This is a genomic window from Microbacterium tenebrionis (genome assembly GCF_020682665.1).
Lineage (GTDB): Bacteria > Actinomycetota > Actinomycetes > Actinomycetales > Microbacteriaceae > Microbacterium > Microbacterium tenebrionis.
In genome coordinates, this window is sequence record NZ_JAGTTM010000007.1 from 1 (window position 1) to 55,929 (window position 55,929).

The following is a 55,929-nucleotide window of genomic DNA, read 5'->3' on the forward strand; positions in this document are numbered from 1 at the left end:
CACCCTGCCGAAGCAGAGTCGAGGTTATTTGGCATTTGACAAGTGCACGCTGTTGAGTTCTCAAGGATCGGACGCACCCACGACCCAGTCATCACAACCAGGCCCGCAGGGCAACTTCTCAATTTTACCCCATGGGATCCGTTTGTCAAATCGGCGATCCGAGCGAACCCGGTGCGATCTGCGGAACCACAGAGCATCCCGAAACGCAGTCGTTCACCGAGGTGATCTTCTGTGTTTTCGGGAGGTGGTCCGCCACTTGAGGGGAGCTGAGCCTTGGCCCTTGCTCAACCCTGTGGGGCGAACAGGTAATAACTTACGCGGGATCGGCGCAGGGCGGCAAATCCGCGTGGGATCCCGGGCGTGTCGCGTACGATCGGGCCCATGAGCGAGCATCCGATCCCCCTCCCCTCTCGGCTCGCCACCGGCGAACTCGCGCGGGCGAGCGTCGGCGCTGTGTTCCGCGCGGCGGGACTGGATCGCACCTCGGACCTCGACGCCGATCGCATCGCCCTCGCCTACCGCAGCGACCGCGTCTTCCGCATCGACGGCACGATGCCCGAGGTCTGGTCGCCGTACTCGGGCTTCTGGCGATCCGCCGACGGATGGATCCGCAGCCACGGCAATTATCCCCACCACGCTCGAGCACTGCTGCGCGGACTCGGCCTGCCCGATGACGCAGGCGCGCAGGATGTCGGAGCGACCATCGCCGGGGCTGCGGGCGGCGACAGCGTCCGGCGCATCACGGCCGCCGGCGGTCTCGCCGTCGTGGTCGGTGCGGAGGATCCCGCGATCGATGCGGAATTCCGTGCCCGCCCGCTCGTCGAGATCAGCCGGACGGGCGACGACGAAGCGCCACCGGCAGCCGCACGTCCTTCCGGTCACCACGCGCCGCTGCACGGTATCCGCGTCCTCGACCTGACGCGCGTGATCGCCGGCCCCGTGTGCACCCGCACTCTCGCGCTACTCGGAGCCGACGTTCTGCGCATCGATCCACCGCACCTGCCCGAGCCGGTGTGGCAGCACCTCGACACGGGGCACGGCAAGCGCACCGCGATCCTCGATGCACGCTCGCCCGGGCTGCAGACGCTGCTCGCCGGCGCCGACGTCGTCGTCCTCGGTTACCGGCCCGCCGCCCTGGAGCGTCTCGGCCTCTCCCCCGACGCGCTCACCGCACGGCATCCGGGCCTGATCGTCGCGCAACTGAGCGCGTGGGGTGCCGAGCATCCGGATCGCGCCGGCTTCGACAGCCTCGTGCAGGCCGAGTCCGGCATCGCGATGGTCGAGTCTCCGGACGGCGAGACCCCTGGCGTACTCCCCGCCCAAGCGCTCGACCACAGCGCCGGGTATCTGCTCGCCGCGGGCGTCATCGACGCAGTCCGCCGACGCCGCGATGAGCGCGGCGGCTGGCACGTCTCGACCTCGCTCCGCCGCGTGGCCGCCGAACTGCTCGGGATGCCGCGCCGCTCGCAGCCGGCGCCGGCGGCCGAGATCGACCCGGCGCCGCACACGCAGGACTTCACGGTCGGCGGTCGGATCGTCACGACCGCGCGGGCAGCGATTCCGGGCTTCAGCTTCGCGGCGCCCCGCGCGTGGGCGACGGACGCCCCACAATGGTGAGCGCCACGCACAGTGCGAGGGTTCCCATCGCCCAGATGCCGCTCGCGAACGGGAGCACCCGGTACGCGAGATGCTGCACGGTGAAGTCCGGCGTGAGCGGTCCGAGCGTCGCGTAGCCGATCAGCCACGCGGCGATGAGGATCACGAGGAGCGACGCCCACCACAGCACACGGACCCACGGGCGCGTCGACCGCTGCACGTGAGGCCGCGGGCGCGCACGGCGCAACCACAGCGCCGCCCAGATCGCGATGATCACCAGACCCGCCACGCTCGAGCCGTGCTGCAGCCATGTGAAGCCCTGCAGCGGCCCCCACTGCTCCGCGATCGCGGGCAGGAGCTGCAGCCCCAGCCTGCCCTCGTGCGTGAACTCGTCCCACACGATGTGCGAGAGAACGCCGATGAGCAGGGACGCCGCCAGTGCGACCGCCCGCGTCCAGCGCTGACCGATGCCCAGCGCCTCGTTCACGGCATCCGCCGCCGGCATGTTCCAGTCGTCCGGCAGTCTGCGGGCGACCCACCCCGGCGACAGCTCCGTAGCCACCGGACGCAGTACGACCCGCCAGAGCAGGAACAGCCCGAGCGCGATGATCGCGGTCCAGACGATGTTCTCGTACGTGTGCGTGAACGGGTAGCTCACCCCGAAGCCGCGCACGAACAGGGGCAGGTCGGGCGTCATCGCCCCGATCGCGATCGCCGCAGGGACCAGCGGCGTGCGCACGAACGGCAGCGCGACCACCGCATGGCTCGGCGTGAACGGCATCAGTCGATGAAGATTCCCGCGAGGGTCTTCTTGCCGCGGCGGAGCACCGACACACCACCGGGCAGAGTGCCCTCCACGACGGCGGCATCGTCCTCCACGCGGGCACCGTCGAGGGAGACCCCGCCCTGCGCGATCGCGCGGCGCGCCTCGGACAGGCTCGCGACGAGACCGGTCGCGACGAGCGCGTCGACGACTGCGGTGCCGGCGGTGAGGGTAGCGTTGGACAGCTCGTCGAGCGCCGAGCGCAGCGTGGCCGCGTCGAGTGCGTTCAGGTCACCTTGCCCGAACAGGGCGTCGGATGCCGCGATCACAGCGGCCGTGGCATCCGCACCGTGCACGGTCGCGACGACCTCGAGTGCGAGGCGCTTCTGCGCGGCCCGGCGGAACGGCTCTGTCTCGACGAGAGCGGCGTACTCCTCGATCTCGGCGCGCGTGAGGAACGTGAAGATCTTGAGGCGATCGATCACATCGGCATCCGCCGTCGAGAGCCAGAACTGGTACATCCGGTACGGGCTGCACATGTCGGCATCCAGCCAGATGGCGTTGCCCTCGCTCTTGCCGAACTTCGTGCCGTCGCTGTTCGTGATCAGCGGCGTGCCGATCGCGTGCGCGGAAGTCCCCTCGACGCGGTGGATGAGATCGGTGCCGCTGGTGAGGTTGCCCCACTGGTCGGATCCGCCGGTCTGCAGCACGCAGTCATACTGACGGTAGAGCTCGAGGAAGTCCATGCCCTGCAGAATCTGGTAGCTGAACTCGGTGTAGCTGATGCCGGCATCCGAATTCAGGCGCGCGGCGACGGCATCCTTCTTCAGCATGGTCCCGACGCGGTAGTGCTTGCCGATCTCGCGCAGGAAGTCGATCGCGCTCATCGGCGCGGTCCAGTCGAGGTTGTTCACCATGCGCGCGGCGTTCTCGCCCTCGAAGCTGAGGAAGCGCTCGACCTGGACGCGCAGCCGCCCGACCCACTCCTCGACCGTCTCTCGCGTGTTGAGAGTGCGTTCGGCCGTGGGCCGCGGGTCGCCGATGAGCCCTGTCGATCCGCCGACGAGGCCGATCGGCTTGTGGCCGGCGAGCTGCAGGCGACGCAACAGCAGCAGCTGCACGAGGTTGCCGAGGTGCAGGCTGGGCGCTGTCGGGTCGAATCCGCAGTAGTACGTGATCGGGTCTCCGGCGAGAAGGGCGCGCAGCGCCTCCTGGTCGGTGGACACGTGGACGAGGCCGCGCCAGACGATCTCGTCCCACACGTTCTCGAACGTGGGATCGATCGCCTGCGGGGCAGTCGTCAGAGCGGGATTCGACACGCACTCCAGGCTATCAGCGCGGGGTGTGCCGCCACGTCCGCCGCTCGTGCGAAGCTGACGGCATGTCACCGGTGGATGAGTACGTGTCGATCGTCGTGGCCGCGATCATCGCGCTGATGCTGTGCGCGGTGCTGGTCCTCTCCTTCGTGAGCCTCCGCAGGCCCACGACGCCGCCGATGGCCGTCGCCGGTGGACTCGTGGCCGCAGCCCTCGTGACCATCGTGGTCGTGCGCCCGACACACATGCCGATCGCAGCGGCGATCTCGCTGACCGTGCTCGGAATCGCCGCCGCGACGATCGGCGGCAATCCGTTCACCCGACGGGCTCTCGACATCGCCACGGGCAAGCGCGTGCGCGAGACCGAGGACGGCGGCATCCTCATCATGGCTGCGCACGGCACCGATCCCGATCAAGCGCAGACGCTGATGCGCGGCGGCACGGTGATCGGGTACCTCGAACGCGTCGCCATGGTCATCGCGATCACGGTCGGGTTCCCCGAGGCGATCGCAGCCATCATCGCTGTCAAGGGCATCGGCCGCTTCCCCGAGCTGGCCGAGTCCGAGGCCAGGGAGCGGTTCATCATCGGCACGGTCGCGAGCATGCTCTGGGCCGGGGTGATCGGCGCGATCATCCGCCTCGCTCTGGTTTGGTGACGGCGCTGGTGTGGTGACGGCGCTGGTGTGGTGACGGCGCTGGTTTGGTGACGGTGCTGCGTTCTGCTACGGCGCAACCCCGAGCAGCCGGAACCCCTCGACGACGGCGGCCGCGCCCGACGTCGACAGGCTCTGCGACACTGCGGACTGCGTGATCCCCTCGGTCGTCGCCAGGTCGCTCTGCGTGCGTGAGAGGCAGCGGCCGTAGGTCAGTCTGCGCACGCGCTCCGACATCGCCCCGACGATCTCGTCGCGGCTGAGCAGGTAGGCGTTCGCCCACCGCACGGCGTCCGCGTAGCGCTCCTGCTCGCTCTCGTGCGCGACGACCCAGCTGCGCGCCTGCGGGGCCGTCCGCCTCTGCAGCGCCTCCACGTGCTCGATGGCGCTGCGTGCCGCCCACCAGCCCGGACCGTCCGCGATGCCCTGCGCGGATGCCGTCGACGGGACGGTGCCCACGTCGCCGATGCCGATGCCGTATCGGAACTCCACGCCGTCCGGCAGGGCCAGCCGCAGCAGCAGGATCACTCCGAGCGCCGCCTCCAGCGTCGGATAGACCGCCTGCTGCTCATCCCCGACCGTGGGCCTGAGCCCCTGCGTCGCGACGGGGAAGTCGCGTTCGACGCGGGCGATCGTGTCGTCGAACGCGCGCTGCGCCGCCGCCCGGTCGGCGAGCCGCCGGGAGCCGATGATGTCCGCCGTCACCACGATGGTCATGACATCAGCGTATCACTGATATTCCGTAGATATAAGTGAATGCCTGATTACCGGAGAATATCAGTCCCGATCGTCAGAGTCCGAGCGCGTGCGCGGCCTTCTGCGTCCGCGCGACGAGCTCGGACCGCTGCTCCTCCACACGCACCGGAGCCGTCCCTCCGGTTCCGGTGCGGGACGCGACCGATCCCTCGATGCTCAGCACCTCGCGCACCTGGGGCGTCAGGTGCTCCGACACCTGCGCGAGCAGCGTGTCGTCCGCATCCTCGAGGCCGATCCCCTGCTCCTCGCAGGCCCGCACCAGCGCACCCGAGATCTCGTGCGCGTCACGGAACGGCACCCGGCGCTTGACCAGCCATTCGGCGACGTCCGTCGCCAGTGAGAAGCCCTGCGGAGCGAGCTCCGCCATCCGCTCCGTGTCGAAGCGCAGCGTCGCGACCATGCCGGCGAAGGCGGGGAGCACGACCTCGAGGGTGTTCACCGAGTCGAAGACCGGCTCCTTATCCTCCTGCAGGTCGCGGTTGTACGCCAGCGGAAGACCCTTGAGCGTGGCCATGAGTCCCGTGAGGTTGCCGATCAGTCTGCCGGACTTGCCCCGGGTGAGCTCGGCGATGTCGGGGTTCTTCTTCTGCGGCATGATGCTCGACCCGGTCGAGTAGCTGTCATGCAGCGTGACGAATCCGAACTCGCGCGTGTTCCAGAGGATGATCTCCTCGGACAGGCGGGAGAGGTCGACGCCGATCATCGCGGTGATGAACGCGAACTCCGCGACGACGTCACGCGCGGCCGTGCCGTCGAGCGAGTTCTCGGCCGGGCGGTCGAGCCCCAGCTCACGGGCGACGAGGTCGGGGTCTAGCCCCAGCGTCGACCCCGCGAGCGCTCCCCCGCCGTACGGCGAGACGCCGGCGCGCACGCGCCAGTCGACGAGGCGCTCGAGCTCGCGGACCAGCGGCCAGGCGTGCGCCTGCAGGTGGTGGGCCAGGAGCACCGGCTGGGCATGCTGCAGGTGGGTGCGACCGGGGAGGATCGCTTCGGGATGCGCCTCGGCCTGGGCGACGAGCGCGTCGATGACGCGGAGGATGTCGCGGGCGATGACCTTCGCATGATCGATCAGATACATGCGCACGAGCGTCGCGATCTGGTCGTTGCGCGAGCGGCCGGCGCGCAGGCGCCCGCCGAGTTCAGGGCCGAGCTCGGCGATGAGCGCCTGCTCGAGAGCGCCGTGGACGTCCTCGTCGCTCGGCTGCGGGACGATCGTGCCGTCGGCGACCTTGCGCGCCACGGCGTCGAGTCCCTCGTGCATCCGCTGCTCCTCGTCGGCCTCGAGATACCCTGCGGCGGCGAGCGCCTTGGCGTGGGCGTGGGACCCGGCGATGTCGTACGGGGCCAGGATCCAGTCGAAGTGCGTGGAACGGCTGAGTTCGGCCAGTTCGGGCGACGGCCCCGATGCGAATCGCGCACCCCAGAGCGCGCCCTCGTTCGTGCCGTCGTTCTTCGCCTCGCTCATCCCCCCAGACTAGTGGCGGCGCGGCCGTCGCTTCACGTCGGCCGGGGCGAGGACACGGCGGCGCGCGCCGAGCGGTCCAGCAGCCACTCCAGCGGGCCGCGGCCCACGAGAAGCGCCCAGGCTGTGCAGCCGATGAGCACGCCGATCGTCAGCGGCCAGAACGGCTCCAGCTCGCGGAAGCCGAACAGGTCGCTCGTGTCACCGAACAGGGCGAGGGCGACGGCGGCCCAGACCACGAGCTGGACCGTGTATGCCGTGAGCGGCATCGCTCCCGTTGCGCGCAACGGCAGGGAGACGGCCTTCAGCACGCCGACGCGGCACAGCAGCAGACAGGTCGCCAGGACAGCGATGGCGAAGCCACCGGACCCGATCGCCTCGAGCAGCCCCGAGGAATGCGGCTCGGCCGTCCACACCGACCACCAGTACGGGTCGGCGGACGGTGGTGGCAGCTCGGCCAGACCGTACCCGACCGCGGCGAGCGCACCACCGGCGATGAGCATCCCGATCTGCGTTCGCAGGCGCGTGATGCCTGCCCTGGCGACGCCGAGCCCGGCGAGCACGAACGCGATCCACACGGTGAACGGGTAGTGCCAGCCGAGGAACGCATCGATCTCCCCACCGAACGGCATCTGCCAGATCGGCAGTTCGTTCAGCGCGGGCTGGACGAACGGCATGACGATCGCAAGCCCGGCGGCGGTCCCGAGCACCGCACGTGCCGGCATCCGCGTGAACGGCAGCGCGATGAGGAACAGGATCGCGTAGGCGGGCAGGATCACGTAGACGGGGACCCCGGTGAGGATGAGCAGGATGCCGAGCACGAGGAGCATCGCGCCGCGCAATGCCAGGCGGGCGCGGGCCACGCTCATCTCCCGGCGTCCGAGCGGGGTCGGGCCGCCGGTGACGAGGCCGATGGATACGCCGGCGAGGGTGGCGAACAGGATCGACGAGCGACCGTCGACGAGCGCCGTCCAGCTGCTCGAGTCGGTCCAGACGAAGCCGTCGGCGGTGACCAGCAGGTGCGCGGCGAACATGCCGATCACCGCCAGTCCGCGCGCGAGGTCGACCCCGGCGATACGGTCAGGGCCGTTCAGCCGTCGCCAGTTCGCGCGCAGACGACCCGCCATCATCACAGCGCGGATTTCAGTTCTGGCGGAGCAGCCAGACCAGCAGCGCCTTCTGGGCGTGCAGCCGGTTCTCGGCCTCGTCCCACACGACGCTCTGCGGACCGTCGATGACCTCGGGGTCGACCTCGTAGCCACGGTCTGCAGGCAGGCAGTGGATGAAGATCGCCTCGGGGTCGGCGAGGCTCATGGTCTCGGTCGTCACCTTGTACCCGCCGAGGTCGCGGATGCGCGCGATCTTCTCCTCCTCCTTGCCCATCGAGACCCACGTGTCGGTGACGACGACGTCGGCGCCGGCAGCGGCCTCGACCGGATCGGTGAACAGCGTGATCGATCCACCCGTCTCGGCGGCGCGGCGATCGGCCGCCTCGACGACATCGGCCCGCGGGGCGTACGACTCGGGTGAGGCCATGCGCACGTGCATGCCGGCCGTGACGCCGGCGAGTGCGTACGAGTGCGCCATGTTGCTCTGCGCGTCCCCGAAGAACGTCAGCGTCAGGCCCTTCAGATCTCCCTTGTGCTCACGGATCGTCAGCAGGTCGGCGAGCAGCTGGCAGGGGTGGAAGTCGTCCGAGAGCGCGTTGATGACCGGAACGCGGGTGCCTTCGGCCATCTCCTCGAGCCCCGCCTGCGCGTACGTGCGCCAGACGATCGCCGCCACCTGGCGCTCGAGCACCCGTGCGGTGTCGGACGGCGTCTCCTTGCCGCCGAGCTGGCTGTTGGCCGTCGAGATGATCAGCGGCGAGCCACCGAGGTCGGCGATCCCGACCGCGAACGAGACGCGGGTGCGGGTGGACGACTTGTCGAAGATGACCGCGACGGTCTGGGGGCCGGCGAGCGACTTGTCGGCCCAGCGGTCCTTCTTCAGCTCGACCGCGAGGTCGAGGATCTCGGCCTGCTCGGCAGACGTCAGGTCGTCATCACGCAGAAGATGGCGGGTCATGGTGCGGTCGCTTTCTCGGTCTCGGATTCCGCCAGGCTCGCCTGCACGTCGGCAAGGGCAGCGGTGAACAGTGTCTCGAACTCGGCGATCTCGGCGTCGCCGATGGTCAATGCGGGTGCGATGCGGATCGTCTCGGGGTTTGCCGCGTTGACGATGAGTCCGCGTTCCTGCGCTGCGGCGACGACGGCGTTCGCGATCGGCGACGACAGCACGATGCCGATCAGCAGTCCACGGCCGCGGACGCCGGCGATCAGCGGCGAGTCGATGCGCTCGATGGCCTCGCGCAGCTGCGTGCCGCGGCGGGCGGCGTTCTCGACGAGCCCGGCATCCTCGATCTCGGCGAGGACGGCGTTCGCGACGGCCGTGCCGAGCGGGTTGCCGCCGAACGTCGACCCGTGCGACCCGGGGGTGAACAGCGAGCTGGCCGCACCGAACGTCACGAGCGCTCCGATCGGGAAGCCGCCGCCGATGCCCTTGGCCAGCGTGATGGCATCCGGGGTGATCCCCTCATGGCTGAAGCCGAACCACTGTCCGGTGCGCCCAGCACCGGTCTGGATCTCATCGACGATGAGCAACGCGCCGTGCTTCAGCGTGAGCGAGCGGGCGGCCGCGAGGTATCCATCCGGCAGTTCGACCACGCCTGCCTCGCCCTGGATGGGCTCGACGATGATCGCGGCCACGCGGTCGTCCATCGCAGCCTCGAGCGCCTCGATGGTCGCAGGGATGTGCTCGACGCCGGCCGGCATGGGCTCGAACGGCTCGCGCATGGCTTTCTTGGCCGTGAGCGCGAGCGATCCGATCGTGCGTCCGTGGAAGCCGTTCTCCAGCGCGAGGATGCGCGGTCGATCCGTACCGCCGTGCAGGCGGGCGAGCTTGAAGGCCGCCTCGTTCGCCTCGGCGCCCGAATTCGAGAAGTAGACGCGACCGTCGATGCCGGCGCCGGCCAGCCGCTTCAGGCGCGCGGCCAGCGCGAGCTGCGGCGGCGTGGCGAAGTAATTCGACACGTGCGCGAGGGTCGCGGCCTGCTTCGCGATCGCCTCGACGAAGACGGGGTGCGCATGGCCGAGCGAGTTCACGGCGATGCCGGCGAGGAAGTCCAGGTAGCGCTTGCCGTCGCCGTCCCACACGTACGATCCCTCGCCACGGGTGAGCAGCGCCAGACGGTCTCCGACGTTGCGCACCAGGTCGCGTGCCACGTCATCCTGCCAGACGGTCATGCCGTCACCTCCGCTTCTCCGAGTACGACTTCGGTTCCGATGCCCTTGCTGGTGAACAGCTCGACGAGCACCGAGTGCGGCACGCGTCCGTCGATGATGGCCGCGGCGTCCACACCGCCCTCGACAGCATCCAGGCACGCGCGCATCTTCGGGATCATGCCCGACTCCAGCGACGGCAGCATGCGGACCAGCTGCTGCGAGGTGATGTGCGAGACGAGCGAGTCGCGGTTGGGCCAGTCGGCGTAGAGGCCCGGGACGTCGGTGAGGATCACGAGCTTGCGCGCGTTCAGCGCGGTCGCAAGGGCGGATGCCGCGGCATCCGCGTTCACGTTCAACGACTGTCCGGGGTTGTCGAGGTCGGGCGCGATGCTGGAGATCACCGGGATGCGCCCGGCTGCGAGGTGGTCGAGGACCGCGGTCGGGTCGACCTCGACGACATCGCCGACGCGACCGAGGTCGACGTGCTCACCGTCGATCTCGACACCGCGGCGGCGTCCCCCGAAGAGCCCGGCATCCTCACCGCTGAGCCCGGTGGCGATCGGGCCGTGCGAGTTGATCTTCGCGACCAGCTGCGGGTTCACCTGACCGGTGAGCACCATCCGCACGACGCTGATCGCCTCGGTGTTGGTGACCCGGTAGCCGCCCTTGAACTCGCTGGGGATCGCCAGCCGGTCGAGCATGTTCGAGATCTGTGGACCGCCGCCGTGCACGACGACCGGCTGCACGCCGACGTAGCGGAGGTACGCGATGTCCTGCGCGAACGCCTCCTGCAGCTCGTCGGAGACCATGGCGTTGCCGCCGTACTTGACCACGACGATCTGGTCGCGGAACTTCTTCAGCCACGGCAGCGACTCGATGAGCGTCGCGGCCTTCTCCGCCGCGACGTCGGGGGGTGTGTCCTGGATGTCTGTCATGAGGAGTACGCGCTGTTCTCGTGGACGTAGTCGTGGGTGAGGTCGTTCGTGCGGATCGTCGCCTCGGCATCGCCCACCTGCAGGTCGATGAGCAGGTCGGTGGCGCGCGGGGCGAGGTCGACGTCCTCGCGCGGGCGGTCAGGGCCGCCCTTGCTGCACACGCGGACGCCGTTCATCCAGACGTCGACGTCGTAGGGGTCGAACTGCGCGCTGGTCGTGCCGATCGCGGCGAGGACGCGCCCCCAGTTCGGGTCGTTGCCGAAGATCGCCGCCTTGAACAGGTTGTTGCGGGCCACCGAACGCCCGACTTCGACGGCGTCCTGTTCCGTGACCGCGTTCGCGACACGGATCGTGATGTCGTGGCTCGCGCCCTCGGCATCCCCCTGCAGCTGAGCCGCCAACTGATCGCTGAGCTCGGTGAGCGCCGCGGTGAACTCCTCGAGGTCGGGCTTCACGCCGCTCGCTCCGCTGACGAGCAGGGTGACCTGATCGTTCGTCGACATGCAGCCGTCGGAGTCGAGCCGATCGAAGGTCTTCCCGGTCGCCGCCCGCAGGGCCGTGTCGGCCTCGATCGCCTCGAGGTCGGCGTCGGTCGTGATGACGACGAGCATCGTGGCAAGACCCGGTGCGAGCATCCCCGCGCCCTTGGCCATGCCGCCGATCGACCAGCCTTCCCGCTCGACGAGCGCGGTCTTCGCGACGCTGTCGGTCGTCATGATCGCGTGCGCCGCGTCGTCGCCGCCGTCTGCGCTCAGGGCGGCGATCGCCTGCTCCGTGCCGTCGAGGACCTTGGCGCGGAACGCCTCGTCGCCGGTGCCGATGAGGCCCGTCGAGCAGACGAGGATGTCGCCGGCAGCGACACCCAGCAACTCCGCCGCCTTCTCGGCGGTCTGGTGGGTGGTCTGGAAGCCGAAGCTGCCGGTGAAGCAGTTGGCGCCGCCGGAGTTCAGCACGATCGCCTCGACCGTGCGGTCGAGGATGACCTGCTGCGACCAGATGATCGGGTTCGCCTTGGCGCGGTTGCTCGTGAAGACGGCGGCACCGACCTTGCGCGGTCCGCGGTTGACGACGACGGCGACGTCGGGCTTGCCGGTCGACTTCAGACCAGCGGCGACGCCGGCCGCCTCGAATCCCTGGGGGGCTGTGACGCTCATGGGGCCACTCCGTTCACGGTGAGGGCGCGGCCTTCGGGCAGGCCGAGCGCGAGGTTCATGGACTGGATGGCAGCGCCGGCGGTGCCCTTGACGAGGTTGTCGACGGCCGTGACGATCGTGACCCGGTTCGCTGCGCGGTCGATCGCGAGTCCCATCAGCGCGGTATTCGCGCCGAGGACGTCGGCGGTGCGGGGGAAGTGCCCCTCGGGCAGGAGCTGCACGAAGGTCTCGTCGCCGTAGGCGTCCTGCCAGGCGGCGCGGATCTGCTCGTCGGTCGCGCCGTCCGCGATGGGGGCCGTGGACGTCGCGAGGATGCCGCGGGCCATCGGCACGAGGACGGGGGTGAAGGAGATGCGAGGATCGGCGGCGCCGGCGCCGCGCAGCGCCTGCTGGATTTCCGGGATGTGCCGGTGCGTGCCGCCGACCGCGTACGGGTTCGCCGTGCCGAGCAGTTCGCTGCCGAGCAGGTGCGGCTTCAGGCTCTTGCCGGCTCCGGAGGGCCCGACGGCGAGCACGCTGACGATGTCGTACGGGTCGATGACGCCGGCGGCGACACCGGGGACGAGGCTGAGGCTCACGGTCGAGGCGTTGCAGCCGGGAGCTGCGATGCGCTTGGCTGTGCGCAGGTTCTCGCGCTGCTTGGAGCCATCGATGATCAGTTCCGGGACTCCGTAGGCCCAGGGCTCATGGAAGTGCCCGCCGTAGAAAGCGTCCCACGATTCCTGCGAGGTGAGCCGGTGATCGGCACCGGCGTCGACGACCAGTGGCACGTCGCCCAGCGCATCGGTGTACTGCCCCGACTGACCGTGCGGCAGGGCGAGGAAGACGACGTCATGGCCGGCGAGGATCTCGGGCGTCGTGTCCTGCAGAGTGAGGTGCGCGAGCGAGCGCAGGTGCGGCTGGTGCTCGATGAGCGGCTGACCGGCGTTCGAATGCGCGGTCACCGTGCGGATCTCGATGTCGGGATGACTGGCCAGGAGGCGCAGGATCTCGCCGCCCGCATAGCCGGATGCGCCGGAGACGGCGACGGTATACGTCATGCTTCTACCTTAACGGTGCGGGACGGTCGTCCCTGGGGTGTCTGAGGTCCGAGGCGGCGACTCCGGCGCTCGACCCACCGGCGCGGGCACGGTTCAGGGAGCGCAGAGGTCGCCTAGAGTCGGCGGCCGCCCAGACCGCTGCGGCGTCGGCGCACCACGGTGACGCTCGGAACAAGCGTCGAAGGGGTGATTGCGGCCGAAGGCATGTCGCGACAGTAGCGCTCGCGGCGCAGCATCCGCAAATCGAGCGAAGCGGACGCCGTCACACGCGTCCCGTCGTGCAGCGACCGTGTCAGGACGGGAGCTCGGCGAGGAGCGCTCGCTCGTCGTCGCGGGTAAGGCCGGCGCGACGCGATCGGTCGAGTCCGCGGGCGCGCTCGTCATCGAGCACGCGCCCGATGACCTTCTCGAGCGGGGTCCGGGTGCCACCGGCGGCGGCGTAGCTGGCGTTCGAGCGGGTCATGAATCCCGACCAGTCTCGTGGCAGCCACAGCGGGAGCGATCGCTCCCCCATCCACGGCTGCACCTCGTGCGATTCGAGCCAGTCGTCGGCCGCGACGACGGTGCGACCGGTGTGGCCGGCCGCGACCCGGAACAGCCCGAGCACGTCGTCGAACGGATGCGGATCTCCGATGGCGTTGCGGATGCCGATGAGATCGGCGTTCGCTGCGAAACCGGCGAGGTCGTCGACATCGATCACCTGAGCGGAGCGCCCCGTGCCGTCGGGGACCAGCACCGCTTCGGAGCCGGCGCGCGCGAACGCGGCAGCCCAGTAGCCGAAGCGGTCGCTGGGGTCGCCCGGCCCGACGATGAGACCGGGTCGGATGATGTGGACGCGGCCGCCGAGCGCCCTGACCGCTGCCTCGGCGGCGACCTTCTGCGCGGCGTAGTCGTACTCGTCGCCGTCGGCGGCCGGCTCCTCCAGACGCGCGGTCTCATCGGCGTCGTCGACATCGGCGTCGGCGTACACCGACATCGAGGACACGTACGTCCAGTGCGCAGCACGATGGCCGAGGGCGCTCACCGCGGTTCTGACGTGATCGGCGCGGGAGGAGATGTCGACGACCTCGTCCCAGTCGCGGTCGAGCTGCCCGTATGTCGCCGGGTCGTCCCGATCCCCGCGGACGAGGGCTGTGCCGTCGGGCGCTGGTCTCCCGCCCCTCGCAAGGCAGGTGACCTGCGCCCCGGCATCCGCCCAGCGCCGCGCGATGCGGCCGGACAGCCAGCCGGTGCCGCCGAGGATCAGGACGTCGGGCATGATCCCATGCCACCATGTCGCGGCGCGTTGCGGAAGTCATTCCGCTCAGAGCAGAGAAGGCGTCTCCAAGCGCGGGTGCCGGTGAGCGACGACTGCGCACGCAGCCATGACGCGAACGGCGAGGAGGAGGTGATGCCCCCTCCTCGCCGTCGTCATCCCGTGCGTGCACGGGATACGCGATTCAGTCGCGGATGCTCGCGCCGAAGCGCTCCGACGCCGTAGCCACACCGGCGAGCTTCGCCTCGGTCGCCTCGGCGGCGGTGAGCGTGCGGTCGGGCGCCCGGAACCGCAGAGCGAAGGTCAGGCTCTTCTGGCCGGCATCCAGTCCCTGCCCGCGGTAGTCATCGACGAGACGGACGGATTCGAGCAGGTCGCCCGCGCCCTCGATGAGAGCGGCGCGCAACTCGCCCGCGGTCACCTCCTCGGACACGACGAGCGACACGTCCTGCGTGGCGGCGGTGTAGGTCGACAGGGATGCCGCGACCACGCGCTCGCCCGCGACCGACAGGATGCCGTCGAGATCGAGTTCGAGCACGACGGCGCGTCCGGGCAGGTCGGCGTCGGACGCGACGTTCGGGTGCAGTTCGCCCACGTAGCCGACCTCGGTGCCGGCGACGCTGAGGACGCCTGCACGACCGGGGTGGAGGGCGGCGCGCTGTCCCTGCACGACGTCGATCTCCACGCCCGCGGCCACCGCGATCACGCGGACGGCGTCCAGTGCTTCCGACAGCCCGTACGACTCGACGGCCCGGCCCGGCTGACGCGCCGTGACGTTGCCCGTGAAGAGCGCGGCGACATGGCGGCGCTGCGGCGGGATGGAGGCGTTCAGCTCGGCGAGCTTCTCGTCCGTCGGACGCTGGCCCAGCGGCGGCACGTCGTCGGTGCCGTACGTCACGCCCGGTTCCGGGAGGAACACCGAACCGGTCTCGAAGATCGCCAGATCCGTGAGACCGCGCGCGATGTTGCGGTGCGCGATCTGCAGCAGCCCGGGGATGAGCGAGCGACGAAGGAACGGCGCCTGCCCGTCGAGCGGGTTCGCGAGCTTCACGCTCGGCAGCTTCTCACCCGACGCAGAGCCGTGCAGGGCGTTGTGCGCCTCGGTCGTGAACGGGAACGCCGGCGTCTCGACGAGGCCGGCCGCGGCGAGGGCGTTCGCAACCCGGCGGCGCCCCTGCTGGGCGGCGGTGAGTCCGCGACCGGCGGGCGGGGTGGGCAGCACGGAGGGAACCCGGTCCAGGCCGTGGATGCGGGCGACCTCTTCGGCCAGCGTCCACTTGTCCGTGAGATCGGGCCGCCAGCTCGGCGGGATGACCTGCCAGCCGTCGGAGGTCTCGGTCACCTCGGCGCCGATGGTCTCGAGCGCGCCGGTGACCTCTTCCTCGGTATAGTCCACGCCGATGAGGCCCGATACGAAGCCGTCCGGCAGGGCGATGCCGGCGATCTCGAACTCCGAGTACAGCGCACCGCCGAGCTCGTCGATGCGTCCGCCCGCGAGCTCGACCATGAGGTCGGCGACGCGGCGGGCGGCGACGAACGGAACGAGCGGGTCGACACCGCGCTCGAAGCGCTTGGACGCCTCGCTGGGCAGCTTGTGCCGTCGCGCGGTGCGGGCGATCGAGATCGGATCGAAGATCGCGGCCTCGATGAGCACGTTGCGGGTGGCATCCGACATCTCTGTGGTGCCGCCGCCCATGACACCGGCGAGGCCGATGGGGCCGGAGTCGTCGGTGATCAGGAGGTCTTCGACGTGGAGCTTCCGCTCCTGTCCGTCGAGCGTCGTCAGCTTCTCCCCCGGCTGAGCACGGCGCACCGTGATGCCGCCTGAGAGCTTGTCGAGGTCGTAGCCGTGGATCGGGTTGCCGATCTCGAGCATCACGTAGTTCGTGATGTCGATGAGGACGCCGAGCGAGCGGATGCCGGCGAGCGAGAGCCGAGCGATCATCCATGGCGGCGTCGGACGGGACGGGTCGACATCGCGCACGACCCGCACGACGAACTCCTGCACGGCGGGATTCTCGCGCAGCGGCTCGGCGTCCACGGCGAGCGGGAAGCCCGTGCCCGGCTGGACATCGGCCCACTCGTGCTCGGCGGGGTCGCGGAAATCCGCCCCCGTCGCGTGCGCATACTCGCGGGCGACGCCGCGGATCGAGAACGCGTACCCGCGATCCGGCGTCACGTTGATCTCGACGGCCTTGTCGTCCAGGCCCAGCAGGGCGACCGCGTCCGTTCCGACGGGTGCGTCGATGCCGAGCGTCGACAGCACCAGGATCCCGTCGTGCTCATCGCCGAGCCCCAGCTCGCGCGCCGAGGCGATCATGCCGTCCGAGACATGACCGTAGGTCTTACGGGCGGCGATCGGGAAGGGGCCCGGCAGCACGGCGCCGGGAAGGGTCACGACGACCTTGTCGCCGACGGCGAAGTTCGATGCGCCGCAGACGATTCCGCGGACGCCGCCGTTCTCCTCGCCGACGTCGACCTGGCACCATCGGATGGTCTTGCCGTTATTCTGCGGTTCCTCCTCGAACGAGAGCACCTGACCCACGACGACGGGGCCGGAGATCTCGAAGCCGTGCAGCTCCTCCTCTTCGAAGCCGACCGACACGAGCGCCGCGAAGACGTCGTCGGCCGTGGCATCCGGTGCCACATCCACGTACTCACGCAACCACGAAAGCGGGACGCGCATCACACCACCATCCCGAACTGCTCGCTGAATCGGATATCGCCCTCGGCCATGTCGCGCATGTCCTGCACGTCGGAGCGGAACATGAGCCCGCGCTCGACGCCGATGCCGAACGCGAAGCCGCTGTACACCTCCGGGTCGATCCCGGCGGCACGCAGCACGTTGGGGTTGACCATGCCGCAGCCGCCCCACTCGATCCAGCGCGCGCCGCCCTTGAAGGTCGGGTGCCACAGGTCGAACTCGGCGGACGGCTCGGTGAAGGGGAAGAAGTTCGTGCGCAAGCGCGTCTTGGCCTCGGCGCCGAAGAGCTGGCGGGCGAGGTGGTCGAGCGTGCCCTTCAGGTGCGCCATCGTGATGTCCTTGTCGACCACGAGGCCCTCGACCTGGGTGAAGACGGGCAGGTGCGTGGCGTCGAACTCGTCGGTGCGGTACACGCGGCCGGGGCACAGCACGTAGATCGGCATCTCGCGGTCGAGCATCGAGCGCACCTGGACGGGGCTCGTGTGCGTGCGCATGACGAGATGGCGATCGACCGGGTCGACGAAGAACGTGTCCTGCATCTGACGCGCGGGATGGTCGACGTCGAAGTTCAGCGCATCGAAGTTGAACCACTCGTGCTCGAGCTCGGGGCCCTCCGCGATCTCCCAGCCCATGCCGACGAAGACGTCGGAGATGTCGTCCTGCAGCTGCATGAGCGGATGCCGGGCACCCATGCGGGTGCGCGAGGAGACGGCGGTGATGTCGACGCGCTCGTCCTCGAGACGGGCGGCGAGCTCGACTTCGGCGAGCTCGGCCTCCTTCGCGGCGAGGGCCTGAGTGACGCGGCCGCGCCCTTGACCGATGAGCTTCCCGAAGGTCGCCTTGTGCTCGGGGGCGACCTGGCGCATCGACGCGTTGAGAACCGCCAGCGGCGACCCCTCGGCGACGTGCGCGGCGCGGGCCGCCTTCAGTTCTGCGGTGGTGGCGGCGGCGCCGATCGCCTCGAGAGCTGCGGCGACCGCGGTTTCCACCGCCTCTGGGGTGATTTCTGGGGCGTCAGACACAAGACATGAGTCTACCGGCGTGGTGCGTCCCGCTCGTGCGCCTCAGTCGGTCTTGGGCGGGGCCTGGGCGGCAATGAGCTCGGTGTCGGTGCCTTCGTGCATCACCGCAGCGTTATCCGCGGCCAGAGCCTTCATCCGCGGCGAGCGGCGGGTCTTGATCTCGGCCCACTTCGCGATGCCGGAGAGGATCAGACACATGACGATGTAGATGCCACCGATGACGAGCGCCGACTGCAGGATGGGACGGCCCGGCTGCGTGCTGAGGAGCTTGGCGTAGTACAGCAGTTCCTGGTACGTGATCAGGAACCCGAGCGCGGTGTCCTTCATCGTCACGACGAGCTGCGCCACGATGACGGGGAGCATCGCACGCACGGCCTGCGGCAGCAGAATCAGGGTCATCACACCGCTCTTGCGGAGGCCGATCGCGAAGCCGGCCTCCTTCTGGCCGCGCGGCAGCGATTCGATGCCGGCGCGCAGCGCCTCGGCGAGCACCGAGCCGTTGTAGAGCATCAGCGCGATCACGACAGCCCAGTACGGCTCCATCTTCACACCGAGCGTCGGCAGACCGTAGTACAGGATCATCATCATGACGAGCACGGGGACGGCCCGGAAGAACTCGGTCACGACGGTCACCGGTACGCGCACCCAGGCGTGATCCGAAAGGCGTCCGATCGCCAGCACGAATCCGAGCGCGAGGCTGAGCACGGCCGCCAGGGCGAATGCGCGCAGCGTGTTCATCAGCATCGCCCCGATGGATTCCCACACGACCGTGTAGGTGAACACGTTCCACTTCGCCGCGCTGAACTGGTTGGTCAGAGACAACCGCCACAGGACGAAGGCGAGGACAGCGACCACGACGACGACGGTCACGACCGCGAGGATCATGTTGCGACGGCGGGCACGAGGACCGGGGACGTCGAAGAGCACAGAACTCATCGTGCGATCCTCCAACGGTTCTCAAGCGTTCGCTGCAGCCATGTCAGCAGCATCACGAGCGCGACGAAGATGAGGGCGACCCACAGCAGCACCTCCATCGGTGTGCCGGGCCGGGTGTGCGACTCCGAGATCGTGGATCGCAGCTGCGGAAGAACCGCGATGGAGAATCCGGCGGCGACGGTCGTGTTCTTCAGCAGAGCGATGAAGACGCTCATCATGGGCGGCACGACCGAGCGGAATGCCTGCGGCAGCACGACCTGCGTCATGACCTGACCGAATGGCAGCCCGATCGCCCGGGCCGCCTCTGCCTGCCCCACCGGCACCGTGTTGATGCCGGCACGCAGCGTCTCGGCGACGTACGTGGCCGTATAGACGCCGATGGCGAAGATGCCGAGCACGAGGTTCGAGAGCGGAGGCAGGGCGAGTGCGCTGTATCCGAAGATGAAGAAGAAGAAGACGAGGGTGAGCGGGGTGTTGCGCACGAGCGTGACGTACGCCGTTCCGACCGCGCGGGCGACGGGGACGGGCGAGACGCGCATCGCGCCGACGATGGTGCCGAGCACCAGCGCGATGATGCCGCCGAAGAAGAACACCAGCAGCGTGTAGGTGATGCCCTGACCCCACAGGTCGAGGTTGCCGAAGATGGCGTCCACGCGCCCTCCCCTTCTCAGATAAACGGTGCGGAGCGGCTGCTCGAGCCGCCCCGCACCGTGATGGATCAGTCGACTGCCGGCTGCTCGACTTCGATGCCCGACTGACCGAGGGTCGCGTCGAAGATCGCCTGCCAGGTGTCGCCGCCGTCGGTGAACAGCGTGTTGATGTGGTCCTTCAGGACGGTGTCGCCCTTCGGGAGGCCGACGCCGTAGCGCTCCTCGGTGAACAGACCGTCCAGAACCTTCACGTCATCCGGGTACTGAGCGGCGTAGCCGATGAGGATCGCAGCGTCGGTGGTGACCGCGTCGACCTTCCCGCTGATGAGGTCCTCGACGCACTGGGAGTAGATGTCGTACTCAGCCGTCTTGATCTCGGGGAAGTTGTCCTTGATGTTCTGGATCGGCGTGGAGCCGGTCGCCGAGCACACGGTCATGCCGTTGAAGTCGGAGACCTCCTTGACCTCGGTCATCTCGCTGTCGGCGGCGACGAGGAAGCCCTGACCGGTGACGAAGTAGGGACCTGCGAAGTCGATCTGCTCCTTGCGCTTGTCCGTGATCGAGTAGGTGCCGACGTAGTAGTCGATGTCGCCGTTCACGAGCGCCTGCTCGCGGTTCGCGGAGGCGATCGGCTCGTACGTGATGTCGCTCTCCTCGAACCCGAGGGATGCCGCGATCCAGCGCGCGATCTCGATGTCGAAGCCGCTGCGCTCGTTGGTCGTGGCGTCGAGGTAGCCGAGGTTGGGCTGGTCCTCCTTGACACCGATGACGGGCCCGCCGCGCTCGACCATGGCGTCGAACGTCGGGCTTCCTTCGAGCTGGACGTCGGTCGCGACCTCGTACGCGGGGGCGTCTCCGCCGTCTGCACCATCGCCGGCGTCGCCGCCGGGGGTGGTCGGGCTGCCGCTGTTGCAGGCGGTGAGGGCGAGCAGCGCTGTCGCCGCGATCCCGATCCCTGCCAGTGTCCGTGTGCGTCGCATGTGCGTCTCCTTCGTGTGCTGTGTGTTCAGGTGCTGTATGTCGGGAAGAGTCAGTGCGTGAGGAGCTTCGAGAGGAAGTCCTTGGCGCGGTCGCTCTTGGGGTTGGTGAAGAACTCCTCGGGTGTCGCCTCTTCGACGATGCGACCGTCGGCCATGAACACCACGCGGTCGGCGGCCTTGCGGGCGAAGCCCATCTCGTGGGTGACGACGATCATCGTCATGCCCTCCTTCGCCAGCTGCACCATGACGTCGAGGACCTCGTTGATCATCTCGGGGTCGAGCGCGCTGGTGGGCTCATCGAAGAGCATGACCTTGGGATGCATGGCCAGCGCGCGGGCGATCGCGACGCGCTGCTGCTGACCGCCGGAGAGCTGTGCGGGGAGCTTGGACGCCTGCTGGGCGACGCCGACGCGCTCGAGGAGCGCCATGGCCTCCTTGTCGGCATCGGCCTTCTTCATGCCGCGGACTTTGATCGGTCCCAGAGTCACGTTCTCGAGGATCGTGAGGTGGGCGAAGAGATTGAAGGACTGGAAGACCATGCCGACATCGGCGCGCAGCTGCGCGAGGCCCTTGCCCTCGGCCGGCAGCTCCTTGCCGTCGATGGAGATCACACCGCTCGTGATGGTCTCGAGGCGGTTGATCGTGCGGCACAGGGTCGACTTGCCCGAGCCCGACGGCCCGATCACGACGACGACCTCGCCCGTGTTGACCGTGAGGTCGATGTCGGTCAGCGCCTGGAAATCGCCGTAGTGCTTCTGAACGTTGTCGACGACGACAAGGGGTGTGCCAGTCTCGGTCATGTGTTCACATTAGAAGCACCGCACGCTGCGAACCAACAGCCACGCACGCCGGTTATCGAGTTGTAACCGACTCGAAACGCGTCAGGGCGCGTCGGCGGCGCGCTGAGTGAAGGCGCTCTCGTAGAGGCAGACGCTGGCGGCGGTGGCGAGATTCAGCGACTCCGCCTTGCCGAAGATCGGCAGTTTCAGCACGTGGTCGGCGAGGTCGAGCGCGTGCTCCTCGAGCCCGTGCGCCTCGTTGCCGAACAGCCATGCGGTGGGCTTCGCGAGCACCCCGGCAGCCCGGGCCTCGAGCAGATCGGCGCCCTTCACATCGGCCGCGAGTACGCTCAGGCCGGCCGCGTGCGCACGTGCGACGACGTCGTCGAGGTCGCCTCCGACCGAGACGGGCAGGTGGAACAGCGAACCTGTGGTCGAGCGGACGACCTTCGGGTTGTAGGGGTCGACCGTGCGGCCGGTGAGCACCACGGCATCCGCACCGGCGGCATCCGCGGCGCGGATGATCGTCCCGAGATTCCCCGGGTCGCGGATCTCCTCGCAGATCGCCACCAGCCTCGGCGACGAGTCGAAGATGTCGCGCACCGACATGGGGATCTGCCGGGCGACGGCGATCACGCCCTGCGGGGTGACGGTATCCGCCATCGCACCCAGCACGTACTCGGTGACGAACTCAGCATCCACGCCGTTGCGCGTCGCCGCGGCACGCAGATCAGGATGCCGATCCCACGCGTTCGGCGTCGCGAACAGCTCCACGACGGCATCCGGACGATAGGCCAGCGCTTCGCGGACGGCCTGCGGCCCCTCGAGGAGGAAGAGCCCGGTGTCGGTGCGCGCACTGCGCTTGGTGAGCTTCGCCACGGCTCTGACACGCGGGGAGCGGGGGTTCTCGAGCACGCGTTCAGTCTAGGGAACACCGCCCGGCAAAGAAGAACGGGCGCTCCCCCGAAGGAGAGCGCCCGTTCCAGGAAGGATGCTTACGCAGCCGACTTCGGAGCGTTGACGTCCGAGGGCAGAGCAGCCTTGGCCGTCGCGACCAGCGAGGCGAAGGTGGCCGGCTCGTTGACCGCGAGCTCGGCGAGCATGCGGCGGTCGACCTGGACGCCGGCGAGGCCGAGACCCTGGATGAAGCGGTTGTACGTGATGCCGTTCTGGCGGGCAGCGGCGTTGATGCGCTGGATCCAGAGGCGGCGGAAGTCGCCCTTGCGCTTGCGACGGTCACGGTACGAGTAGACCAGGGAGTGGATGACCTGCTCCTTGGCCTTGCGGTACAGGCGCGAACGCTGACCGCGGTAGCCGGAGGCGCGCTCGAGGATGACGCGACGCTTCTTGTGGGCGTTTACCGCCCTCTTGACTCTTGCCATTTTCGTGTATTCCTATTCGTGCTTCGGGCGCTCAGCCGCGGCCGAGGAGCTTCTTGGCGACCTTGGTGTCGTTGGCCGACAGCACCTGGTCCTGGTTGAGGCGGCGGGTGCGACGGCTCGACTTGTGCTCGAGGTTGTGGCGCATGCCGGCCTGCTGCTTCTTCAGCTTGCCGCTGCCGGTGATCTTGAAGCGCTTCTTGGCACCCGAGTGGGTCTTCTGCTTCGGCATCTTCTCTTCCTTCGTATGGCGCCTTCTCAGGCGACGGTGTCAACCCGCGCGATGCGGGAGTCTGCGGGTCACTCGGACGGGGCGTCCTCAGTGCGTGCTTCGCGTGCGGCCTGCTTGTTCGCGGCGCGCGCGGCGTTCTGCTCGGCCTTCGCCTCGGACTTGTTCTTCACCGGTGCGATCACCATGACCATGTTGCGTCCGTCGATGGTCGGGTTCGACTCGACCGTGCCGAACTCGGCGACGTCCTCGGCGAACTTGCGGAGGAGCCGCACACCCTGCTCGGGGCGCGACTGCTCGCGGCCGCGGAACAGGATCATGGCCTTGACCTTGTCGCCGGCCTTGAGGAAGCCCTCGGCGCGCTTGAGCTTGGTCGTGTAGTCGTGAGCCTCGATCTTCAGACGGAAGCGGACTTCCTTGAGGATCGTGTTCGCCTGGTTGCGACGGGCTTCCTTCGCCTTCTGGGCAGCCTCGTACTTGAACTTGCCGTAGTCCATGATCTTGACCACGGGAGGCTTCGAGTTCGGGGCGACTTCGACGAGATCGAGGTCGGCTTCCTGCGCGAGGCGGAGCGCGACCTGGATGGCGACGACGCCGATCTGCTCACCCGCGGGGCCTACGAGGCGGACCTCGGGGACGCGGATGCGCTCATTGGTACGGGGATCGCTGATGCGGAACTCCTTAGACGATGGGGATTCAGCCAGTACGACGCTTTCTGCGACGCACTGCGAAAAAAGAGTTACTGCCCCACCCGCCGACATTTCAGACGTCGGCTTCGCACCCTGAACACCGGACATCGTCCGATCTACCGGCGTGAACCGGCGGAGCGCAAGACCCGGTAGCCTGGAACGGCAAGCGCGGGTGGGAAGTGAATCCTCTTTCGATCCGGAGCATTTCGCTCCGGAGCCCGCCAAAGTCTAACAGAAGGCAAGGCGAAGTGACGATTCCGGCCCACGATCATGGCCACGACGACCGCAACGAGCGCTGGGAGCAGCAGGAAGAGGCCGCATCGGCCGCCACCCGCGATATTGCGGACGTGCCCGCGGTCGAGGTGATCACCACCACCGCCGTGCACCTGATGAGCGCCGCCGCCGTCAAGCTCGGGCTCGCGGACGACCCCGACTCGCAGCTCGACCTCGACGAAGCGCGCAAGCTGATCAACGCTCTCGCCGGGCTCATCACCGCCGGCGCTCCCGAGATCAGCGACATGCACGCGCGGTCGCTGCGCGACGGTCTGCGCTCTCTGCAGCTCGCCTTCCGCGAGGCATCCGCCATCCCCGACCCGATCGGCAAGGGTCCCGGCGAGAAGTGGACCGGGCCGGTCAACTAGAACCGGCATCCGCCACTCTCCCGAACCGGGCGAGCAGGTGCCATACACGCTTCAGCGTCTGCGGATCGTGGCGTCGTGACCGTGCTGCGGCTCCGATGACGTCGGGGCGGAGTATGGTGCCGAGCGATCGAGCCAGTGCGACGGGTTCCGGCCCGCGGTATTCCGGATCCAGGTCACCCGTATCGACGCGGTACCCGGGGTGGAACTCCACGACGCACCCGAGCCTCGCCGCTGCATCCGCTACAGGCGTGCCCTCGAAGCAGGGATCGAGCACGATCGCCTCGACCCCGTCGGAGAATCGGATGCCGCCGTGGATGTGGGTCTCCACGTAGCGGTCGAGCAGATCGGGCGCGCCCGCCTTCATCCGGTCGACCAGTGCCGGCACGCCGTCGACGGTCGCGACCCCCTCCGGCTCGAACACGGAGTCGGGATAGCAGAACGTGGCGCTTCGCACCGCCCGCTCGTCGAGCCTGAGGAATGCGGATCCGAAGCGCGGCGCCGCACCATAGGGATCACCGAGGTCGAGGGCCCCGTACACCGGGCGGTCCGTCGCCGGGGCGAAGTCGTATCGGCCCGCGAACAGGCGACTCTCCCACTCCCATCGGTCGCCACCGGGATATGCGGTCAGCCCGCCGTTCGAGGTTCCGGTCTCGAACTGCGAGCGGTAGCGGGCGTCGGAGGCCATGGCATCCAAGACTGTCCCGTCGAGAAACGGCCAATCCGGGTGGAAGTGGACGTTCACGGTCAGCGACATGCTGTGAGCCTAGTGATCCGCGCACTCGAGAATCGCCTTGCCCGGCGAGAATCCTGTTGCCACGCGCATTCTCGCCGCGCAACGGAATTCTCGCGGGCGCGGTTCAGGCAGCAGCGTTCAGGGAGCGCGGCGGAGCTTGACCGTGAGTGAATCTGCGAGGACGGCGATGCGGTCGTCCGCGGCCCAGCGCTGAGCCAGGCGGGCCAGCACGGCATCGAGCACCTCGCGCTCGAGCCCGTCGACGAGATCGAGGATCACGACGAGCTCGGGTCCGCGCAGGCGTGCGTCCGGGTCGCCTGGTGCCACGGCGACGTCGATGACGGCGAGCTCATGCGCGATGCTCTCCTGCAGCGCCGTGAACACCTCGGGCGAGAGGAAGCTCGGCTCCCATGCGTGCCCTTGCGCGATCGCCCAGACCGCGGGGCGACGGACGACGAACTCCGTCTCCGACGTGGGGTCGAGAACGATCAGGTCGGTGTCCTCCGCGGATGCGGCCAGCGCCGCGCGCACAGCCTCGACCGGGATCGGACGCGCCGACGCATCCCAGGTCTGCATCGCCTGCACCGACGAGAACACCGGTTGCACCTTGCGTCCGTCCGGGGCGGCGACCGTGACGATCGACAGCTCCTGCGTCTTGTCGACGGCGAGGCCGCTGGGGGCGGTGCCCTCCTCGCCCTTCTCCGCGATCAGCGGGATGAGGACGCGGGCCGAACGCAGCGCATCGACGACCTCGGTTTGACTGCCCGCTCCCGCGCGGAAGCGGAGCAGGGCGTCGAGCAGGGCGGGATCGGCCGAGCCGTCGTCGGCTGCGTGCGGGTTCGCTTCGAAGCTGCGGCCCTCCCACGGGACGCCTGCGGAGTCTGCGGCATGCCCGTGGTCGCAGGCGTCGTCAGTCGCCGGCGACATCCAGCGCCTCAGCCAGCGTGAACGCTCCCGCGTACAGCGCCTTGCCGACGATCGCACCCTCGACGCCCAGGGGCACCAGCTCGCGGAGAGCGGCAATGTCGTCCAGGCTCGAGATGCCGCCGGAGGCGACGACGGGCTTCGGCGTGCGCGAGGTGATCTCGCGCAGGAGCTCGATGTTCGGACCCCGCAGGGTGCCGTCCTTGGTCACGTCGGTGACGACGTAGCGGCTGCATCCGGCGTCCTCGAGGCGGGCGAGCACCTCCCAGAGGTCACCGCCCTCCTTCGTCCAGCCGCGCGCGGCGAGCGTCGTGCCGCGCACGTCGAGACCGACCGCGACCGCCTCGCCGTAGCGGCTGATGACGTCCGCCGCCCACTCCGGGTTCTCCAGAGCGGCGGTGCCGAGGTTGATGCGCGCAGCGCCGCTCTCGAGAGCGGCCTCGAGGCTCGCGTCGTCGCGGATGCCGCCGGAGAGCTCGACGTTCACGTCGCGGTGCTGCTTGATGACCTTGCGGAGGATCGCGGCGTTGCTGCCGCGTCCGAAGGCCGCGTCGAGGTCGACGAGGTGGATCCACTCCGCGCCCTGGTCGACCCACTCCCCTGCCGCAGCCAGCGGGTCGCCGTAGCTGGTCTCGGACCCGGCCTCGCCCTGTGTCAGGCGGACCGCCTTGCCGCCGGCGACGTCGACGGCCGGCAGAAGGGTGAGCTTGGGGGTGGACGCGAAGTCGTTCATGTCATCCTCGGGTGGGTGCAGTGCCGATCATCGACACGATGTCCGAGAGTAGTCCGCCTCGATCCCGTGATCAAAACGTCGACGTCACGGAAGGCTCTCGACCCAGTTCCGCAGCAGGCGGATGCCCGCCTCCCCCGACTTCTCGGGGTGGAACTGGGTGGCCGACAGAGGTCCGTTCTCGACCGCCGCGAGGAACGGCTCGCCGTACGTGGTCCAGGTGAGCGCCGGCTGCGGAAACGGCGGAATGACTTCGAGTTCCCACTTCTGCGCGGCGTACGAGTGCACGAAGTAGAACCGCTCCTCCTCGATGCCGCGGAACAGCACGCTGCCCTCGTCGGGGGTCACGGTGTTCCAGCCCATGTGGGGAAGCACCGGAGCGTTGAGCTCCGTGACCGCACCCGGCCACTCACCCAGACCTTCGACGTCCTGCCCGCGTTCGACGCCGTGCGCGAACAGCACCTGCATGCCCACGCAGACGCCGAGCACCGGCCGTCCGCCTGCCAGACGCCGCTCGATGACCTCGTCCCCGCCCTGCTCGCGCAGCGCGGCGCGAACAGCGGCGAATGCGCCGACGCCGGGGACGAGCAGCCCGTCCGCTTCGAGCGCCGCGGTGCGGTCGCCCGTCAATGTGGCATCCGCGCCGGCGGCCGCGAGCGCCTTGACCGCGGAGTGGACGTTGCCGGAGCCGTAGTCGTAGACGACGACGCTGCGCGTCACAGCGCGCCCTTGGTGGAGGGGATGCCGTCGACGAGGGGATCGAGCGCCTTGGCCTGCCGGAAGGCGCGGGCGAAGGCCTTGAACTCGGCCTCGGCGATGTGGTGCGGGTCACGACCACCGAGCACGCGCACGTGCACGGTGAGTCCGGCGCCCACCGAGATCGCCTCGAACGCGTGCCGCACGAGCGAACCCGTGAAGTGGCCGCCGATGAGGTGGTGCTCGAAACCATCGGGCTCGCCGGTGTGCACGAGGTACGGACGGCCGCTGATGTCGACGACCGCCTGTGCGAGCGCCTCATCGAGAGGGACGAGCGCGTCTCCGTAGCGCGAGATGCCCGACTTCTCGCCGAGCGCCTCGAGGATCGCCTGACCGAGGACGATGGACACGTCCTCGACCGTGTGGTGGGCGTCGATGTGCGTGTCGCCGGAGGCGCGGACGGTGAGATCTGTGAGCGAGTGCTTCGCGAACGCCGTCAGCATGTGGTCGAAGAACGGCACCGACGTGTCGATGCGGCTCTGCCCTGTGCCATCGAGGTTCAGCTCGAGCTCGACGGTCGACTCGGACGTGCTGCGGGTACGCGACGCGGTGCGGGAGGCGCTCATGCGCCCGAGTCTATCGACGCCAGAGCGTCGAGGAACGCCGTCGTCTCGGCCTCGGTCCCCGCTGTCACGCGCAGGTGGTGCGGGATGCCCACGTCGCGGACGAGAACGCCGCGGGCATACAGAGCCTCGAACGTCGCGCGGGGATCTGCCACGCCGCCGAAAAGCACGAAGTTCGACCACGATTCGTGAGGCTGATACCCCAGCGCCTCGAGCGTCGCGGTGATCCGATCGCGCTGCTCCACGATCTCGTCGACCATACCGAGCATGGTGTCCGCGTTGCGGAGGGCGGCGACGGCCGCCGCCTGGGTCAGGGCGCTCAGGTGATACGGAAGTCTCACCAGACGCAGGGCGTCGATGAACGCCGGGTCTGCGGCGAGATACCCGACCCGCGCACCGGCGAAGGCGAACGCCTTGCTCATCGTCCGCGACACGGCCAGCCGTGGGCGTCCGTCGAGAAGCGTGAGCGCCGACGATGCATCCCGAGGCGCGAACTCCTGGTAGGCCTCGTCGACGACCACGATGCCGCGCGCGGCTTCGTAGACCGCTTCGACGACGTCGAGGCGGAGCGGTGTGCCGGTGGGGTTGTTCGGCGAGCACAGCATGACGATGTCGGGGTCCGCCTGCTCCACCTGCGCAGCGGCCTCTTCCGCCGTGATCGTGTAGTCGGCTTCGCGCTGCCCCGCGACCCACTGCGCGCCGGTTCCCTGCGCGATCAACGGGTACATCGAGTAGGTGGGTGCGAATCCGAAGACCGTTCGGCCAGGGCCTCCGAAAGCCTGCATGATGTGCTGCAGGACCTCGTTCGATCCGTTGCCGGCCCAGATCTGGCCGGGCTCGAGCCCGTGCCCGAGGTAGTCCGCGAACGCCTCGCGCAGCGACGTGAACTCCCGATCGGGATAGCGGTTCACCTCGCGCAGCGCCACGGCGATGTCGTCGAGGATGTCGCTCGCCACCTCGTCGGGGACGGGGTGGGTGTTCTCATTCACGTTCAGCGCGACCGGCAACGGGGCCTGCGGCGCTCCGTAGGGTGTGAGGCCGCGAAGATCGTCGCGGAGAGGCAGATCGCCGAGGGAAGCAGTCACACTCCCCATGCTAACGGTGGGATCAGTCGACGTACTCGGCCGGGATGGCGAGCTCCTGCCCGACCTGGAGCGAGGACGCGCCCAGGGCGTTGAGACTCTCGATCTGGTGGATCACCGAGCGCGGGTCGGCGTTCGGCGCCACGGACTCGGCGATCGACCACAGAGTGTCACCGGGCATGACCGTGACCGTCTCGAAGCTCGCCGTGGGCACGGACTCGCCGGAGGCGACGGCGGCGCCGCCGCCGAGGGCCGCGAAGGCGATGCCTGCTGCGAGCGGGAGTGCGGCGAGGCCCAGCAGAACGCGACGCCCGCGCACGGTCAGTCGCAGTCGCGTCGAGGGACGGACGGTGCGGACTGCCGGGGCTGCGATGCTGATGGTGCTCATGGGATTCTCCTCTGCCTCTGGCGTAGCGTTCGCATTCACCGCTCGGCCGGGAGCGATGAATGCGAAGCTACGTACCGAATCTATCTTCGAATTCGAACATCTGTCAAGATTTCTTCGAAACCTCGTGCGGGAAACGGGCGACACGCTCGAACAGATCTTCCGAATCGCGGTGTTTCTCGGATACGGTTTCGATATCGACACCCCACCACGGGCCACCGACATTCGAAGAGCACCCCCGGAATCGCGCACGAAGGAGCACCATGAGCGACACCTCCGCCATCGAAGCCGAGACTCCTCGCACCCGTCGGCGCAAGAACCTCAGCGCCAAGCAGATGGCCATCCTCGAAGTGATCCAGACGTCGATCGCCACTCACGGCTATCCGCCGAGCATGCGCGAGATCGGGGACGCGGTCGGTCTGAAGTCGCTCTCCAGCGTCACCCACCAGCTGGGCCAGCTCGAGCTGAGCGGCTACCTCCGCCGCGACCCGGGCAAGACGCGCGCCATGGAGGTGCTCATCGACCTTCCCGGCACGAGCGGCGAGAATCCGGCCGATTCGGTCACACCGGTGGGGGACGCGGCGATGGTTCCCCTCGTCGGGCAGATCGCGGCGGGCGTTCCGATCACGGCCGAGCAGCAGGTCGAGGAGATCTTCCCCCTCCCCCGTCAGCTCGTCGGCAAGGGTGACCTGTTCATGCTCAAGGTCTCCGGAGAATCGATGATCGATGCAGCGATCTGCGACGGCGACTGGGTCGTCGTCCGCACCCAGAACACTGCGGAGAACGGCGAGATCGTCGCGGCGATGCTCGACGGCGAAGCGACGGTCAAGACCTTCCGCCAGCGTGACGGCCACACCTGGCTGCTCCCCCGCAACAGCTCCTTCGAGCCGATCCTCGGCGACGATGCCGTCGTCCTCGGCAAGGTCGTGGCGGTGCTCCGCGCGGTCTGACGCCCCGGCATCCTTCGACAACGCGGAAACCGCTCTTCCCCGGCATCCGGGAGGGCGGTTTCTGCGTTATCGGCTCTCGTATGCCGGCGTCGGCAGTGCCGCATAGGCTCGAGTCATGCCTCAGCCGTACGGAACCTGGCCGTCGCCGTTCACCGCCTCGAGCATCGCCGCATCCGCACCGCGCATCGACGGCGCGCGATTCGTCGGGGATGAGATCTGGTGGGGCGAGTCGGTTCCCGCCGAAGGCGGTCGCGTCACGGTCCGCAGTTCGAGCGGCGAAGTGCTGCTGCCTGCCCCGTGGAGCGCACGGTCGCGCGTGCACGAGTACGGCGGCGGCGCCTGGACAGCGGATGCAGACGGCACGCTGTACTTCGTCGATGGCCAGGATCAACGGGTGCACCGGATGCCGCGCGGCGGGGACCCGACTCCGCTCACGCCCGCCGGCGCGGCGGGCCGCGGACCGAACCACGGCGGGTTGCGACTGCAGAACGGCCGCCTGCTGGCGATCCGCGAGGATCTCGCAGCAGTGCCGCACCGTCGCGCGATCATCGAGATCCCGACCGACGGATCGGCGGCAGACGACGGCTCGGCCGTGCATGTGCACATCCAGGGGACGGCGTTCTTCGCGCATCCGGCGCTCTCGCCGGACGCCACCCGCATCGCCTGGGTCGAGTGGTCGGGGCGACGGATGCCGTGGCAGTCGGCCTGGCTCCGTGTCACGACGGTCGGCGACGATTCGTTCGCGAGCATCCGCACGCGTGCGGCGCTCCAGCCCGAGTGGGTCGGCGACGCGGAGTTGCTCTACGCCGACGACCCGTCAGGGCGCTGGGGGCTGCACCGTTTGCGCCTCGATGGCATCCAGGCATCCGATCCCGAGCAGATCGCGCCGGCCGGCGCCGACACCGGGTACGGACTGTGGGTGCTCGGGAACCGCTGGTACCAGCCGCTGGCGGACGGGAGGATCGTCGCGGTCCGGACGAACGGCTCCGACGAGGTCGTCGTGATCGACCGCGACGGTACCACGCGCGCGCTCGATGTTCCTGCCACCGCGCACGTCAGCGTCGACGACGTCGCCGGCTCGCGCGTGCTGCTCTCGGGTGGAGGATCCGCCGTGAACGCCGGCCTGTGGTGCGTGGACGTCGACTCCGGCGAGGTGACTCGCGTCCGCGGCGGGGGCCCGGCGGACGCCGACTGGATGCCGCCCGCAACGCAGCTCACGATCGACGGAGCGCACGGCCCCGTGCACGCGTTCGACTACGCACCCGCTAACCCGCTGGTGTCCGCACCCGACGGCGAGCTGCCGCCCTACATCGTGTTCGTGCACGGCGGCCCGACAGCGCACGTCGCCGGCGCGGCATCCGCCGCCATCGCGTTCTACACGAGTCGCGGCATCGGCGTGCTCGACGTGAACTACGGCGGATCGACCGGCTACGGCCGCGACTACCGCGAGCGTCTCGACGAGCAGTGGGGTGTGGTCGACGTCGACGACGTGCTCGCGGCGGCGCGCGGGCTCGCCGAATCCGGACGCGCCGATCCCTCGCGCATCGCGATCCGCGGCAGCTCGGCAGGCGGATGGACGGTGCTGTCGGCCCTTGTCCGCGGCGGCGTGTTCGCCGCCGGCATCAGCCGCTACGGGGTCACCGACCTGCGGATGCTGGCTCAGGACTCGCACGACTTCGAACGGCACTACATCGACGGGCTCGTCGGCCCGTTGCCCGAGAGCGAGCAGATCTACATCGATCGCTCACCTCTCACGCACGCCGACCGCATCGATGTGCCGGTGCTGCTGCTGCAGGGCGCGGACGACCTGGTGGTCCCGCCATCGCAGTCGGAGGCGATCCGCGACGCCCTGGCTGCGCGCGGCATCGCGCACGAGTACGTGCTGTACCCCGGCGAGGGCCACGGCTTCCGGCGCGCGGAGACGATCGTCGACGCCCTCGAGCGCGAACTGGCGTTCCTGGGCCGGGCGTTCGGATTCGCCGACTGAGCTAGTCCCCCATGCGGTTGCGCAGCCGCATGGCGCGCTCGGCCTCGCGGGTGTCCTGACGCTCCCGCAGGGTCTGGCGCTTGTCGTACTCGCGCTTGCCCTTCGCAAGGGCGATCTCGACCTTCGCGCGGCCGTCGAGGAAATACAGCTTCAACGGCACGAGGGTGTAGCCGCCGGCCGAGACGGCGTGCTCGAGCTTCTGGATCTCCTCGCGGTGCATCAGGAGCTTGCGGATGCGCTTGGCCGAATGATTCGTCCAGTGCCCCTGCGAATACTCCGGGATGTGCACGGCGTCGAGGAAGATCTCGTTGCCCTTGATGTACGCGTATCCGTCGGACAGGTTCGCGCGCCCCTGGCGCAGCGACTTCACTTCGGTGCCCGTGAGCACGAGCCCTGCCTCGTACGACTTCTCGATGGTGTAGTCGTGACGGGCACGGCGATTGGTCGCAATGACCTTCTCCCCGCGTTCCCTTGGCATGGTTCTCTCCTGTGCATCCTGTCGTACGGCCAGCCTTCAACCCTACAACAGCGAGGACGTCAGGTGCGCAGCCAGCGACGGATCGCGAACCCGGCAGACAGCGCGGCGAGCACGACGCCGATCACGATGAGGATCGGGACGACCACGAGGGCGTCCTGCATGCTCACCCAGGTCGTGATGAACGGCACGCGGCCCTTGAGGTATCCCTCGACGCCGAAGTGCATTCCGGCGATCACGGCAGCGCTCGCAAGCGCCGACCCGAGGAAGGCGGCGAACACGCCTTCGAGCACGAACGGCGTCTGGATGAACCGGTTGGATGCGCCGACCAGGCGCATGATCCCGATCTCCTTGCGTCTGGCGTAGGCCGACAGGCGGATGGTCGTGGCGATGAGCAGCACGGCGGCGATGAGCATGAGCACGGCGATGCCGACGGCGATGTAGGTCGCCACCGTCAGGGCGGAGAACAGCGGATCGAGGTACTGCAGCTGATCCAGCACCTCCTCGACGCCGTTCACGCCGCTGAAGGCCTCGACGATGACCTGCGACTGACTCGGATCCTTCAGGGTGATCCAGAAGCTGTCGAACATCTGGTCCTCGGTAAGGACGCTGGCCTGCTCGTCGCCGAGCTGATCGACGAGCTTCGCGTAGGCCTCGGCCTTCGTCTCGAAGCGCACCTCGGAGATCAGCGCGTTCAGCGCCGGGCCCTCCAGCTCGGCGCGCACCTGCTCGATCTGGTCCTGCGTCGCCTCGCCGTCGATGCAAGTCTCCTGCGTGTCCGACACGGAGGAGCACATGTAGACGGCGACCTGGGCGCGCTCGGTCCAGTAGTCGCGCATCGTGCTGATCTGGCCCTGCATGAGGATCGCAGCTCCCACGAACGTCAGCGACACGAACGTGACGAGCACGACGGAGATCACCATCGAGATGTTGCGACGAAGGCCCCCGAGGGCCTCCATCAGGATCAGTCCCACTCTCACGAGGTCGGCCCCACTTCGTCGTCATCGTCCGCGGCGGACAGGCCGAGCCGGTCGGCGACGCCGAGCTCGGCGACGTCGACCTCGGGCAGCACGATCGGATGCGTCCGGGTTACCGCAGGCGCGGCCTCCGGGGCCGCGGCGTCGCGCTCCGCCTTCATGGAGGCGATCATCTCGGCGGTGAGGGGCTCGAGCGACTCGGTCTCGCGTTGGACTTCCTGGACGGCGGTGAAGGCGGCGGTGGCGGCGGCTCCGCGCTCCTCCTGCGGCACCAGTTGCGGGATCATCGACCGGTCGCCGTAGCCGCCGCGCGTCTCGTCGCGCACCATCTCGCCGTCGCGCAGCTCGATCACGCGGCGCTGCATCTGGTCGACGAACGCGGCCTCGTGCGTGGCCATGAGCACGGTGGTTCCGCCGGCGTTGATGCGGGCCAGCAGCTGCATGATGTCGACCGACGTCGCAGGGTCGAGGTTGCCCGTCGGCTCATCGGCGAGGAGCACCTGCGGACGGTTCACCAGCGCGCGCGCGATCGCGACGCGCTGCTGCTCGCCGCCGGAGAGCTCGTGCGGCATTCGCTTCTCCTTGCCGTCCAGCCCCACCAGAGCCAGGGCCTCGGGAACCGCCTGCTGCACGAATCCGCGCGAGGAACCGGTGACCTGCAGGGTGAAGGCGACGTTCTGGAAGACGGTCTTGGTCGACAGGAGTCTGAAGTCCTGGAAGACCGAGCCGATGTGACGGCGGAAGTACGGGACCTTCCGGTTGGCGAGGCTGCGCAGGTCGCGGCCGAGGACGGCGACGCGGCCGGTGGTGGGGACGTCCTCGCGGAGGATCAGGCGGAGACAGGACGACTTGCCCGACCCGGATGCTCCGACGAGGAAGACGAACTCGCCCCGCTCGACTTCGAAGTCGACCCCGGCGAGGGCCGGTCTCTTCGTACCGCGGTAGCGCTTGGTGACGTTCTCGAACCGAATCATGGCCCTACGAGCCTAAGCGCGGGTTCACGTGTGACCGCGAGCGACACCCGGTCACACGGGTGCGCCGGATCAGTCGTCGTCGTCGGGACGCTTGCGCCAGCGGATGCCGGCCGAGATGAAGTCGTCCAGGTCGCCGTCGAAGACCGCGGCCGGGTTGCCGGACTCGTGTCCGGTGCGCAGGTCCTTCACGAGCTGCTGGCCGTAGAGGAAGTACGAGCGCATCTGGTCGCCCCAGCTCGCCGTGATGTTTCCGGCGAGCTCCTTCTTCTTCGCGGCCTCCTCCTCCTTCTGCAGCAGCAGGAGGCGGGTCTGGAGCACGCGCATGGCGGCGGCGCGGTTCTGGATCTGCGACTTCTCGTTCTGCATCGACACGACGATGCCGGTCGGCAGGTGGGTGATGCGCACGGCGGAGTCCGTCGTGTTGACCGACTGGCCGCCGGGGCCCGAGGAGCGGAAGACGTCGACCCGGATGTCGTTCTCGGGGATGTCGACCTCGGTCGCCTCTTCCATCAGCGGGATGACCTCGACCGCGGCGAAGCTGGTCTGGCGCTTGTCGGCGGAGCCGAACGGGCTGATGCGGGCCAGGCGGTGCGTGCCCGCTTCGACCGAGAGAGTGCCGAACGCGTACGGGGCCTCGACCTCGAACGTCGTCGACTTGATGCCCGCGCCCTCGGCGTAGGAGGTGTCCATGACCTTCACGGGGTAGCCGTGCTTCTCCGCCCAGCGCAGGTACATGCGCATGAGCATCTCGGCGAAGTCGGTGGCGTCGTCGCCGCCGGCGCCGGACCGGATGGTGACGATGGCGCTGCGCTCGTCGTACTCGCCGTCCAGCAGCGTCTGCACCTCGAGCTGGTTCATGACGTCGGTGAGCGCGGCGAGCTCGGCACGCGCCTCGGCGGCGGAGTCTTCGTCCTCCATCTCGTTGGCGAGGTCCACGAGCACCTCGAGGTCGTCGAGACGCTGCCCGATCTCGCTCACCCGCTTGAGGTCGGCCTGCTTGTGGCTGAGCGCGCTGGTGACCTTCTGGGCCTTCTCGGGGTCGTCCCAGAGGTCCGGGGCGCCGGCCTCCTCGCTGAGCCGCGCGATGTCGGCCTGGAGCCGGTCGACATCGACGACCTCGCTGATGTCGCCGTATGTGTGCCTGAGCGCCTGGATTTCGGCGGAGAGATCGAGTTCGAGCATGACGCTTCAGCCTACCGTGCCGGAGCCGGGCGGATAGCCTGAGGTGTGCGCAGTCGAACATGGCCGGTGCCGGCGATCCTCGCCGTCCTGCTCACGGGATGCGCGAACGGTGCAGCGGAACCTGTCCCTCCGCCACCGGATGCCGCGTTCGACTATCAGCTCGGCGGCGCGTACGAGCCGGCTGCCGGGGTCGAGATCGTCGTCCGCGACCGCACCACGTCGCCGCATCCCGATCTGTACTCGGTCTGCTACGTGAACGCATTCCAGACGCAGCCGGGCGATGAGGCCGCGTGGCCGGAGACGGCGCTGCTGACGGACGGTTCCGGGGTCCGCATCGTCGATCCGGACTGGCCCGATGAAGTGCTGCTCGACATCGCCGACCCCGAGGGCGCCGCCGTCGTCGTCGACCGCATCGGCGGATGGGTCCACGGTTGCGCCGCCGACGGCTTCGACGCGGTGGAGTTCGACAACCTCGACTCGTTCACCCGTTCGAACGGCGCGTTGAGCCAGGAGGATGCCGTCGCGGTCGCGAAGGAACTCGTCGACATCGCGCACGCCTCCGGTCTCGCGGCGGCGCAGAAGAATGCCGCCGAGCATGCCCTCGCCCTCCGCGACGATGCCGGTTTCGACTTCGCGGTCGCCGAGGAGTGCGCGGCGTACGGGGAGTGCACGGCGTATACCGATGTCTATGCCACGGTGCTCGACATCGAGTACACCGACAACCTGCCGGAGTCGTTCGAGGTGCTGTGCGCACGGCCCGGCACGCCGCGGGCTGCGATCGTCCGCGACCGCGATCTGACGCGCCCCGGCGACAGCGCGTACGTGCGCGGAACGTGCTGACCGTGGGCGGGAGTAGCGTGGCGGGGTGAGCAGTGCATCCACCGTCCTGAGGCAGTTCGGGCCGATGGTGTATCTGCCCACCATCCTCTTCTCGATGGGCGAGGGCGCCGTTCTCCCGCTGATCCCGGTGATCGCGGCGAACATGGGCGCTGACGTAGCCGCGGCGGCGCTCGTGGCCTCCGCCCTCGTCGTCGGGCAGTTGTGCGGCAACCTTCCCGCCGGGTGGGCCGTCGCCCGCATCGGCGAGCGCTTCACGATGGTGATCGCCGGCGTCATCTCGATGATCGCCGTTGCCGGAATGGCGTTCGCGCCGGTCATCGCGGTCTTCGCGGCATCCGTCTTCCTGCTGGGGTTCTGCGCCGCCGCCTTCGGCCTGGCCAGGCACGCGTTCATGACGACACGTGTTCCGCTGGCGTTCCGCGCCCGTGCCCTCTCGCTGCTGGGCGGGAGCTTCCGCCTCGGCGTCTTCGTCGGCCCGTTCGTGACGGCCGGTCTTCTGCTGCTGTTCGGCACGGAGCAGGCCGCGATCTGGTTCTTCATGGCGTGCCTGGTGGTGATGGTCGTGCTCGTGCTGTTCGGGCCGGACCCGGAGAAGACCCACGCTCCCTTGCCGAGCTCCTCCCCTCTCGTCGAGGACTCCGGCGAGGCGGTGAGCGGCTCCATCCCGACAGTCGAGCGGGTCGGGATCTTCCGCACGATGTGGCGCTTCCGCGGTGTGCTGGGGCGACTGGGACTCGCCGCGGCGTCGCTGTCGGCGGTGCGCTCGGCACGCCAGGTCGTGCTTCCGCTGTGGGGCGTGTCGCTCGGGCTCGACGCCCAGACGATCGCGTTGGTCGTCGGCGTGTCCGGGGCGATCGACTTCGCCCTGTTCTACGCCAGCGGCCAGGTGATGGACCGGTTCGGCAGGCTCTGGGCGGCGATGCCCGCCATGGTGCTGATGGGCGCCGGGTTCCTCGTGCTGTCGCTCACGCACGACGGCGAGGCCGCGGTGCTGTGGTTCGGGATGCTGGCCGCCGTGCTCGGCGTCGGCAACGGGCTCTCCAGCGGCATCCTGCTCACCCTCGGTGCGGATGTCGCCCCGAAGCAGGACCCTGCTCCGTTCCTCGGATCGTGGCGCACGCTGACCGATGCCGGAGGCGCCGCAGCGCCGCTGATCGTGTCGGGGGTGACCGCGATCGCGTCGCTGTCGGTGGCAGCGGCCCTGATGGGGGCCGTCGGGCTCCTCGGCGCGCTCGGGTTCATCCGCTGGATCCCGCGGTTCAGTCCCCGCCAGGGCCCGCCCGCCTGACTCCCCGCCAGGGGGGCGCCCGACTAACGCAGAGCGGTGCGACTCGTCGCGGTCGCCTCGAGCGGCACGCCGTCCGGAACGAAGGCCGACACCAGCGGCGGATGCCAGGTTGCCGCGACGGTCACGCGGGCCGAGACGCCGTCCGGCGCGGATGCCGACACCAGTTGCGCGCCGGAGGACATCGCTCCCACGACCGCCGCGGCCTGCTCATGCACGCCGTCGTCCGTGAGCTCGGCTCGGACGCTCTCGTCCTCGACGACGAGCGTGAAACCGTCGGCCCCCGCGAGCGCTGCGGCATCCGCAAGCGAATCCAGTCGCTTCTGCGCGATGTAGAGATCGGTGGCGCAGGTGCAGACGAAGACCACGGCGAGCGCGAGCACGACGTAGCCGAGGAGCAGCGGGAGGATGCTGCCGTCGTCGTCCTGCTGCTCACGGGCCGTCATCGCTCGCCCCACAGGCGCGAGACCTTCTGCGTCGCCGCGGCCTCGAGCGGGATCTGCGTCGCGCGGTCGAGCCCGAAGATCTCGGGTACGAACGGCAGCGAGACGCGGGTGCTGACGGTGACGACGACCGTCGCCCCCGAGCGCGGGCATTCCGCTCCGGCCGGTGTGCAGGTCACCGACACGTCGACGTCGGCGGCGTTCAGGTCGTATTCGTCGATGACGCTGGCGAGCACGGCATCGCCCCGGTCGGCGGCATCCGTCGCGTTCTCGGCCTGGCCGATCACACGCGCCGTGTGCCGCGAGGCCGCCTCAGCGCCCAGCATCGCCTGCTGCACGGTGCCGAGCGTGATGATGAGGTAGGCGAGCGGGACGAGGAGGATCACCCCGACCGTGATGAACTCGAGCGCCGCCGACCCCTCGTCATTCATCCCCCAGCGACTCCATCGGCGCATCGGCATCCACCTCCAACGCGTACGGGACGCCGATCAGACCGATGATCGGCAGCGTCGTGCGGACGGTGACGACGGCGGTGGGATGCCCGAGCCGGTCGCTCTGCGACACGACGATGTCGCCGGTGAAGGCATCGCCCACGGCACGGGAGATCGCCAGCCGGGTGCGCTCGGCTCCGTCGTCGAGCGTGGTGTCGGCGAGGGCCGCGTAGTGGGCGCCCTCCACGGCGGCATCGTGGACGACGTTGCGGACGTATACGGCGAACCCGAGCTGGAGCACGGCGAGCGTGAGAGCGGTCAGCAGGGCGCCGACGAGCACGAAGTCGACGGGACTCGACCCGCGATCCTCGCCCGCATCCGCCCACCGGAGCATCTCAGAGCCCGGAGACCCGCGAGATCGCCTGCTCGAACAGTCCGGTCAGCGCAGGACCGGCGACCGCCCAGATCAGCACGACCAGTCCTGCGGTCATCAGCGTCACCAGCACCCAGCCGGGCACGTCTCCGCGGTCGTCCTCCGCGAGATCGCGCGCGTCGACGGTGAGCTGCGCCCACCAGGTTCGTACTCGCTTCATCATTCGTCCTTTCATGGGGTCGGTCGTTCTGGCCGTCAGCCGAGGCCGAGCTGGAGGATGAACATGCCGGGGAACACGGCGAACAGAACGCTGAGCGGGAGGATCAGAAAGACGAGGGGCAGCATCATCAAGATCTCGCGGCGACCGGCCTGCTCGATCAGCGTCCGCTTGGCGTCCTCGCGCGCATCGGCGGCCTGCGCGTGCAGGACCGCCGCGAGCGGGGCGCCGTGCTCGAGCGCCGCGACGATCTGGTCGACCGCCCGGGAGAGTCCCGGTTGGCGGAGGCGCGACGCCATTTCGCCGAGCGCGTCGGCCAGCGGAGATCCGGTCCCGACGGCGAGCACGACCTGCCGCAGCTCCTGCGTCAGCTCGCCGGATCCGATCGCAGCGACCCGCCGCAGAGCGTCCAGGAACCCCTCGCCGGCGGACAGGCACAGCGCGAGGAACTCCAGCATCGTCGGCAGCTCGTCGCTCAGTCGAGCGAGGCGCGACCTGACGCGCGCAGTCAACAGCATGTCCACGGCGATCGCCGCGCCCAGGGCGAGGATGATCGGAAGGACAGCGGCAGCCGGTGTCATCCGCCCCGTGGTGGCCAGGACGATGACGAGTGCGCTCCCCAGCCCGAATCCTCCGAGCGCGCACCCCAGCTGCCGCGCACGGAACGCCGCCGGCTGAGCGTCGGAGCCCGCCTGCGCCAGCCGGTGCGCGAGCGCCTCGGTGTCGCCGATGCCGTGCAGGAGGCGGGTGCGCAGCCGCTGACCGATGGTCCCCGTCCCGCCGACCGGCAGGATGCCGGTGACGGGAAGGACACCCGCGGGCAGAGCGGCGTCGTCCACCGCGTCGCGCACGTAGGGAGCGATGCGCGCGGTCAGCGAGGCGGCTCGCCAGCGCGGGGCCGCCATGAGGATGCAGATGATCCCTGCGCCCAGCAGACCCCCGAGCAGGATCGCCGTCGCGGCATCCGTCACGATGCTCATGCGAACCACCGCCGCGGCTCAGGCAGACGCCCGATCCGGATCATGATGCGGAAGGCGATGACCGAGACGACAGCCCCGGCGACGATGACCATGACGCCCTCCGGACTCGCATAGGCCTGGGCGCCTTCCGGGCGCAGCGCGAGCAGGAGCAGGATGACCCAGGGCGCGATCACGCCGAGCACGGCGGCCCCGCGGATCCACGACTGCTTCGCCTCGACCTCGCCGCGCAGCGCAGCATCCGCGCGCACCGAGGACGACAATGCTCTCAGCACCCCGGTGAGCTCGCTGCCGCCGACCTGCCTCGTCATCTTCAGCGCCTCGATGATGCGGTCGGCTATGGGATCGGCGAGCGTCGTCTTGAGCCGTTCGATGCTGCTATCGAATCGACCGGTCGCTCGGAGGTCCCTGGCGAAGACGACGAACGCGGGCCGGACCGCGGTGGGCGCGGACTCGGCAAGGCTCGCGACGGCGTCGGGGAGCGAGAGCCCGACCCTGATCGCCGCCACGAGCAGATCGCACACGTCCGGCCACATCTGCCTGCGCGCCTTCAGCAGGCGCAGGCGTCGGGCTCGGAGGTACGCGACCGGGGGGGCACCGGCAGCGATCGCCGCGAGCAGCACCAGTACCGGGATGCCGGTGAGCAGCCACACGGCCGCGGCGGCGATCAGTGCGAGCGTGACGATGACCGCGAGCACCTTGTGCCGCTCAACGGACGCCAGCCCCGCCTCCTCGATGAGACGGGTCAGGTGGTCGTCGCGGCGTCCGGTCCGCTCGACCCGCTCGCGCGCCGGCCACAGACAGGGCGACGCGCACAGCAGGACTCCCGCCGCCAGCAGCGCTCCCATCAGCAGTGTCATGCGCCCGGCTCCCGGCGGTAGACGGACCGCGTGATGATCCGCCCCTCGACCACCGCGCCCGTGGGTGCGACGACCTCCTGCACGAATCGGGCGCCGGCGGCGTCCCGAGCGCAGTGCACGACCAGCGAGACCGAGGTCGCCAGCGCGGGAGCGATGAAGGAGCGATCGATGTTGCGCCCGGCCAGCAGCGGCAGAAGGGTGAGCTTCTCGAGCGCCTCGACCGCCGAGTTCGCGTGCACCGTCCCCGCGCCGGGCACGCCCGTGTTCAGTGCGAGGACGAGGTCGAGCGCCTCGGCGTCGCGCACCTCGCCGACCACGAGCCGGTCGGGCCGCATGCGCAGCGCCTCCTTGACCAGTCGGCGCAGGGTGATCTCGCCCGTTCCCTCCAGGCTCGCCTGACGCCCCTGAAGGGCGACGAGATCCGGGCCGTCGACGGCGAGCTCGAAGGTCTCCTCCACCGTGACGATGCGCTGCGCGTCGGCGCACGAGGCCAGCAGCGCTCCCAGGAGCGTCGTCTTGCCCGCGTGGGTCGCGCCCGAGACGATGACGCTGGATCCGTCGCGCATCGCCCGCCGCAGCAGCTCGGCGACGTCGGCCGGCATCGTGCCGAGCTCGACGAGCGCCTCCAGGCTGCGGTAGCCGGGCAGGAACTTGCGGATGTTCACGGCCCACGACCCGCGGACGACATCCGCGATCGCGACGTGGAGCCTCGATCCGTCCGGCAGCGATGCGTCGACGAACGGCTGGCTGATGTCGACGCGACGGCCGGTGGACTGCAGCATCCGCTCGACGAGGTCGCGCAGCACGGCATCGGTGAGCCCCAGCTCGATGCGCTCCGAGACGCCGCCCCGAGCCACGTAGACGCGATCAGGACCGTTGAGCCAGATCTCCTCGATCGTCGGATCGTCCAGCAGCGGCTGCAGAACGCCGAATCCGCTGACCGACGCCAGCACGTCGCGCACCAGCGCCGATTCGTCGTCGATCATCGCGTCGCCGCGCGACAGCGCGAGGTCGTTGTGGCGGCGGACCTCGGCCTGCGCGATGCGTCTGGCCTCGTCGGGGGCGAGCGCGGGATCGGTGCGTTCGGCGCGCAGACGACGGCGCACGCGTTCGGCGACGACGAGGGACGGCTGGCTCACCCCGGCATCCTCGCAAGAATCCCGAATCGGCCGTGAAAGTTATCCACAGGCTCGATTCGGGTTTCCCGGAACCGCGTGGCCGGAATTCCCTGCTGACCGGCATCGGGACGCGCACCTAGATGTACCCGGTGAGGACGTTGGTGGCAGTCGGCTGGTCAGGGGTTTGGCTCCGAGGGCTGAGTGGCGTCGTTCATTGTTGTAGTACTCGAGCCAGGGCGCAAGTACGGCAGCGCGTTCGGCGCTGCTGGTGAACACGTGCCGGTAGGCCCCCTCGGCCTGCAGGGTTCGGTTGAAGCGCTCGACCTTGCCGTTTTGCCAGGGGCAGTGCGGTTTGATGAACTTCTGACGGATGCTGTGGTCGGCGCAGACCTGCCGGAGCGAGAACCGATACGCCCAGGCATTGTCGGTGATCAGCCGGTCCACCTTGGTGATGCCGTGCGCGGCGAAGTACTCCAGCGCTCTCTCCAGAAACGCCGCGCAGGTGGGTCCTTTCTCGTCGGGGAGGACTTCGGAGTACGCCAGACGCGAGTGGTCGTCCACGAGCGAGTGGACGAAATCGTATCCGAGCTTGGGGCGCTTGTTCTTGCCGGGGTTCGTCGCCGCACGCCCGTGGGCCCGCCACCCGCCGCCGGCGGGGATGCGGCCGAGTTTCTTCACATCCATATGGACCAGCTCGCCCGGATGATCTCGCTCATACCTCGTGGTGGTCTTCTTCGACGCACGCACCTGTTCCCCCGTCATCGGATCGAGATCCCACAGTGGTGGCATCCCGTGGCGGGCGAGGATCCGTGACACCGTCCGAGGCGCCACATCCAGCCGATGGGCGATCTCGTCCCTGCTGAGGCGTTCCGCACGCCGCAGCGCCACAACCGCGTTCTCCACGGTCGCGGACGTCTTCGTGGGCATCGTCACAGGCCGTGACGAGCGGTCCTCCAAGCCCGCGTCTCCCTCGGTCCGATACCGGTCGATCCATCGTTGAACACACCTGCGGGACACGCCCATCGACGCCGCGATATGCGCCTGGGGCCACCCCTGCCGAGACCGCTCAATGATCAACCGCCGACCGTGAACACTCAGACGGGCATTACGGTGGGACACGAGAACCTCCGTGGTCGTGAAAGACGTCAGATATCTCCACTAAGCCCGGAGGTTCTCCCCTCCCACAACTCCACCACCGCCACCAACTTGATGAACTTGTGCTTGATGTGGTGTGCGTCGATCACGCGGCGGAACACCGCCGACTTTCGATAGGCAAACGCGTTGTCGCTGATGACACGTTCGACCCTGATGCCGAGGGTGGCGTAGAACGCGATCGCTCGCTCGAGAACACCGGCGGCGGTGGCGCCCTTCTCGTCGTCGTGTATCTCCGCGTAAGCAACGCGGGAGTAGTCGTCAATGACAGTGTGGACGTAGTCGTAGCCGATCCCGCGGCCGCGGACCTTCTCACTGCGACCGTGAGCGCGCCACCCGCCGCCGTCGGGAATGCGGCCCAGTTTCTTTACATCGACGTGGATCAACGAGCCGGGATGGCCGTGCTCGTAACGCTTCGCGGACCGGCGGGTCGCGCGGATCACCGTCCCCGTGACCGGGTCCAGCTCCCGCAGCAACGGGACGTGGTGGCGGCGCAGCACCCGCCCGACCGTGGAGGCCTGCAGGCCCAGTTTCCCTGCGATGAACACCGGGCCACGGCGGGTGAGGTGACGTACGATCCGCACCCGCGTCTCCACGCACGCACCCGTCCTGCGCGGGTGAGAGTGGGCGACGCTCGAACGGTCCTGCAGACCGGCCGGGCCGTGTTCCCGGAACCGGCGCCACCACCGCCACGCGGTCGTGCGTGAAACGCCCATCTCCGCGGCGACATGCGCAACCGCACGCCCCGACCCGATGTGCTGAACCATGATCAACCTGCCAGCTGGCGTCAGCCGGGCATTAGCGTGGGACACGAGAGACCTCCGTGGACTCGAGGGAACCTAGACAGCTCCAACTCGACTACGGAGGTCTCTCCTACGTCAACAACGATCCGGGTCAGTACAACTAGGAGCCCGAACCCGCCGCCGGCGTCGACGGCGGTGAGCTGTGCCCAGTCCCCGACTAAGAGGAGCTTCGCCCCGGCCTCGACGGCGTGCGTGGCGAGGCGTTCCAGTGCGAGTGTGCCGGCCAGGGACGACTCGTCCACGATCATCAACTGCCCCGCGCGCAGCCTCCAGGTGCCGCGGGAGTGCTCGTGTAGCCACTTCGCCGTGTTCTCCGTGGTGATCCCCAGATCATCGGCGAGCACGTCCGCGGCAGCGGCGGATGGAGCCAACCCGACCACGCTCCCGGCCCCGTGTTCGCGTTCCCACGCCCGCCGCAACGCACCGAGCGTGGTCGTCTTCCCCGTCCCCGCAGGCCCGACCAGAACATCTACCGTGCGGGCCGAAACCGCGATCTTCTCCACCGCGTCCTGCTGCTCGACCGACAGCACCCTCCCCTGCGGATCCCGCCGCGCTCCCACGCCGTTGACCGTGGCGAGTCGCAGTCCGGGGCGTCCGTCGCACGCGACAGGGCAAGGAGGGTGTCTTCGGCCTCCAGGATGCGGGTCGAGGAGAACACCTCGTGATGCCGGGGAAGGAACACGCTCGACCCGTCCGCCCGGGTGAGTCCCGCCGGCGCGGTCACGACCTCCGGCGGTGTCAGTCGCAACGAGGCGTCCTCTGCGGCGTCGACGATCATCCCGATGACGGCTTCACGGTCCGTGGTGGACGCGAATCGCAACCCCGTCGTCTGCCGGGACGCCTCCGCGTGCAGGTTCCACCGCCGCCACGTCGATCGCTTCGTCCCCACCACCTCGACCACCGCCTGACCGATCGACGCGACGTGCTCCAACGGGATGTCATCGGCCCGCAGCACCCGCTGCGCCTGCCCGGCGGCGATCAGGTGGGTCGCCCAGGTCGTCGGGTCCTCCGCCATGACCCGGGCCGCACGCTCCCGCCACTGCGCGGTGAGCTCCGCCAGCGACCGCACCTCCTTGCCCGGGCGGGTGGACAGCGTGGCCTGCTGCCGCAACCGGATCACCGTCACATCCGAGGGTTGCCGGCCGTGCCGGGCCACGTAGTCGGCGATCAGTCGATCCTTCTCTGCCTCGATCGCCGCGGCCCGGGATGAGAACTCTCCGATCAGCTCCTCCGGGACACCGGTGATCTCCCAGGCCGGGTTCCGGGACCGGCCCCGGTCGCGCTCGTCCCAGCCGACGCTGAGCATCCGGGTCAGATGGTCCGCCAGGACCGCGTTGTAGTGCTCAGACAGGGCGACCACCGCCGCGTGCATCGGACGCCCGTCCAGGGTGCGCCACTTGCCGTCCGCGGCCTGGACCCGGTTCGCGATCACCACATGCGTGTGCAACTGCGGGTCCCCGGCACGGGAATCGAAGTGATCGAACGCCGTCGCAAGCACGCCACGCACCCAGGACCTGCGCCACACCATTCGTCCCGGTCCTCGTCACGGCGACTTCCCGCTCGATCAGGTCCAGCACCTCGCCGATCGCGGCATGATGCGCCTGGCCGATCAACGCCTGCACCCCGCCATCGGCGACCGCCCACAGCGCCGACACCGACTTCGGCACCGAGAACGTGTAGTCGAACCCGGCCACCGTCCGCGGCCTCTTCCGCGCCTTCTCCTCCGCGACGATCTGCGCGACCCGCGCCTCCCGCTGGTCCACAACCAGATCATCAGGAAGCTTCGCCGTACGCACAGCAATCCGCTCGGCCGTGGGCTTAAACGCGAAATACGACCGGCCCAACTGCTCACCCGTGACCGAATCCTCCCCACGACCCAGCAATCGCCAAAGATGCTCCTCCGCAACCACCGTCTCAGCTACGACAGCTCCGTCACCCAGTCCCGGAAGACCCGACCCGAGCCAGAACCCAGGCGGTGTCCCCGCCTTCGCGTAGTAGCGGGTGAGCGAGGACGCGAGACCCCGATCACCGTCGCCCGCCGCGATGCTCTTGAGCAGGTAGCGGTAGCCGTCGCCCGCACTGAGCACACGCATCGAAACCGTCACACAGGACAGGTACGAGCACGCTGCCCGGCAGGATCCAGGCTTGGCCCTGGGAAGACGGATACCGGCCTCGGCCGCGGTAGGGACCGTGCCTTCCAAGTAGCAGCTCGGTCAACGTCAGCGTCGAGGTGGCGCAAGTGAGGCACCTACTGACGGCCCCTTCAGCCCGGCACTCCGCGATACCGCTCATCCATCCCTGCGGCGCGAGTCTCTCGTGCTCACCGAAACTGTTTCGACCTGCTCACTCATCATGCTCCTCCTCGATGGGAGCGACGCCACTGAACACCAACTCCCGCACCCGAGAGTGTGGGCCACAGGGTCGCTGCGGCCCACACCCCGACTCGGCATCAGCGGAGACGGGTCTGAATGCGCCGCAGCAGCAGCGCCGCACCGGTGAGGACGGTCAGGAAGCCCGCCGCCAGTAGCATCCACGGCTCGGCGCCGGTGTTCGCCAGGCCGCCCGGCAAACCGCTGCCATCACTGCCCGGATCCGCTCCCGCACCGTCGCCGGTCCCGCCGGTTCCCCCGCCGGTCCCCCCGCCGTCTCGCGCCGTGACCGTCAGCGGCGCCGACAGCTCGGCGCCATCCGCCCGCAGCACGACGAGCGTGTGCGCCCCGACCGGCGTGGTCGCGGGGATCGTCACCTGCTGACGGAAGTCTCCGTTCCCGTCGGCCGTCGCCGCCCCGAGCGAGACCGGGTCCGACCTCAGCTCGAGCTTCACACCGGCCCCGGCCTCGAACCCGGTACCCGAGACGGTGACCGTGCCGCCGGCCTTCACCGTGTTGCTGCTGAGCGTGATCGCCGCCTCATCGACGGGGTCGGGAACCTGCCACATGGTGGGCGTGAGCGGCGTGACCGTGATGTCCTCGACGGTGGCTGCGCCCCCGCGAGACCAGGCGGAGACGGCCGTGGCGCCCGCCTCGGGGAACACCTGATCGGTGATCGACAGCATCCCGTCATCGGTGAACAGTTCGACGGATGCCCGATCCAGATAGATCTCGAGCGTGACCGTGCCGCCCTCATCGAGCGCGAGCGGGGCGTCGGAGACCGAGGCGAACGACGGGTGGAAGCCGACGTTCCCGGAGTTCGTCCGGTCGACGAAGAGCCTCCCGGATCGGGTGTCGTAGCCGATCTGCGTTCCCTTCTTCCCGTCGGAGAAGACCGTGATCCCCGCCGCATCCGCATCGCCTGGGCGCAACGTCACATCGAGCTTCGCCACCTCGGCGGACAACCCGAGCGCGGTGTCGCCGTCGACCGCGACGTCACTGAGCGTCTTCGCCGCCTTCGTGTCGAGCTGTCCGTCGATCTGCGAGACCACCTGCTGGCGCAGCCGCGGTCCATCGTCCGTGTCGGTGAGCACGATCTCTCGCGGCAGGCTCATCGAGCCGCGCCACGTCGAGGTCGGGATGTCTCCGGCGTAGTCCCAGTTGTTCATCCAGCCCTGCATGATCCGGGATCCGGACGGAGTGCCGAAGTACGACACCGAGGCGTAGTAGTCACGACCCCAATCGAGCCAGTCGTACCCCTCGAGCGCTGTCGGGGCCGGCGCATCCGAGAACGTCACCTGATCGAACAGGATGTGCCCCCATCCCTGCCGATTGTTGTCGACGGCACGGATCGTCGCCTGCTTGCCCCGGAAGTCCCCGACGTCCCACGACGCCCAGTCGAGGTTCTCGCTGTTAGAGCCGGTGGCGCTGCGCACCACGTCGCCGTCGACGATCAGGTTCACGCTCGTCTCGTTCGACCGTTTCCTCGACTCCTCGTCGCTGATGACGAGCTGGTCGAAGGTCAGATGCCCCCACCCGCCGGTGGCCTCGTCGCGGATGCGCAGCTGCGCGTCGCGGCCGTCGAACTCGGACACGTCCCAGGAGACCCAGTCGAGCTCACCGCCGTCGCGTCCGGTCGCGGAGCGCACGGCCTCGCCGTCGACGACCAGCTCCGCCTGGAGCGTTCCGTCGTCCCGACGACCGCCGCCGATCAGGAACGACGCGTAGTCGCCGTCGATCGTGAACGTCGGCGAGGTCATCGTGCCGATGTTCGCGTCCCCGCTGGGGCCGCCCTCGAAGGTGTTCACGCGCTTCGCGCCCAGGTAGTACTCCCCGCCCTGCGTCGCAGGGTTCCGTGAAGGGTCGACGGCGAAGTCGCCCGTGAGCTCCCAGCCGGTGCTCTGCAGCGTCTCCCCCTCGGGCAGCTCGAAGTCGAAGATCGTGCGCCCCTCGGGCGGCTCGTTGCCGATCTGCCCACCCGGGACATGCGGATGCTTGCCGCCTCCGACGAGCAGGTTGATGTAGTCGTCCTCGATCGTGAACTCGGGTGACTCCAGGGTGCCGATCGCCCAGTCGTGGTCGAGGAAGCTGTTCGCGAGACCCTCCCCGATGAAGCCGGTAACCGGGCTCTGGCCCTCCAGCGCAGCCGTCGCCGGCACGCTTCCCCACGGCCCGTTCGCCCAGTTCCTGGGCTCGTTGGAGACGGTCCAGCCGTCGTAGTCACCGTCGTCGAAGCCCGCGAACGTCGTGCCGGCAGGCAGCTCCGCAGGGCCGTCCGTGCTCTCCGAGGTGAAGGTCACTCCGTCGAATTCGCCGACGAAGTACTGCCCACCGCTGCCACCGTTGACCGCGCCGGGGTTGAGGTTGACCACCATGACCCACTTGGTGTTCTCCGGGTCGCCGTCGACCGGAAGCTCGAACAGGTCGGGACATTCCCAGATGCCGGCGGTCGAGTTCGCAGGCCCGAAATCGGAGAGGTGCTCCCACGACTTGAGATCCGTGCTCTTGTACAGGACGACCTTGTGGTCGAGTGCCTCGACCGCGGTCATGACCCAGTACGAACCGGCCGGGCCGTCGTACCAGAACACCTTCGGGTCGCGGAAGTTCGCCGACTTCCGGTCGAGAACGGGGTTGCCGTCGTACTTGGTCCAGGTCTGTCCCCCGTCGAGGCTGTACGCGAGCGACTGCGCCTGGATTCCCGCATGCTCCGGATGCTTCGCCGTGTACGCGGAGGTGTAGATCGCGACGAGCGGCTTCGACCCTGCAGGGCCGAACCCGGCCGAGTTGTCCTCGTCGACGACGATCGACCCCGAGAAGATGTCCTCGATCGAATCCCCCGCTTCGTCGAAGGTCTGCCCGATCGCCAGCGGCTGCTCCTCCCAGTGCAGCAGATCCGACGACGTGGCGTGGCCCCAGCTCATGTTCCCCCACCGGGTTCCGGCCGGGTTGTGCTGGTAGAAGAGGTGATACGTCCCGTCGACGTAGACCATGCCGTTCGGGTCGTTCATCCAGTTCTTCTCGGGCGTGAAGTGGATCAGCGGACGGTACTGCTCCTCCCCCGGCTGAGGTTCGGCGGCGGCCGCGGGGAGCACGCAGCCGAGGGCCAGCATCGCGCTCACCGCCCCGCCGATGATGATGCTTCCGGGCATGCGGGACTGCGTCCGACGTGGACGTCTGGGATCAGGCAACGGTTCGCTCTCCTTCGTGCGATCAGTGGGTTGACATCGATGTCAATCATTGATGAAGGAGCTTAGAGGGTCGCCGCCGCCCAATGCAACAGCGATCAGGAGGTCGGCTGCGGAGCGATCTCGCCGCTGCCTCGCGGGATCAGCGCCACCGGGACGACGGTCTTCGTCGGGGCATCGTCATCGTCGCCGAGAAGCGCGAACAGCCTCTCAGCCGCGAGCGTTCCCATGCGCTGCGGGTCCTGCGCCACCACGGTCACGCCCGGATCCATGAGGTCGGCGAGCGCGACGTCGTCGAAGCCGACGAGGGCGGTCGACCGGGAGAGACCAGCGGCCCGGAGCGCGTGCACGGCCCCGATCGTGATGAGGTTCTGGGCACTGAAGACCGCGGTGGGCGGAGAGTCCGAAATCAGGAGGCGCGCGAGTGCGGCCTGGGCACCCTCCGCGTCGCGCAGGCCCGTGACGATCAGCTCCTCCGCCACCGGCACCCCGGCTTCGGCTAGGGCGTCGAGGTAGCCCTGGCGCCGCTCGCGGGCAGTGATGAGGTCGAGTCGGTCGGTGAGCAGCGCGATTCGCCGATGCCCGTGCGCGAGCAGGTGCGCCGTCGCGACCGCCGCTCCCACGCGGTTGTCGCTGGCGACGCTATCGACCTCGGGCTCCACCGGCTCACGGTCGACGTAGACGACGGGCAGGCCGCGCTCGCGCAGCAGGGGCAGATACTCGGGATGATCGCTGGCCGTGGTGAGGATCAGTCCGTCGACGCGGCGCTGGAGGAACGCCCGCACAGCCTCCGATTCCCGACCGGCATCGTCATCCATGCTCGAGGCGAAGACGGCGACGCCACGGGCGGATGCGATGTCCTCCACCGCCCGATGGATGGCGCTGGCGAACGGGTTGTCCACGCTTCCGACCAGGAGGCCGAGGGTGCGGGTGCGCCCGTCGGCGCGTCGCAGACTCCCCGCCTGCAGGTCGAGCTGATAGTCGAGTTCGCGAACCGCGTTCCACACCCGTTCTGCTGTGGCCTCTGTGACATTCGGCTCGTCGTTGATGACGCGGGACACCGTCTTGACCCCGACGCCTGCGAGCGCGGCGACGTGCTTCATCGTGGCGCGGGGCCGGTGCGCCGGGGATGTCGACATCGATGTCACGCTTGAGTCTCATTTCCTGAAGGGTGACTTGACTCTACTTGAGCGATCGACTAGAAAATCCCTTGACATCGTTGTCAACCGGGCGACGACGGCCGAGAGGAACTCAATGACGAAGCACACCCCACGATTCACCCGCGCCGTTCTGGCCGCGGTCTCGGTGTCGGCAGGTCTCGCGCTGACACTGACCGGCTGCTCCGGCGGCACGAACGCCGGCGGCGGCGGATCCGACGATGACACGATCGGCGTGTCGCTCATCGTGAAGACCAACTCCAACCCGTTCTTCGTGGCGATGCAGGACGGCGCCAAGGCCGCGGCCGAGAAGGACGGCGTCTCGCTCACCCTCGCCGCCGGCAAGGAGGACGGCGATGAAGACACCCAGATCCAGGCCATCGAGGCTGCCATCTCCAAGGGCGACAAGGGCATCCTGATCACCCCCAACGGCCCGGCCGTGCTCGACGCCATCGACAAGGCCCGTGACGCGGGGATCTTCGTGATCGCCCTCGACACCGCGCCCGACCCCGCCGACGCCGTGGACATCACGTTCGCGACCGACAATTTCCTCGCCGGACAGTACGTCGGTCAGTGGACCGCCGCCACGCTCGACGGCGAAGACGCCGTCATCGGACTCGTCGACCTGTTCGACGACAAGGCCGTGAGCGTGGACTACAACCGCGACCAGGGCTTCCTCGACGGCATGGGCATCGAGCTCGGCGACGACCAGGTCAACGGGGACGAGGAGTCCGAGGGCTCCTACACCGGCGGCAAGGGCGGCTCCTACACGATCGTCGGCAACGAGGCGTCCCAGGGTGCCGAGGACGGCGGGCGCACGGCGATGGAGAACCTCCTCGCGAAGAACCCCGACATCAACGTCGTCTACACGATCAACGAGCCCGCAGCCTACGGCGCCTACCAGGCCCTCGAAGCTGCCGGGAAGAGCAAGGACGACGTCCTGATCGTCTCGATCGACGGCGGCTGCGCCGGTGTCGGCCAGGTCGAGGACGGGATCATCGACGCGACGAGCCAGCAGTACCCGGTGAAGATGGCCGAGCTCGGCGTCCAGGCGATCGTCGACCTCGTCAACGACGGCACGAAGCCCGAGAACTCCGAAGGCCTCGACTTCTTCAACACCGGCGTCGAGCTCGTGACCGACCAGCCTGTCGACGGCGTGAAGTCGATCGACACCGCCGAAGCCTCCGGCATCTGCTGGGGCGGCGAGTAAGCAGTACTCCTGCGGATGCCGCGGGCCGGAACACGTGCCCGCGGCATCCCGCAACGACCTACGGAAGTGACATCTTGACGCAAACAGCCCCCACATCCTCCTTGGATCTCGCTGCGGAGTTCCTCGACCACCGCACGCCGGTGGATCGGGTCCGCGGCGTCCTGCACCGGTACCCGGCGATCAGCCCGGCCGTCGTGCTCGTCATCGCGGTGATCGTGTTCGGCACGATCAACCCGCGCTTCTTCGCCGCCGCGAACCTCTCGCTCGTGCTCGACCAGGTCTCGGTCGTCGGCACCGTCGCCATCGCGCAGACCCTGATCATTCTCACCGCGGGCATCGACCTCTCGGTGGGCGCCCTGATGATCGGCACCTCGATGGTCATGGCACAGACCGCCGCGAACAACGGCCTCCCCGCGCCCATCGCCCTGCTCGTCGGGCTCATCGCCGCCCTCGTCGCCGGAGCCCTGAACGGTCTGCTCGTCACCCGCGTGAAGCTGCCCCCGTTCATCGCGACCCTCGGTACGTTCAACGTCTTCATCGCCCTGACGCTGCTCTACAGCGGCGGCCAGACGATCCGGAAGTCGGACATGCCGGAGCTGCTCACCTGGACCGCCACGGCGCTGCCCCTCGGCGACGTCCGCCTCACGGTCGGCGTGCTGATCATGCTCGCGCTGTATGCCCTCGTCGCGTACGTCCTCGGCCGCACCGCCTGGGGTCGCCACGTGTACGCCGTCGGCGACGACGCGGATGCCGCACGCCTCGCCGGCATCTCGACCAGGAAGGTGCTCTTCAGCGTCTACATCGCGGCTGGCGCCATTCTCGCCGTCGCCGCATGGATCCAGATCGGCCGATCGGGAGCCGCCAGCCCCAACGCGGGCGCCGACCTCAACCTCGACTCCATCACGGCCGTCGTGATCGGCGGGACCTCGCTGTTCGGAGGTCGCGGCATCATCTGGGGCACGCTGCTGGGCGCCATCATCGTCGGCGTCTTCCGCAACGGCCTCTTCCTCGCCGGCGTCGACGGTCTCTACCAGACCCTCGCGATCGGCATCCTCGTCATCGTCGCGGTCGCCATCGACCAGTGGATCCGAAAGGTACGCAAATGAGCCAGACAGCGGAAGCCCTCTCGCCCGCACCGACCCCCACCGGCGTGCCCGTGCTCGAGGCCAAGCGTCTCGTGAAGACGTTCGGCCGCGTGGTCGGGCTCGACGGCGTGAGCCTGCAGCTCCACGCCGGCGAAGTCCTCGCCGTGATTGGCGACAACGGCGCGGGCAAGTCGACGCTGATCAAGTGCCTCACCGGCGCATACATCCCCGACGAGGGACAGCTGCTTCTCGACGGACAGCCGGTGCAGTTCAAGGGGCCGCAGGACGCACGCAACGCCGGGATCGAGACGGTCTATCAGAACCTCGCCGTCTCCCCCGCGCTCGACGTGGCCGCCAACCTCTACCTCGGGCGCGAACGCCGCAAGCCCGGCATCCTCGGCTCCGTGTTCCGTGCGCTCGACACCGCCGGCATGCGCAAGGACGCCCGCGACCAGGTGCTGAAGCTGGGGATCTCCACGCTGCAGGATGTGACCGTCTCGGTCGAGAACCTCTCCGGGGGTCAGCGTCAGGCCGTGGCCGTGGCGCGAGCGGCGGCCTTCGGTTCGAAGGTGGTCATCCTCGACGAGCCGACCGCGGCCCTGGGCGTGCGCGAATCGAACCAGGTGCTCGAGCTCATCGAGAACCTCCGAGGCAACGGCGTGCCCGTCATCCTCATCTCCCACAACATGCCGCACGTGTTCCAGGTGGCCGACCGCATCCACATCCAGCGTCTCGGCAAAAAGGCGGCGACCATCACGCCGCAGTCGCACAGCATGACGGATGCCGTGGCGATCATGACGGGAGCAGCACAGGCATGAGCGGCAACCGAGTCGTCCTCTCCGCCGAGTTCACGGCGCTTCCCGCCGCGGCCGACGAGGTCGATGCCCTGATCCAGGAGTATGCGCAGACGGTGCGGGCCGAACCCGGCAACGAGAGGTTCGAGGTGTATCGCCGGGCCGAGGACCCGGACCGCTTCGTCGTCTTCGAGGTGTATCGGGACCGCGAAGCGTTCGATGCGCATCTCGGGGCGGAGGCCGGGCGCGCGTTCAACGCCGCGCTCGTGCCGAGGATCGTCGAACCGCAGAGCGTCCTCTCCTTCCTGACGCCCACCGGGCGTTCATGAGCCGTCACGTCCTCGTCATCGGAGAAGCTCTCGTCGATGTCGTCCATCGCGGAGATGGGCGCATCGACGAGAGCCCGGGCGGGAGTCCGGCCAACGTCGCCCTCGCGCTCGGCCGCCTCGGCGACACCGCGCACTTCCTGACCCAACTCGGCGATGATCCGCATGGCGAGCAGGTGCGCGAGTGGCTGACCGCGGCAGGAGTCCGGGTCACCTCTTCGGCGACGACGCGGACGGCGACCGCGACCGCACGCCTCGACGATTCCGGTTCGGCTCGCTACGAGTTCGACATCTCCTGGTCCTTGGCCGGGACCGCGTCCGCCTGCACCGACCGCGTCGGAGTCGTGCACACCGGCTCCATCGCCGCCCTGATGGCACCAGGGGCAGCGGCAGTGCGCACGCTTCTCACGGAGAAGCGGGAGACATCGTTGATCACGTACGACCCCAACGTGCGTCCGGCGCTTCTCCCTGACCATCGCCGGGCGGTCGCCGATGTGGAGAGCTTCGTCGCCCTCGCCGACGTCGTCAAGGCCAGCGACGAGGACCTCGCGTGGCTGTATCCCGGCATCGACCCCCTCGACGTGGCCCGGTCGTGGCTGCAGCGCGGGCCCTCGGTGATCGTCGTCACGAGAGGCGCGAGCGGAGCTTCCGCGGTGACCAACAGCGGAACGACGCATGTTCCCGGGAGGCCGGTGGACGTCGTCGATACGGTCGGGGCGGGCGACACCTTCATGAGCGCTCTCATCCACGGCCTCCTCGATCTCGGCCTCGACTCGGCGGAATCGCGCGAGATACTGCGACACATCGATGATGCCTCGCTGGCCGAGCTCCTTCGCCTCGGCGCGTGTGCAGCGGCCATCACTGTGTCTAGGCCAGGGGCCAACCCGCCTCGCTTGGATGAGTTGCAGAGGTCGACGTACGGTATCGAGAGCCGGAACTAGATGAGACGAGACCCGCCGTAAGAGTATCGGCGTGTCGTCCCGCAACGGCCTCATCGCATGGGAAACAGCCGAACAACCAGTCCACACGGGGCGATCACACGAGTCCGCAGCAACGTCGACGGGGTGACGTCCCGCTGGGTGGTGGAGTTTCTCGACACCGTGCGGGATCAGCTTCTGTGATTATGCCGCGTTGAGTTCCGGGATCGCCACCTCCTCCTCGGTCGTGGTGAGGAGCTTCATGGAGTGTTCGGAGAAGTAGCGACGGTCGGCGCCGTCCCATTCATCGTGTTGCTCGATGAGGACGTGGCCGGCGAGACGCAGGAGCGCGGCGGGGCTGGGGAACGTGCCGACGACATCAGTGCGGCGTTTGATCTCCTTGTTGACGCGTTCCAGCGGATTCGTGGACCAGATCTGCCGCCAGTGCTGCTGCGGGAACCCGCAGA

General features: G+C 68.9%; 55 protein-coding genes and 4 pseudogenes (1 of these 59 only partly in view). 12 read left to right on the forward strand and 47 right to left on the reverse strand.

The features are described from left to right. The first annotated feature begins 381 nt into the window (after positions 1-381). Entirely contained in the window at positions 382-1,617 is a 1,236-nt protein-coding gene (locus tag KEC56_RS13070) for a CoA transferase (RefSeq protein ID WP_227531287.1), read from the forward strand. Here KEC56_RS13070 and KEC56_RS13075 read toward each other — a convergent pair. Next, positions 1,568-2,377: a DUF4184 family protein gene (locus KEC56_RS13075; RefSeq protein ID WP_227531288.1), complete on the reverse strand. Its 810-nt coding sequence runs from the start codon at positions 2,375-2,377 to the stop codon at positions 1,568-1,570. The genes KEC56_RS13070 and KEC56_RS13075 overlap by 50 nt on opposite strands. Next, the gene (tyrS, locus tag KEC56_RS13080) at positions 2,377-3,678 is read right to left on the reverse strand and encodes a tyrosine--tRNA ligase (RefSeq protein WP_227531289.1); all 1,302 of its coding nucleotides are present in this window, start codon (positions 3,676-3,678) and stop codon (positions 2,377-2,379) included. Before tyrS ends, KEC56_RS13075 begins: the two co-directional genes overlap by 1 nt. A 62-nt stretch (positions 3,679-3,740) precedes the next feature. Here tyrS and KEC56_RS13085 point away from each other — a divergent pair, with 62 nt between their 5' ends. Further along, on the forward strand, positions 3,741-4,331 hold the full coding sequence (locus KEC56_RS13085) for a hypothetical protein (RefSeq protein WP_175987471.1): 591 nt from the start codon (positions 3,741-3,743) through the stop codon (positions 4,329-4,331). A gap of 66 nt (positions 4,332-4,397) precedes the next feature. On the opposite strand, the gene KEC56_RS13090 is transcribed toward KEC56_RS13085, so the two are convergent. From KEC56_RS13090 to infC, 19 genes are all read right to left on the reverse strand, one after another. Continuing rightward, positions 4,398-5,045, reverse strand: coding sequence for a SatD family protein (locus tag KEC56_RS13090; RefSeq protein ID WP_227531290.1), 648 nt, complete (start codon positions 5,043-5,045; stop codon positions 4,398-4,400). A gap of 73 nt (positions 5,046-5,118) precedes the next feature. Next, entirely contained in the window at positions 5,119-6,549 is a 1,431-nt protein-coding gene (argH, locus tag KEC56_RS13095; RefSeq protein WP_227531291.1) for an argininosuccinate lyase, read from the reverse strand. Positions 6,550-6,581: 32 nt separating this feature from the next. Beyond that, positions 6,582-7,673 (reverse strand): heparan-alpha-glucosaminide N-acetyltransferase domain-containing protein, encoded by a 1,092-nt coding sequence (locus tag KEC56_RS13100; RefSeq protein ID WP_227531292.1) that lies wholly within the window; start codon positions 7,671-7,673, stop codon positions 6,582-6,584. 16 nt (positions 7,674-7,689) lie between these two features. Further along, the gene (gene argF / locus KEC56_RS13105) at positions 7,690-8,613 is read right to left on the reverse strand and encodes an ornithine carbamoyltransferase (protein ID WP_175987465.1); all 924 of its coding nucleotides are present in this window, start codon (positions 8,611-8,613) and stop codon (positions 7,690-7,692) included. Further along, positions 8,610-9,830 carry an acetylornithine transaminase gene (locus KEC56_RS13110; protein ID WP_227531293.1) on the reverse strand — a complete coding sequence of 407 codons (1,221 nt, stop codon included), beginning with the start codon at positions 9,828-9,830 and terminating at the stop codon, positions 8,610-8,612. Before KEC56_RS13110 ends, argF begins: the two co-directional genes overlap by 4 nt. Beyond that, entirely contained in the window at positions 9,827-10,744 is a 918-nt protein-coding gene (gene argB / locus KEC56_RS13115; RefSeq protein ID WP_227531294.1) for an acetylglutamate kinase, read from the reverse strand. The genes KEC56_RS13110 and argB overlap by 4 nt, the downstream gene beginning before the upstream one ends. After that, positions 10,741-11,898 carry a bifunctional glutamate N-acetyltransferase/amino-acid acetyltransferase ArgJ gene (argJ, locus tag KEC56_RS13120; RefSeq protein WP_227531295.1) on the reverse strand — a complete coding sequence of 386 codons (1,158 nt, stop codon included), beginning with the start codon at positions 11,896-11,898 and terminating at the stop codon, positions 10,741-10,743. The genes argB and argJ overlap by 4 nt, the downstream gene beginning before the upstream one ends. Beyond that, complete coding sequence (argC, locus tag KEC56_RS13125; RefSeq protein ID WP_227531296.1) at positions 11,895-12,938, reverse strand: N-acetyl-gamma-glutamyl-phosphate reductase; 1,044 nt, start codon at positions 12,936-12,938, stop codon at positions 11,895-11,897. Before argC ends, argJ begins: the two co-directional genes overlap by 4 nt. 292 nt (positions 12,939-13,230) lie before the next feature. Further along, positions 13,231-14,196: an NAD-dependent epimerase/dehydratase family protein gene (locus KEC56_RS13130; protein WP_227531297.1), complete on the reverse strand. Its 966-nt coding sequence runs from the start codon at positions 14,194-14,196 to the stop codon at positions 13,231-13,233. A gap of 181 nt (positions 14,197-14,377) precedes the next feature. Beyond that, on the reverse strand, positions 14,378-16,879 hold the full coding sequence (gene pheT, locus KEC56_RS13135; RefSeq protein ID WP_227531298.1) for a phenylalanine--tRNA ligase subunit beta: 2,502 nt from the start codon (positions 16,877-16,879) through the stop codon (positions 14,378-14,380). Further along, positions 16,879-17,919, reverse strand: a complete 1,041-nt coding sequence (gene pheS / locus KEC56_RS13140) for a phenylalanine--tRNA ligase subunit alpha (RefSeq protein WP_227531299.1) — start codon at positions 17,917-17,919, stop codon at positions 16,879-16,881. The genes pheT and pheS overlap by 1 nt, the downstream gene beginning before the upstream one ends. 42 nt (positions 17,920-17,961) lie before the next feature. Then, positions 17,962-18,855, reverse strand: coding sequence for an amino acid ABC transporter permease (locus tag KEC56_RS13145; RefSeq protein ID WP_175987448.1), 894 nt, complete (start codon positions 18,853-18,855; stop codon positions 17,962-17,964). Further along, positions 18,852-19,508 (reverse strand): amino acid ABC transporter permease, encoded by a 657-nt coding sequence (locus KEC56_RS13150; RefSeq protein WP_175987446.1) that lies wholly within the window; start codon positions 19,506-19,508, stop codon positions 18,852-18,854. Before KEC56_RS13150 ends, KEC56_RS13145 begins: the two co-directional genes overlap by 4 nt. A 65-nt stretch (positions 19,509-19,573) precedes the next feature. Beyond that, positions 19,574-20,485, reverse strand: coding sequence for a glutamate ABC transporter substrate-binding protein (locus tag KEC56_RS13155; protein WP_175987444.1), 912 nt, complete (start codon positions 20,483-20,485; stop codon positions 19,574-19,576). 50 nt (positions 20,486-20,535) lie between these two features. Continuing rightward, complete coding sequence (locus KEC56_RS13160) at positions 20,536-21,285, reverse strand: amino acid ABC transporter ATP-binding protein (protein WP_175987442.1); 750 nt, start codon at positions 21,283-21,285, stop codon at positions 20,536-20,538. Between the two features lie 81 nt (positions 21,286-21,366). Continuing rightward, complete coding sequence (locus tag KEC56_RS13165) at positions 21,367-22,179, reverse strand: TrmH family RNA methyltransferase (RefSeq protein WP_227531300.1); 813 nt, start codon at positions 22,177-22,179, stop codon at positions 21,367-21,369. A gap of 80 nt (positions 22,180-22,259) precedes the next feature. After that, complete coding sequence (rplT, locus tag KEC56_RS13170; protein WP_175987438.1) at positions 22,260-22,646, reverse strand: 50S ribosomal protein L20; 387 nt, start codon at positions 22,644-22,646, stop codon at positions 22,260-22,262. Between the two features lie 31 nt (positions 22,647-22,677). After that, positions 22,678-22,875, reverse strand: a complete 198-nt coding sequence (gene rpmI / locus KEC56_RS13175) for a 50S ribosomal protein L35 (RefSeq protein ID WP_175987436.1) — start codon at positions 22,873-22,875, stop codon at positions 22,678-22,680. A 68-nt stretch (positions 22,876-22,943) separates the two neighbouring features. After that, the gene (infC, locus tag KEC56_RS13180) at positions 22,944-23,576 is read right to left on the reverse strand and encodes a translation initiation factor IF-3 (RefSeq protein ID WP_227531337.1); all 633 of its coding nucleotides are present in this window, start codon (positions 23,574-23,576) and stop codon (positions 22,944-22,946) included. Between the two features lie 233 nt (positions 23,577-23,809). On the opposite strand from infC, the gene KEC56_RS13185 reads away from it, so the two are divergent. After that, the gene (locus KEC56_RS13185) at positions 23,810-24,202 is read left to right on the forward strand and encodes a DUF1844 domain-containing protein (protein WP_175987434.1); all 393 of its coding nucleotides are present in this window, start codon (positions 23,810-23,812) and stop codon (positions 24,200-24,202) included. On the opposite strand, the gene KEC56_RS13190 is transcribed toward KEC56_RS13185, so the two are convergent. From KEC56_RS13190 to KEC56_RS13220, 7 genes are all read right to left on the reverse strand, one after another. Next, positions 24,195-24,956: a DUF3626 domain-containing protein gene (locus KEC56_RS13190; RefSeq protein WP_227531301.1), complete on the reverse strand. Its 762-nt coding sequence runs from the start codon at positions 24,954-24,956 to the stop codon at positions 24,195-24,197. The genes KEC56_RS13185 and KEC56_RS13190 overlap by 8 nt on opposite strands. 117 nt (positions 24,957-25,073) lie before the next feature. Beyond that, positions 25,074-25,862, reverse strand: a complete 789-nt coding sequence (locus tag KEC56_RS13195; protein WP_227531302.1) for an SseB family protein — start codon at positions 25,860-25,862, stop codon at positions 25,074-25,076. After that, complete coding sequence (gene priA, locus KEC56_RS13200) at positions 25,846-26,592, reverse strand: bifunctional 1-(5-phosphoribosyl)-5-((5-phosphoribosylamino)methylideneamino)imidazole-4-carboxamide isomerase/phosphoribosylanthranilate isomerase PriA (RefSeq protein ID WP_227531303.1); 747 nt, start codon at positions 26,590-26,592, stop codon at positions 25,846-25,848. Before priA ends, KEC56_RS13195 begins: the two co-directional genes overlap by 17 nt. Before the next feature lie 84 nt (positions 26,593-26,676). Beyond that, positions 26,677-27,309, reverse strand: coding sequence for an imidazole glycerol phosphate synthase subunit HisH (gene hisH, locus KEC56_RS13205; protein WP_227531304.1), 633 nt, complete (start codon positions 27,307-27,309; stop codon positions 26,677-26,679). Continuing rightward, positions 27,306-27,911, reverse strand: a complete 606-nt coding sequence (gene hisB / locus KEC56_RS13210; protein WP_227531305.1) for an imidazoleglycerol-phosphate dehydratase HisB — start codon at positions 27,909-27,911, stop codon at positions 27,306-27,308. The genes hisH and hisB overlap by 4 nt, the downstream gene beginning before the upstream one ends. Then, positions 27,908-28,993 carry a histidinol-phosphate transaminase gene (locus KEC56_RS13215; protein WP_227531306.1) on the reverse strand — a complete coding sequence of 362 codons (1,086 nt, stop codon included), beginning with the start codon at positions 28,991-28,993 and terminating at the stop codon, positions 27,908-27,910. The genes hisB and KEC56_RS13215 overlap by 4 nt, the downstream gene beginning before the upstream one ends. A 22-nt stretch (positions 28,994-29,015) precedes the next feature. Further along, complete coding sequence (locus KEC56_RS13220; RefSeq protein WP_175987422.1) at positions 29,016-29,378, reverse strand: LysM peptidoglycan-binding domain-containing protein; 363 nt, start codon at positions 29,376-29,378, stop codon at positions 29,016-29,018. A gap of 260 nt (positions 29,379-29,638) precedes the next feature. On the opposite strand from KEC56_RS13220, the gene lexA reads away from it, so the two are divergent. Continuing rightward, entirely contained in the window at positions 29,639-30,325 is a 687-nt protein-coding gene (gene lexA, locus KEC56_RS13225) for a transcriptional repressor LexA (protein ID WP_175987420.1), read from the forward strand. A 115-nt stretch (positions 30,326-30,440) separates the two neighbouring features. Further along, the gene (locus KEC56_RS13230) at positions 30,441-32,312 is read left to right on the forward strand and encodes a S9 family peptidase (RefSeq protein WP_227531307.1); all 1,872 of its coding nucleotides are present in this window, start codon (positions 30,441-30,443) and stop codon (positions 32,310-32,312) included. Position 32,313: 1 nt separating this feature from the next. On the opposite strand, the gene smpB is transcribed toward KEC56_RS13230, so the two are convergent. The 4 genes from smpB to prfB all read right to left on the reverse strand — a co-directional run bounded on the left by smpB (position 32,314) and on the right by prfB (position 35,920). Continuing rightward, positions 32,314-32,790: an SsrA-binding protein SmpB gene (gene smpB / locus KEC56_RS13235; RefSeq protein WP_227531308.1), complete on the reverse strand. Its 477-nt coding sequence runs from the start codon at positions 32,788-32,790 to the stop codon at positions 32,314-32,316. A gap of 59 nt (positions 32,791-32,849) precedes the next feature. After that, a complete protein-coding gene (gene ftsX, locus KEC56_RS13240; RefSeq protein ID WP_175987414.1) occupies positions 32,850-33,767 on the reverse strand; it encodes a permease-like cell division protein FtsX in 918 nt (305 codons plus the stop codon). Further along, positions 33,764-34,738: a cell division ATP-binding protein FtsE gene (ftsE, locus tag KEC56_RS13245; protein ID WP_175987413.1), complete on the reverse strand. Its 975-nt coding sequence runs from the start codon at positions 34,736-34,738 to the stop codon at positions 33,764-33,766. Before ftsE ends, ftsX begins: the two co-directional genes overlap by 4 nt. 69 nt (positions 34,739-34,807) lie before the next feature. Continuing rightward, positions 34,808-35,920 (reverse strand): peptide chain release factor 2, encoded by a 1,113-nt coding sequence (prfB, locus tag KEC56_RS13250; protein WP_227531309.1) that lies wholly within the window; start codon positions 35,918-35,920, stop codon positions 34,808-34,810. 45 nt (positions 35,921-35,965) lie between these two features. Here prfB and KEC56_RS13255 point away from each other — a divergent pair, with 45 nt between their 5' ends. Both KEC56_RS13255 and KEC56_RS13260 read left to right on the forward strand, forming a co-directional pair. Continuing rightward, positions 35,966-36,760: an endo alpha-1,4 polygalactosaminidase gene (locus KEC56_RS13255; RefSeq protein ID WP_227531310.1), complete on the forward strand. Its 795-nt coding sequence runs from the start codon at positions 35,966-35,968 to the stop codon at positions 36,758-36,760. Positions 36,761-36,824: 64 nt separating this feature from the next. Further along, the gene (locus KEC56_RS13260) at positions 36,825-38,048 is read left to right on the forward strand and encodes an MFS transporter (protein WP_227531338.1); all 1,224 of its coding nucleotides are present in this window, start codon (positions 36,825-36,827) and stop codon (positions 38,046-38,048) included. Between the two features lie 23 nt (positions 38,049-38,071). On the opposite strand, the gene KEC56_RS13265 is transcribed toward KEC56_RS13260, so the two are convergent. The 14 genes and pseudogenes from KEC56_RS13265 to KEC56_RS13320 all read right to left on the reverse strand — a co-directional run bounded on the left by KEC56_RS13265 (position 38,072) and on the right by KEC56_RS13320 (position 51,112). Next, on the reverse strand, positions 38,072-38,491 hold the full coding sequence (locus KEC56_RS13265) for a pilus assembly protein TadG-related protein (protein ID WP_227531311.1): 420 nt from the start codon (positions 38,489-38,491) through the stop codon (positions 38,072-38,074). Further along, positions 38,488-38,919, reverse strand: coding sequence for a TadE family protein (locus KEC56_RS13270; protein ID WP_227531312.1), 432 nt, complete (start codon positions 38,917-38,919; stop codon positions 38,488-38,490). The genes KEC56_RS13265 and KEC56_RS13270 overlap by 4 nt, the downstream gene beginning before the upstream one ends. Continuing rightward, positions 38,912-39,313: a TadE/TadG family type IV pilus assembly protein gene (locus KEC56_RS13275; protein ID WP_175987405.1), complete on the reverse strand. Its 402-nt coding sequence runs from the start codon at positions 39,311-39,313 to the stop codon at positions 38,912-38,914. Before KEC56_RS13275 ends, KEC56_RS13270 begins: the two co-directional genes overlap by 8 nt. Before the next feature lies 1 nt (position 39,314). Next, positions 39,315-39,512, reverse strand: coding sequence for a hypothetical protein (locus KEC56_RS13280; protein WP_227531313.1), 198 nt, complete (start codon positions 39,510-39,512; stop codon positions 39,315-39,317). A gap of 35 nt (positions 39,513-39,547) precedes the next feature. Further along, complete coding sequence (locus KEC56_RS13285) at positions 39,548-40,489, reverse strand: type II secretion system F family protein (protein ID WP_227531314.1); 942 nt, start codon at positions 40,487-40,489, stop codon at positions 39,548-39,550. Continuing rightward, positions 40,486-41,346 (reverse strand): type II secretion system F family protein, encoded by an 861-nt coding sequence (locus KEC56_RS13290; RefSeq protein WP_227531315.1) that lies wholly within the window; start codon positions 41,344-41,346, stop codon positions 40,486-40,488. Before KEC56_RS13290 ends, KEC56_RS13285 begins: the two co-directional genes overlap by 4 nt. Continuing rightward, a complete protein-coding gene (locus KEC56_RS13295) occupies positions 41,343-42,485 on the reverse strand; it encodes a TadA family conjugal transfer-associated ATPase (RefSeq protein WP_227531316.1) in 1,143 nt (380 codons plus the stop codon). Before KEC56_RS13295 ends, KEC56_RS13290 begins: the two co-directional genes overlap by 4 nt. Positions 42,486-42,620: 135 nt before the next feature. Next, a pseudogene (locus KEC56_RS13300) lies at positions 42,621-43,583 on the reverse strand (IS481 family transposase); the annotation flags it as partial. Positions 43,584-43,669: 86 nt separating this feature from the next. Continuing rightward, a pseudogene (locus KEC56_RS13305) lies at positions 43,670-44,428 on the reverse strand (DDE-type integrase/transposase/recombinase); the annotation flags it as partial. Beyond that, positions 44,404-44,922: an AAA family ATPase gene (locus KEC56_RS14135; protein ID WP_443676916.1), complete on the reverse strand. Its 519-nt coding sequence runs from the start codon at positions 44,920-44,922 to the stop codon at positions 44,404-44,406. The gene KEC56_RS14135 and the pseudogene KEC56_RS13305, both read right to left, overlap by 25 nt. Next, positions 44,889-45,947: a MobF family relaxase gene (mobF, locus tag KEC56_RS14140; RefSeq protein WP_443676917.1), complete on the reverse strand. Its 1,059-nt coding sequence runs from the start codon at positions 45,945-45,947 to the stop codon at positions 44,889-44,891. Before mobF ends, KEC56_RS14135 begins: the two co-directional genes overlap by 34 nt. Then, a pseudogene (locus tag KEC56_RS14145) lies at positions 45,943-46,512 on the reverse strand (relaxase domain-containing protein); the annotation flags it as partial. The pseudogene KEC56_RS14145 and the gene mobF, both read right to left, overlap by 5 nt. Positions 46,513-46,868: 356 nt before the next feature. Beyond that, positions 46,869-49,937, reverse strand: a complete 3,069-nt coding sequence (locus tag KEC56_RS13315) for a GH32 C-terminal domain-containing protein (RefSeq protein ID WP_372456283.1) — start codon at positions 49,935-49,937, stop codon at positions 46,869-46,871. A gap of 134 nt (positions 49,938-50,071) precedes the next feature. Beyond that, the gene (locus tag KEC56_RS13320) at positions 50,072-51,112 is read right to left on the reverse strand and encodes a LacI family DNA-binding transcriptional regulator (protein ID WP_227531317.1); all 1,041 of its coding nucleotides are present in this window, start codon (positions 51,110-51,112) and stop codon (positions 50,072-50,074) included. 115 nt (positions 51,113-51,227) lie between these two features. Here KEC56_RS13320 and KEC56_RS13325 point away from each other — a divergent pair, with 115 nt between their 5' ends. From KEC56_RS13325 to KEC56_RS13345, 5 genes are all read left to right on the forward strand, one after another. Further along, a complete protein-coding gene (locus KEC56_RS13325; protein ID WP_227531318.1) occupies positions 51,228-52,340 on the forward strand; it encodes a substrate-binding domain-containing protein in 1,113 nt (370 codons plus the stop codon). Between the two features lie 101 nt (positions 52,341-52,441). Then, positions 52,442-53,446 carry an ABC transporter permease gene (locus KEC56_RS13330; RefSeq protein WP_227531319.1) on the forward strand — a complete coding sequence of 335 codons (1,005 nt, stop codon included), beginning with the start codon at positions 52,442-52,444 and terminating at the stop codon, positions 53,444-53,446. After that, positions 53,443-54,243 (forward strand): ATP-binding cassette domain-containing protein, encoded by an 801-nt coding sequence (locus tag KEC56_RS13335; RefSeq protein ID WP_227531320.1) that lies wholly within the window; start codon positions 53,443-53,445, stop codon positions 54,241-54,243. Before KEC56_RS13330 ends, KEC56_RS13335 begins: the two co-directional genes overlap by 4 nt. Beyond that, the gene (locus KEC56_RS13340; RefSeq protein WP_227531321.1) at positions 54,240-54,548 is read left to right on the forward strand and encodes a putative quinol monooxygenase; all 309 of its coding nucleotides are present in this window, start codon (positions 54,240-54,242) and stop codon (positions 54,546-54,548) included. Before KEC56_RS13335 ends, KEC56_RS13340 begins: the two co-directional genes overlap by 4 nt. Then, positions 54,545-55,486, forward strand: a complete 942-nt coding sequence (locus KEC56_RS13345) for a carbohydrate kinase family protein (protein ID WP_227531322.1) — start codon at positions 54,545-54,547, stop codon at positions 55,484-55,486. Before KEC56_RS13340 ends, KEC56_RS13345 begins: the two co-directional genes overlap by 4 nt. 180 nt (positions 55,487-55,666) lie before the next feature. On the opposite strand, the pseudogene KEC56_RS13350 reads toward KEC56_RS13345, so the two are convergent. Further along, positions 55,667-55,929 (reverse strand): annotated as a pseudogene (locus KEC56_RS13350) (transposase) (its annotated part continues 265 nt past the right edge of the window); the annotation flags it as partial.

What these genes read in the sequence shown, in the direction of transcription:
- KEC56_RS13070 (WP_227531287.1), top strand. Translation starts at nt 382, where the DNA reads ATGAGCGAGCATCCGATCCCCCTCCCCTCTCGGCTCGCCACCGGCGAA.
- KEC56_RS13075 (WP_227531288.1), bottom strand. Translation starts at nt 2,377, where the DNA reads ATGCCGTTCACGCCGAGCCATGCGGTGGTCGCGCTGCCGTTCGTGCGC.
- KEC56_RS13085 (WP_175987471.1), top strand. Translation starts at nt 3,741, where the DNA reads ATGTCACCGGTGGATGAGTACGTGTCGATCGTCGTGGCCGCGATCATC.
- KEC56_RS13090 (WP_227531290.1), bottom strand. Translation starts at nt 5,045, where the DNA reads ATGACCATCGTGGTGACGGCGGACATCATCGGCTCCCGGCGGCTCGCC.
- argH (WP_227531291.1), bottom strand. Translation starts at nt 6,549, where the DNA reads ATGAGCGAGGCGAAGAACGACGGCACGAACGAGGGCGCGCTCTGGGGT.
- KEC56_RS13100 (WP_227531292.1), bottom strand. Translation starts at nt 7,673, where the DNA reads ATGGCGGGTCGTCTGCGCGCGAACTGGCGACGGCTGAACGGCCCTGAC.
- argF (WP_175987465.1), bottom strand. Translation starts at nt 8,613, where the DNA reads ATGACCCGCCATCTTCTGCGTGATGACGACCTGACGTCTGCCGAGCAG.
- KEC56_RS13110 (WP_227531293.1), bottom strand. Translation starts at nt 9,830, where the DNA reads ATGACCGTCTGGCAGGATGACGTGGCACGCGACCTGGTGCGCAACGTC.
- argB (WP_227531294.1), bottom strand. Translation starts at nt 10,744, where the DNA reads ATGACAGACATCCAGGACACACCCCCCGACGTCGCGGCGGAGAAGGCC.
- argJ (WP_227531295.1), bottom strand. Translation starts at nt 11,898, where the DNA reads ATGAGCGTCACAGCCCCCCAGGGATTCGAGGCGGCCGGCGTCGCCGCT.
- argC (WP_227531296.1), bottom strand. Translation starts at nt 12,938, where the DNA reads ATGACGTATACCGTCGCCGTCTCCGGCGCATCCGGCTATGCGGGCGGC.
- KEC56_RS13130 (WP_227531297.1), bottom strand. Translation starts at nt 14,196, where the DNA reads ATGCCCGACGTCCTGATCCTCGGCGGCACCGGCTGGCTGTCCGGCCGC.
- pheT (WP_227531298.1), bottom strand. Translation starts at nt 16,879, where the DNA reads ATGCGCGTCCCGCTTTCGTGGTTGCGTGAGTACGTGGATGTGGCACCG.
- KEC56_RS13145 (WP_175987448.1), bottom strand. Translation starts at nt 18,855, where the DNA reads ATGAGTTCTGTGCTCTTCGACGTCCCCGGTCCTCGTGCCCGCCGTCGC.
- KEC56_RS13155 (WP_175987444.1), bottom strand. Translation starts at nt 20,485, where the DNA reads ATGCGACGCACACGGACACTGGCAGGGATCGGGATCGCGGCGACAGCG.
- KEC56_RS13160 (WP_175987442.1), bottom strand. Translation starts at nt 21,285, where the DNA reads ATGACCGAGACTGGCACACCCCTTGTCGTCGTCGACAACGTTCAGAAG.
- rplT (WP_175987438.1), bottom strand. Translation starts at nt 22,646, where the DNA reads ATGGCAAGAGTCAAGAGGGCGGTAAACGCCCACAAGAAGCGTCGCGTC.
- rpmI (WP_175987436.1), bottom strand. Translation starts at nt 22,875, where the DNA reads ATGCCGAAGCAGAAGACCCACTCGGGTGCCAAGAAGCGCTTCAAGATC.
- KEC56_RS13190 (WP_227531301.1), bottom strand. Translation starts at nt 24,956, where the DNA reads ATGTCGCTGACCGTGAACGTCCACTTCCACCCGGATTGGCCGTTTCTC.
- KEC56_RS13195 (WP_227531302.1), bottom strand. Translation starts at nt 25,862, where the DNA reads ATGTCGCCGGCGACTGACGACGCCTGCGACCACGGGCATGCCGCAGAC.
- priA (WP_227531303.1), bottom strand. Translation starts at nt 26,592, where the DNA reads ATGAACGACTTCGCGTCCACCCCCAAGCTCACCCTTCTGCCGGCCGTC.
- hisB (WP_227531305.1), bottom strand. Translation starts at nt 27,911, where the DNA reads ATGAGCGCCTCCCGCACCGCGTCGCGTACCCGCAGCACGTCCGAGTCG.
- KEC56_RS13220 (WP_175987422.1), bottom strand. Translation starts at nt 29,378, where the DNA reads ATGAGCACCATCAGCATCGCAGCCCCGGCAGTCCGCACCGTCCGTCCC.
- lexA (WP_175987420.1), top strand. Translation starts at nt 29,639, where the DNA reads ATGAGCGACACCTCCGCCATCGAAGCCGAGACTCCTCGCACCCGTCGG.
- KEC56_RS13230 (WP_227531307.1), top strand. Translation starts at nt 30,441, where the DNA reads ATGCCTCAGCCGTACGGAACCTGGCCGTCGCCGTTCACCGCCTCGAGC.
- smpB (WP_227531308.1), bottom strand. Translation starts at nt 32,790, where the DNA reads ATGCCAAGGGAACGCGGGGAGAAGGTCATTGCGACCAATCGCCGTGCC.
- ftsE (WP_175987413.1), bottom strand. Translation starts at nt 34,738, where the DNA reads ATGATTCGGTTCGAGAACGTCACCAAGCGCTACCGCGGTACGAAGAGA.
- prfB (WP_227531309.1), bottom strand. Translation starts at nt 35,920, where the DNA reads ATGCTCGAACTCGATCTCTCCGCCGAAATCCAGGCGCTCAGGCACACA.
- KEC56_RS13260 (WP_227531338.1), top strand. Translation starts at nt 36,825, where the DNA reads ATGGTGTATCTGCCCACCATCCTCTTCTCGATGGGCGAGGGCGCCGTT.
- KEC56_RS13265 (WP_227531311.1), bottom strand. Translation starts at nt 38,491, where the DNA reads ATGACGGCCCGTGAGCAGCAGGACGACGACGGCAGCATCCTCCCGCTG.
- KEC56_RS13270 (WP_227531312.1), bottom strand. Translation starts at nt 38,919, where the DNA reads ATGAATGACGAGGGGTCGGCGGCGCTCGAGTTCATCACGGTCGGGGTG.
- KEC56_RS13275 (WP_175987405.1), bottom strand. Translation starts at nt 39,313, where the DNA reads ATGCTCCGGTGGGCGGATGCGGGCGAGGATCGCGGGTCGAGTCCCGTC.
- KEC56_RS13280 (WP_227531313.1), bottom strand. Translation starts at nt 39,512, where the DNA reads ATGAAGCGAGTACGAACCTGGTGGGCGCAGCTCACCGTCGACGCGCGC.
- KEC56_RS13285 (WP_227531314.1), bottom strand. Translation starts at nt 40,489, where the DNA reads ATGAGCATCGTGACGGATGCCGCGACGGCGATCCTGCTCGGGGGTCTG.
- KEC56_RS13290 (WP_227531315.1), bottom strand. Translation starts at nt 41,346, where the DNA reads ATGACACTGCTGATGGGAGCGCTGCTGGCGGCGGGAGTCCTGCTGTGC.
- mobF (WP_443676917.1), bottom strand. Translation starts at nt 45,947, where the DNA reads ATGGTGTGGCGCAGGTCCTGGGTGCGTGGCGTGCTTGCGACGGCGTTC.
- KEC56_RS13315 (WP_372456283.1), bottom strand. Translation starts at nt 49,937, where the DNA reads ATGCCCGGAAGCATCATCATCGGCGGGGCGGTGAGCGCGATGCTGGCC.
- KEC56_RS13320 (WP_227531317.1), bottom strand. Translation starts at nt 51,112, where the DNA reads ATGTCGACATCCCCGGCGCACCGGCCCCGCGCCACGATGAAGCACGTC.
- KEC56_RS13325 (WP_227531318.1), top strand. Translation starts at nt 51,228, where the DNA reads ATGACGAAGCACACCCCACGATTCACCCGCGCCGTTCTGGCCGCGGTC.
- KEC56_RS13335 (WP_227531320.1), top strand. Translation starts at nt 53,443, where the DNA reads ATGAGCCAGACAGCGGAAGCCCTCTCGCCCGCACCGACCCCCACCGGC.
- KEC56_RS13340 (WP_227531321.1), top strand. Translation starts at nt 54,240, where the DNA reads ATGAGCGGCAACCGAGTCGTCCTCTCCGCCGAGTTCACGGCGCTTCCC.
- KEC56_RS13345 (WP_227531322.1), top strand. Translation starts at nt 54,545, where the DNA reads ATGAGCCGTCACGTCCTCGTCATCGGAGAAGCTCTCGTCGATGTCGTC.